54 protein-coding genes and 1 tRNA gene (1 of these 55 running past the window's edge) are annotated in these 57,671 nt (G+C 67.4%); 13 read left to right on the top strand and 42 right to left on the bottom strand.

What is annotated here, in order from left to right; genetic code table 11:
- Positions 1–381, top strand: a 381-nt coding sequence (locus WBL06_RS09990; protein WP_424455847.1) for a winged helix-turn-helix domain-containing protein, incomplete at its 5' end; no start/stop codon positions are given.
- 15 nt (positions 382–396) lie between these two features.
- On the opposite strand, the gene WBL06_RS09995 is transcribed toward WBL06_RS09990, so the two are convergent.
- From WBL06_RS09995 to WBL06_RS10040, 10 genes are all read right to left on the bottom strand, one after another.
- Complete coding sequence (locus WBL06_RS09995; RefSeq protein WP_424455848.1) at positions 397–759, bottom strand: hypothetical protein; 363 nt, start codon at positions 757–759, stop codon at positions 397–399.
- 104 nt (positions 760–863) lie between these two features.
- Complete coding sequence (locus WBL06_RS10000; RefSeq protein WP_424455849.1) at positions 864–2,036, bottom strand: GGDEF domain-containing protein; 1,173 nt, start codon at positions 2,034–2,036, stop codon at positions 864–866.
- Positions 2,033–3,715: a sensor histidine kinase gene (locus tag WBL06_RS10005; RefSeq protein ID WP_424455850.1), complete on the bottom strand. Its 1,683-nt coding sequence runs from the start codon at positions 3,713–3,715 to the stop codon at positions 2,033–2,035. Before WBL06_RS10005 ends, WBL06_RS10000 begins: the two co-directional genes overlap by 4 nt.
- Positions 3,716–3,815: 100 nt before the next feature.
- Positions 3,816–4,145, bottom strand: a complete 330-nt coding sequence (locus tag WBL06_RS10010) for a metal-sulfur cluster assembly factor (protein WP_424455851.1) — start codon at positions 4,143–4,145, stop codon at positions 3,816–3,818.
- 23 nt (positions 4,146–4,168) lie between these two features.
- Positions 4,169–4,930, bottom strand: a complete 762-nt coding sequence (gene sufC, locus WBL06_RS10015; protein WP_424455852.1) for a Fe-S cluster assembly ATPase SufC — start codon at positions 4,928–4,930, stop codon at positions 4,169–4,171.
- Entirely contained in the window at positions 4,927–5,241 is a 315-nt protein-coding gene (locus tag WBL06_RS10020; protein WP_424455853.1) for a non-heme iron oxygenase ferredoxin subunit, read from the bottom strand. Before WBL06_RS10020 ends, sufC begins: the two co-directional genes overlap by 4 nt.
- The gene (gene sufD / locus WBL06_RS10025) at positions 5,238–6,404 is read right to left on the bottom strand and encodes a Fe-S cluster assembly protein SufD (RefSeq protein WP_424455854.1); all 1,167 of its coding nucleotides are present in this window, start codon (positions 6,402–6,404) and stop codon (positions 5,238–5,240) included. Before sufD ends, WBL06_RS10020 begins: the two co-directional genes overlap by 4 nt.
- Positions 6,404–7,822 (bottom strand): Fe-S cluster assembly protein SufB, encoded by a 1,419-nt coding sequence (gene sufB / locus WBL06_RS10030; protein WP_424455855.1) that lies wholly within the window; start codon positions 7,820–7,822, stop codon positions 6,404–6,406. Before sufB ends, sufD begins: the two co-directional genes overlap by 1 nt.
- A gap of 125 nt (positions 7,823–7,947) precedes the next feature.
- Entirely contained in the window at positions 7,948–8,940 is a 993-nt protein-coding gene (locus WBL06_RS10035) for a COX15/CtaA family protein (RefSeq protein ID WP_424455856.1), read from the bottom strand.
- Entirely contained in the window at positions 8,940–9,881 is a 942-nt protein-coding gene (locus WBL06_RS10040) for a heme o synthase (RefSeq protein ID WP_424455857.1), read from the bottom strand. The genes WBL06_RS10035 and WBL06_RS10040 overlap by 1 nt, the downstream gene beginning before the upstream one ends.
- A gap of 150 nt (positions 9,882–10,031) precedes the next feature.
- Between WBL06_RS10040 and tkt the strand changes: the two genes are divergently transcribed.
- The 6 genes from tkt to pgl are packed head-to-tail and all read left to right on the top strand — an operon-like array spanning position 10,032 to position 18,058.
- Entirely contained in the window at positions 10,032–12,107 is a 2,076-nt protein-coding gene (tkt, locus tag WBL06_RS10045; RefSeq protein WP_424455858.1) for a transketolase, read from the top strand.
- A gap of 12 nt (positions 12,108–12,119) precedes the next feature.
- Entirely contained in the window at positions 12,120–13,241 is a 1,122-nt protein-coding gene (gene tal, locus WBL06_RS10050; RefSeq protein ID WP_424455859.1) for a transaldolase, read from the top strand.
- Positions 13,238–14,839 carry a glucose-6-phosphate isomerase gene (locus WBL06_RS10055; protein WP_424455860.1) on the top strand — a complete coding sequence of 534 codons (1,602 nt, stop codon included), beginning with the start codon at positions 13,238–13,240 and terminating at the stop codon, positions 14,837–14,839. The genes tal and WBL06_RS10055 overlap by 4 nt, the downstream gene beginning before the upstream one ends.
- Entirely contained in the window at positions 14,836–16,377 is a 1,542-nt protein-coding gene (gene zwf, locus WBL06_RS10060) for a glucose-6-phosphate dehydrogenase (RefSeq protein ID WP_424455861.1), read from the top strand. The genes WBL06_RS10055 and zwf overlap by 4 nt, the downstream gene beginning before the upstream one ends.
- Positions 16,374–17,291 (top strand): glucose-6-phosphate dehydrogenase assembly protein OpcA, encoded by a 918-nt coding sequence (locus tag WBL06_RS10065; protein ID WP_424455862.1) that lies wholly within the window; start codon positions 16,374–16,376, stop codon positions 17,289–17,291. Before zwf ends, WBL06_RS10065 begins: the two co-directional genes overlap by 4 nt.
- Complete coding sequence (gene pgl / locus WBL06_RS10070) at positions 17,288–18,058, top strand: 6-phosphogluconolactonase (protein WP_424455863.1); 771 nt, start codon at positions 17,288–17,290, stop codon at positions 18,056–18,058. The genes WBL06_RS10065 and pgl overlap by 4 nt, the downstream gene beginning before the upstream one ends.
- Here pgl and WBL06_RS10075 read toward each other — a convergent pair.
- From WBL06_RS10075 to coaE, 14 genes are all read right to left on the bottom strand, one after another.
- Positions 18,055–18,417, bottom strand: a complete 363-nt coding sequence (locus tag WBL06_RS10075; protein ID WP_424455864.1) for an RNA polymerase-binding protein RbpA — start codon at positions 18,415–18,417, stop codon at positions 18,055–18,057. The two genes, pgl and WBL06_RS10075, sit on opposite strands and share 4 nt — an antisense overlap.
- 11 nt (positions 18,418–18,428) lie before the next feature.
- On the bottom strand, positions 18,429–18,674 hold the full coding sequence (gene secG, locus WBL06_RS10080; protein WP_424455865.1) for a preprotein translocase subunit SecG: 246 nt from the start codon (positions 18,672–18,674) through the stop codon (positions 18,429–18,431).
- A gap of 24 nt (positions 18,675–18,698) precedes the next feature.
- Complete coding sequence (gene tpiA, locus WBL06_RS10085; protein ID WP_424455866.1) at positions 18,699–19,508, bottom strand: triose-phosphate isomerase; 810 nt, start codon at positions 19,506–19,508, stop codon at positions 18,699–18,701.
- A complete protein-coding gene (locus WBL06_RS10090) occupies positions 19,499–20,677 on the bottom strand; it encodes a phosphoglycerate kinase (protein WP_424455867.1) in 1,179 nt (392 codons plus the stop codon). The genes tpiA and WBL06_RS10090 overlap by 10 nt, the downstream gene beginning before the upstream one ends.
- Before the next feature lie 25 nt (positions 20,678–20,702).
- Positions 20,703–21,710, bottom strand: coding sequence for a type I glyceraldehyde-3-phosphate dehydrogenase (gene gap / locus WBL06_RS10095; protein ID WP_424455868.1), 1,008 nt, complete (start codon positions 21,708–21,710; stop codon positions 20,703–20,705).
- Between the two features lie 122 nt (positions 21,711–21,832).
- A complete protein-coding gene (locus WBL06_RS10100) occupies positions 21,833–22,459 on the bottom strand; it encodes a superoxide dismutase (protein ID WP_424455869.1) in 627 nt (208 codons plus the stop codon).
- Positions 22,460–22,481: 22 nt separating this feature from the next.
- On the bottom strand, positions 22,482–23,453 hold the full coding sequence (gene whiA / locus WBL06_RS10105; protein ID WP_424455870.1) for a DNA-binding protein WhiA: 972 nt from the start codon (positions 23,451–23,453) through the stop codon (positions 22,482–22,484).
- A gap of 31 nt (positions 23,454–23,484) precedes the next feature.
- Positions 23,485–24,381 carry an RNase adapter RapZ gene (gene rapZ, locus WBL06_RS10110; protein WP_424455899.1) on the bottom strand — a complete coding sequence of 299 codons (897 nt, stop codon included), beginning with the start codon at positions 24,379–24,381 and terminating at the stop codon, positions 23,485–23,487.
- An 8-nt stretch (positions 24,382–24,389) separates the two neighbouring features.
- Positions 24,390–26,282, bottom strand: a complete 1,893-nt coding sequence (uvrC, locus tag WBL06_RS10115) for an excinuclease ABC subunit UvrC (RefSeq protein ID WP_424455871.1) — start codon at positions 26,280–26,282, stop codon at positions 24,390–24,392.
- The gene (gene uvrA / locus WBL06_RS10120; RefSeq protein WP_424455872.1) at positions 26,282–29,167 is read right to left on the bottom strand and encodes an excinuclease ABC subunit UvrA; all 2,886 of its coding nucleotides are present in this window, start codon (positions 29,165–29,167) and stop codon (positions 26,282–26,284) included. Before uvrA ends, uvrC begins: the two co-directional genes overlap by 1 nt.
- Before the next feature lie 40 nt (positions 29,168–29,207).
- Positions 29,208–29,621, bottom strand: a complete 414-nt coding sequence (locus tag WBL06_RS10125; protein ID WP_424455873.1) for a PIN domain-containing protein — start codon at positions 29,619–29,621, stop codon at positions 29,208–29,210.
- Entirely contained in the window at positions 29,618–29,854 is a 237-nt protein-coding gene (locus WBL06_RS10130; RefSeq protein ID WP_424455874.1) for an AbrB/MazE/SpoVT family DNA-binding domain-containing protein, read from the bottom strand. The genes WBL06_RS10125 and WBL06_RS10130 overlap by 4 nt, the downstream gene beginning before the upstream one ends.
- Positions 29,855–29,965: 111 nt before the next feature.
- Entirely contained in the window at positions 29,966–32,044 is a 2,079-nt protein-coding gene (gene uvrB / locus WBL06_RS10135) for an excinuclease ABC subunit UvrB (protein ID WP_424455875.1), read from the bottom strand.
- Positions 32,045–32,054: 10 nt separating this feature from the next.
- A complete protein-coding gene (gene coaE, locus WBL06_RS10140; protein ID WP_424455876.1) occupies positions 32,055–32,669 on the bottom strand; it encodes a dephospho-CoA kinase in 615 nt (204 codons plus the stop codon).
- Positions 32,670–32,686: 17 nt separating this feature from the next.
- On the opposite strand from coaE, the gene WBL06_RS10145 reads away from it, so the two are divergent.
- The gene (locus tag WBL06_RS10145) at positions 32,687–33,331 is read left to right on the top strand and encodes a DUF4126 domain-containing protein (protein WP_424455877.1); all 645 of its coding nucleotides are present in this window, start codon (positions 32,687–32,689) and stop codon (positions 33,329–33,331) included.
- Positions 33,332–33,401: 70 nt separating this feature from the next.
- On the opposite strand, the gene rpsA is transcribed toward WBL06_RS10145, so the two are convergent.
- The 5 genes from rpsA to polA all read right to left on the bottom strand — a co-directional run bounded on the left by rpsA (position 33,402) and on the right by polA (position 40,727).
- Complete coding sequence (rpsA, locus tag WBL06_RS10150; RefSeq protein ID WP_424455878.1) at positions 33,402–34,874, bottom strand: 30S ribosomal protein S1; 1,473 nt, start codon at positions 34,872–34,874, stop codon at positions 33,402–33,404.
- Between the two features lie 156 nt (positions 34,875–35,030).
- Positions 35,031–35,990, bottom strand: coding sequence for an epimerase (locus tag WBL06_RS10155; protein ID WP_424455879.1), 960 nt, complete (start codon positions 35,988–35,990; stop codon positions 35,031–35,033).
- Positions 35,991–35,998: 8 nt separating this feature from the next.
- Positions 35,999–37,678 (bottom strand): DUF885 domain-containing protein, encoded by a 1,680-nt coding sequence (locus tag WBL06_RS10160; RefSeq protein ID WP_424455880.1) that lies wholly within the window; start codon positions 37,676–37,678, stop codon positions 35,999–36,001.
- Positions 37,679–37,700: 22 nt separating this feature from the next.
- On the bottom strand, positions 37,701–37,958 hold the full coding sequence (locus WBL06_RS10165) for an HPr family phosphocarrier protein (RefSeq protein ID WP_424455881.1): 258 nt from the start codon (positions 37,956–37,958) through the stop codon (positions 37,701–37,703).
- Between the two features lie 123 nt (positions 37,959–38,081).
- A complete protein-coding gene (gene polA, locus WBL06_RS10170; RefSeq protein ID WP_424455882.1) occupies positions 38,082–40,727 on the bottom strand; it encodes a DNA polymerase I in 2,646 nt (881 codons plus the stop codon).
- Between the two features lie 45 nt (positions 40,728–40,772).
- Here polA and WBL06_RS10175 point away from each other — a divergent pair, with 45 nt between their 5' ends.
- Positions 40,773–41,198: a PaaI family thioesterase gene (locus WBL06_RS10175; RefSeq protein ID WP_424455883.1), complete on the top strand. Its 426-nt coding sequence runs from the start codon at positions 40,773–40,775 to the stop codon at positions 41,196–41,198.
- Positions 41,195–41,878 carry a tyrosine-protein phosphatase gene (locus WBL06_RS10180; protein ID WP_424455884.1) on the top strand — a complete coding sequence of 228 codons (684 nt, stop codon included), beginning with the start codon at positions 41,195–41,197 and terminating at the stop codon, positions 41,876–41,878. The genes WBL06_RS10175 and WBL06_RS10180 overlap by 4 nt, the downstream gene beginning before the upstream one ends.
- Positions 41,879–41,972: 94 nt before the next feature.
- Here WBL06_RS10180 and WBL06_RS10185 read toward each other — a convergent pair whose 3' ends face one another.
- Entirely contained in the window at positions 41,973–42,578 is a 606-nt protein-coding gene (locus WBL06_RS10185) for an ANTAR domain-containing response regulator (RefSeq protein WP_424455885.1), read from the bottom strand.
- Positions 42,579–42,631: 53 nt separating this feature from the next.
- Between WBL06_RS10185 and WBL06_RS10190 the strand changes: the two genes are divergently transcribed.
- Together WBL06_RS10190 and WBL06_RS10195 are read left to right on the top strand one after the other, a co-directional pair.
- A tRNA-Leu gene (locus WBL06_RS10190) sits at positions 42,632–42,714 on the top strand.
- Positions 42,715–42,751: 37 nt separating this feature from the next.
- A complete protein-coding gene (locus WBL06_RS10195; protein ID WP_424455886.1) occupies positions 42,752–43,042 on the top strand; it encodes a DUF503 domain-containing protein in 291 nt (96 codons plus the stop codon).
- Between the two features lie 31 nt (positions 43,043–43,073).
- Here WBL06_RS10195 and WBL06_RS10200 read toward each other — a convergent pair whose 3' ends face one another.
- Positions 43,074–43,871 (bottom strand): SDR family oxidoreductase, encoded by a 798-nt coding sequence (locus tag WBL06_RS10200; RefSeq protein WP_424455887.1) that lies wholly within the window; start codon positions 43,869–43,871, stop codon positions 43,074–43,076.
- 97 nt (positions 43,872–43,968) lie between these two features.
- Here WBL06_RS10200 and WBL06_RS10205 point away from each other — a divergent pair, with 97 nt between their 5' ends.
- On the top strand, positions 43,969–44,379 hold the full coding sequence (locus tag WBL06_RS10205; RefSeq protein WP_424455888.1) for a DUF2255 family protein: 411 nt from the start codon (positions 43,969–43,971) through the stop codon (positions 44,377–44,379).
- Here the strand turns inward: WBL06_RS10205 and WBL06_RS10210 are convergent.
- The 11 genes from WBL06_RS10210 to WBL06_RS10260 all read right to left on the bottom strand — a co-directional run.
- Positions 44,376–44,693 carry a DUF1653 domain-containing protein gene (locus tag WBL06_RS10210; protein ID WP_424455900.1) on the bottom strand — a complete coding sequence of 106 codons (318 nt, stop codon included), beginning with the start codon at positions 44,691–44,693 and terminating at the stop codon, positions 44,376–44,378. The genes WBL06_RS10205 and WBL06_RS10210 overlap by 4 nt on opposite strands.
- Complete coding sequence (gene pyk, locus WBL06_RS10215) at positions 44,581–46,038, bottom strand: pyruvate kinase (protein WP_424455889.1); 1,458 nt, start codon at positions 46,036–46,038, stop codon at positions 44,581–44,583. The genes WBL06_RS10210 and pyk overlap by 113 nt, the downstream gene beginning before the upstream one ends.
- Before the next feature lie 63 nt (positions 46,039–46,101).
- Positions 46,102–47,556, bottom strand: coding sequence for a glutamate synthase subunit beta (locus WBL06_RS10220; RefSeq protein WP_424455890.1), 1,455 nt, complete (start codon positions 47,554–47,556; stop codon positions 46,102–46,104).
- Entirely contained in the window at positions 47,549–52,138 is a 4,590-nt protein-coding gene (gene gltB / locus WBL06_RS10225) for a glutamate synthase large subunit (RefSeq protein WP_424455891.1), read from the bottom strand. The genes WBL06_RS10220 and gltB overlap by 8 nt, the downstream gene beginning before the upstream one ends.
- A 108-nt stretch (positions 52,139–52,246) precedes the next feature.
- Positions 52,247–53,341 (bottom strand): prolipoprotein diacylglyceryl transferase, encoded by a 1,095-nt coding sequence (locus WBL06_RS10230; protein WP_424455892.1) that lies wholly within the window; start codon positions 53,339–53,341, stop codon positions 52,247–52,249.
- Positions 53,342–53,351: 10 nt separating this feature from the next.
- Positions 53,352–54,155: a tryptophan synthase subunit alpha gene (trpA, locus tag WBL06_RS10235; protein WP_424455893.1), complete on the bottom strand. Its 804-nt coding sequence runs from the start codon at positions 54,153–54,155 to the stop codon at positions 53,352–53,354.
- A complete protein-coding gene (gene trpB, locus WBL06_RS10240; protein WP_424455894.1) occupies positions 54,152–55,387 on the bottom strand; it encodes a tryptophan synthase subunit beta in 1,236 nt (411 codons plus the stop codon). Before trpB ends, trpA begins: the two co-directional genes overlap by 4 nt.
- A complete protein-coding gene (gene trpC / locus WBL06_RS10245) occupies positions 55,384–56,163 on the bottom strand; it encodes an indole-3-glycerol phosphate synthase TrpC (RefSeq protein WP_424455901.1) in 780 nt (259 codons plus the stop codon). The genes trpB and trpC overlap by 4 nt, the downstream gene beginning before the upstream one ends.
- A gap of 1 nt (position 56,164) precedes the next feature.
- Complete coding sequence (locus WBL06_RS10250; protein WP_424455895.1) at positions 56,165–56,395, bottom strand: DUF6704 family protein; 231 nt, start codon at positions 56,393–56,395, stop codon at positions 56,165–56,167.
- A 33-nt stretch (positions 56,396–56,428) separates the two neighbouring features.
- Positions 56,429–56,848, bottom strand: coding sequence for a Trp biosynthesis-associated membrane protein (locus WBL06_RS10255; protein ID WP_424455896.1), 420 nt, complete (start codon positions 56,846–56,848; stop codon positions 56,429–56,431).
- 19 nt (positions 56,849–56,867) lie between these two features.
- Positions 56,868–57,671, bottom strand: partial view of an anthranilate synthase component I gene (locus WBL06_RS10260; protein WP_424455897.1) — the 3' portion only. Its footprint extends 738 nt past the window's final position; the window shows 804 of its 1,542 coding nt (coding positions 739–1,542); its start codon lies off the right edge, out of view — the gene reads right to left on this strand; the stop codon is at positions 56,868–56,870.

Raw genomic sequence — 57,671 nt, forward strand, 5'->3', positions numbered from 1 at the left:
GCTCCCGCCCACGCTGCCAGCGCGCCGTCTGCCGGGATGCCAGGCGAACGCCTCGAGCATCTCGGTCTCCTCATCGACCTCGGCACCCGGGTCGCCATCGCCGATGGGCAGGAGATCCCGCTGACGCGCAGCGAGTTCGATCTGCTCGCCGCGCTCATGCAGTCCGGCAGGCGGGTGCGTACCAAGGCCGACCTCGCCATCCTGCTGCGCAACGAGGCCTACATGACGAGCAATTTCGTCTCCGACGCCGATAAACGCGGCATCGAAGTGCACATGGGCAACCTGCGCAAGAAGATCGGGGAGAACTCGCTCACGCCGCGGTGGATCGAGACGGTGCGTGGAGTCGGCTATCGGATGACCGGCGGAGACGCGCCCGCCTGACGGGTGGCGGTCGAGTCAGGCCGCTCGCAAGGCGAGGGTCGCGTGCCGCAGCTCATCGCAGACCGCGTTGCCCTTGCGGGCGAGCCGATCCGCCCCTCGCGCCGGCACCGTGCCGAGCAGCCGGGCTTCGGCGTAGAGCGCGCGGGCGGCTGTGCTCAGACCCTCAGCACCCAACATCGCGCTGGACGTGGAAAGGCTGAGCAGGGCCGCGAGGGCATCGTCGATGACGTACCGGTCGACGGCGGTTGCGACTCGCGCCTGGCGATGCTCCCACGCACTGATGTAATCCTCGATGAAGCGCACACAGGCCGATGCGTCGTCGGTGAGCTCTCGGGTCAGCCCGCGCAAGCGATTGACATCGATGTGCTCGTACTGCATGCATCCGTCCCAGTGGGTCATCCGGCAGCGCAGCGCTGCCGTCCCCCGCCGCCCAGTCTTCCGGGCCCGGGGAAGGTCTTCATCAATTTCGCGTCAGGGTTGGGTCAAGATTCGTGGGTCGTGCCGCCGCGCTGGCTTTCGTGCGCGAGCTTCGCGTCCAACGCGAGAGCATCTTCGGCCGCCGCGAGGAGATCGTCATATCGAGCCCCGCTGGTGTGCGTCGTGGCGACCCCGCGGAATGTCGAGGCGCGGAAGCGATCTTGGTCGTCGATCATCGCCTCCAATACCGCCTCTCCGATCCGGTCTGCGATCGTCGTCACGGAGTCATTCGACCGGAGCTCGAGGAGTAACGCGAACCGGCGAACCGATAGCTGCCCGACGAGGGCGGCCGTAGGTGCCTGCGTGAGAGTGATCCGGCCCGTCGTTCGAATCGCGGCGTCCCCCGCAGCGCGGCCGAATGCGGTGTTGATCGCGGCGAGATCGGCGACATCGATCAACAGCAGCACCAGGGTCGCGCGCTCGCGTACGGCGCGCAACAGCCATGTCTCCGCGACCTCGCGGAACTGCTTCGCATCCAGGATGCCGTCGAGGCGTAACCGGGCCCCGACCTCGACGTCGTCCTCGCTGAGGTGCAAGAAGCGATCGCCCTGAACCGACGACAGCATGATCGTGCCGAGCACGGCGAACGAGATCTCGATGAGGGTGGAGGCGGCCGTGCCGAAGTACACGTCGAAGACGGGATCGTCGGGCCCCAGCGTGACGAAGGCGACGGCGCGCGCCAGGTAGTACAGGCCCATTCCGCCGATGAGCACGGCGATCACCCGCGAAGCCAGAAGCCGGCGCAAGTACCCCCGCATGAATTCGAACGCCGTGAGCAGGCTGGCGAGCGCCACCCCGGCGAACATCTCGAACGACCCCGCCCAGTACCCACCGCCCGGTCCGGGAATCAGCGCGCTGATCGTGACGGCGACGCCGAGCACGACGGGTACGGCGACCAGAGCGTTGCGACCGTTCGCTCGACGGGCCCCCGACCAGATGAAGGCGATTGCCGCGGCGTACGCCCCGTTTCCCGCCGCGACGGCCCACCAAACTCCCGGGTGGAACGAGACGACCACGTAAGCGAACAGGGCGAACATCGCGCTGAGGAAGAAGACGCTCCAGAGCCGTCCGACTGCGTCGTTACGCCTCAGCATCGTCTCGAGTAGGAAGGCGATACCGGCGACGCTGATGACGAGCCCGCCCACGACGAACAGCGTGGTGGCGTCGAGGATGCTCACGCCGCCACGCTCCGGGCGTCGGCGGCGGTCGACGACTCACGTTCGGTGGGAACGGTGACACGGAAGGTGGTCCCGATTCCGAGTTCGCTGGTCACCGTGAGGTGTCCGCCGTGGCGATGGATGATCTCGCGCGTGATGCTCAGCCCGAGCCCGGTTCCGACCGTCGTGGACGTCTTCGCGGAGTTGGTGCGGTAGAACCGGTCGAAGATGCGGGGAAGGTCGGCGTCGGGGATGCCCTGGCCGGTGTCTCGGACCTCGACGCTGACGCCCGCGGCGTTGGGTTCGACGGCGATCGCGACGGTCACCGACCCCCATTCGCGGTTGTACTTGATCGCATTGGTGATCAAGTTGTCGAGCACCTGCCGCATCCGCATCGGGTCGACCGTGGCGAACGCGGTCTCGACCCCCTCGATGACCAGTTCCACCTCGCGCTCTTCGGCCATGACCTGGTGGGCTTCCACGGAGTCGCGGGCGATCTGAGCCAGGTCGGCAGCCGTGAACGACATCGAGAGCTGCTTGTCGGCGTCGCTGGCCGCCCGCAACAGGTCGGTGACGATCACCAGCAGGCGTTCCGAGTTCGCGTAGGCGACATCGATCATGCGGCGGGTCTCGGCGTCGAGGGTCTCGTCGTCGCGCGCCAAGTCGAGGTAGCCGAGGATCGAGGTGAGCGGTGACCGGAGTTCGTGGGAGACGGAGCCGACCAGATCATCCCGTGCGCGAATCGCCTCGAGCTCTTTCGTGATGTCGTTCAGCACGATGACGCCGCCGTCGTAGTGCCCTTCCCGATCATGCAGAATCCGGGAACTGACGGAATGAGCCGCACGTCGTTCACCAGGCTCGCCGGCCCAGACGATCAGGTTGTCGAACGCCTGACCGCTGAGGGCTCGCGTGAACGGCCGGTCTTCGTCGCTGTAGAGGCTCACGCCGTCGGCCTGGTAGACCACCGGATGAACGACCGCGTCGGCGGAGGTCCCGAAATCGGTCAGGTATTGACGTTGGGCCCGGTTGACGAAGGTCACCGTTCCCGTGCGGTCGAAGGCGATGACGCCGAAGTCTACGGCGTTCAGCAATTCGTTGAGCACACCCTCTTGCCGGCTTGCCCTTTCAAGAGCGTCCTGCACCATGGTCGAGTGCTGACGCAACAGTTTCGCCTGGGCGCGACCACGGGCCGATGACATGTAGATGGCGCCCGCGACGAACGAGACAAGCACGGGAACGACGATGAACGTGACGAAGTCCGTCCAAAGGATCGGCTCGCCGCGCAGCAGACGGGTGACCCAGAGCGCGAGGATCGTGATGCCGACGCCGGCGATCGTGAGAACCGCCCCGAACGTGCGCGCGATCCAGATGATCGGCAGCATGACGAGCAACCCGATCCCCGAGTTGGGATCGAACTCCCGCAACACCAGGATGCCGCCGAGGTTGGCAAACGGCAGGAGCGCCCCCCAGCGACGCGGAATCGAGTCCCACGGCACGAGCGCCGCGACCGCGGTGAGCGCGAAGAAGACGGCGACCATCCCGAAGACGATGGGCGAGGTGTAGACCTCGACGTCGACGAAGAGCAGCGCGATGATGACGACGAGCAGTGGGCCGGAGATCAGCAACTGGGCAGAGAGGATCCCCGACGCGACCCGTCCGCGCTTTCGGGGACCTGCTGCGGTCCGGCCTCCCCCTGACACGGTCTCAGGCTAGCCGTGCGCGCCGGCGCGCGCGTTACCCCGTCAGGGGGGCCCTCAGAACTGGGGGCAGAACGCCCGGTCGGTGGCGGGTCAGATGTCGTCAGATGCTGAAACCGAGCGCGCGCATCATGTCCCGGCCGTCGTCGGTGATGCGCTCCGGCCCCCACGGCGGCATCCACACCCAGTTGATGCGAAAACGCTCGACGATCCCGTCCAGTGACTGGGCGACTTGCTCTTCGATGACGTCCGTCAACGGGCATCCCGCCGAAGTCAGTGTCATCGAGATGATCAGCGCGTCGTTCTCGTCGTCCCAGGTGAGGTCGTAGATGAGCCCGAGATCGACGATGTTGACGCCCAGTTCCGGGTCGATGACATCCTTCAGGCCCTCTTCGACTTCGGTGAAGAGCTTCGGTTCGAGCGCGATGGGCATGGTCTCGTCCTTTCGCAACCAGGCTACGCCGTGGCGGTCAGGTAGCGGTCGTAGCCTTCGCTCTCGAGCCGGTCGGCGAGTTCCGCCCCGCCCTCTTCGGCGACCTTGCCGTCGACGAAGACATGCACGAAGTCGGGCGTGATGTAGCGCAGGATGCGCGTGTAATGAGTGATGAGCAGGATGCCGAGTCCGCTGTCGGCGTGGGCACGGTTGACGCCCTCCGAGACGACTTTGAGGGCGTCGACGTCGAGTCCCGAATCGGTCTCGTCGAGCACCGCGAAGCGCGGCTTCAGCAGTTCGAGCTGCACGATCTCATGGCGCTTCTTCTCGCCCCCGGAGAAGCCTTCGTTCACGTTGCGCGCCGCGAAGCTCGGGTCCATCTTGAGGTCGGTCATCGCCTTCTTGAGCGTCGGGCCCCAGCTGCGGATCGCGGGAGCTTCGCCGTCGATCGCGGTCTTGGCGGTGCGGAGGAAGTTGGCCACCGTCACACCCGGGATCTCGACCGGGTACTGCATCGCGAGGAACAGCCCGGCGCGCGCGCGCTCGTCGACGCTCATCGCCAACACGTCTTCGCCGTCGAGTTCGATCGACCCAGAGTCGACCTGATAGCGCGGATGACCCGCGATCGTATACGCCAGGGTCGATTTGCCCGAGCCGTTGGGCCCCATGACAGCGTGGATCTCGCCCTGGCTGATGGTGAGGTCGACGCCCTTGAGGATGGGCTTCTTCACCCCGTCTGCCTCGATCGAGACGTGCAGGTCGGTGATTTTGAGGGTGCTGCTCATGAGATCTTCTCTCCGATGTAGACGTCGCCGTCGATGATCTCGACGGCGAAGACGGGAACCGGCTCATAGGCCGGGAGGGTCAGGGGCTTGCCGGAGGTGAGCTCGAACTTCGAGCCGTGGGCCCAGCATTCGAGGGTGTCGTCTTCGACGAACCCCTCCGAGAGGGAGATGTCTCCGTGCGTGCAGGTGTCGCCGAGCGCGTGTACCTCGCCGGCGGAATCCATCACGACCGCGATCGGGGTGCCGTCGACGACGACCTTCTTCGCGGTGGAGACGGACAGGTCGCCGAGGGCGCAGACCTTGGTGCTCACGCCGCTCCTTCCAACTCGGCAACGAGCGCGGCGACGAGCCGAGCCTGCAAGACCGGCTCGGGGATGTGCTGCACGATCTCGATGAGGAAGCCGAGCACCACCAGGCGGCGGGCCTCGGCTTCGGGGATGCCGCGCGACTGGAGATAGAAGAGGTGCTCGTCGTCGAATCGGCCGGTGGCACTCGCGTGGCCGGCGCCGACGATGTCACCCGTCTGGATCTCGAGATTCGGGATGCTGTCGGCCCGCGTCCCTTCCGAGAGCACGAGGTTGCGGTTCTGCTCGTAAGTGTCGGTGCCGGTCGCGCGAGGGCCGATCAGCACGTCGCCGACCCACACCGTACGTGCCCCGTCTCCGTTGAGGGCGCCCTTGTAGGTGACGCGGCTGCGGGTGTGCGGCGCGTCATGATGCACGTACACGCGCTGCTCGAGATGCTGTCCGGCATCCGCGAAGTAGACGCCGAACAGTTCGGCGTCTGACCCCTCGCCGGCGAGGTGCGCCGACGGGTTGACCCGTACGATCGCACCGCCGAGCGACACGACGATGTGCGTGAGCTTCGCGTCTTTGGCGATCGTCGCGAAATGGCTCGCGAGGTGGCGGGCGTCGTCATCCCATTCCTGCAGGCTGACGAGGGTGAGTTGGGCGCCTTCACCGACGACGATCTCGACGTTCTCGCTGAGCGCCGCCGGCCCGCGACTGTCGAGCACGACCAGGCCCTTCGAGTGCGGTGCCGCCTCGACGAGCACATGGGCAGCGCGCGGTGCCTCGCCCATCGCGGCACGGGTCACCGTCAGGGCGTCCGGCTCCCCCTCGATGCCGATCCGCAGGGCCTTCTCGAAGCTGCTCCACCCGTTTGCGGAGGCCCGCTCCTCGGGGATTCCCGCCGATCCGATGCGCGAATCCGCGCGGTCGATCCACTCGACGGTCGTGCCCGCGATATCCGGATACTGGATCGGGTAGGGCGAGCCATCGAGCTTGTCGTCGATCAGGTCACGGATGCGGTCGACCGGGGTGAGCTTCCACTCCGCCTGCCAGGCCTCGACCGTCGGATGCGCTTCGTGGTCGGTGGATGCGAACCGTTCTGAACGCGTCTGAACGGGAACGAAGGGTCCATCGCTGTGCGCAACGATTCCCAGCCGCTCAGCGGCCTCGGTAGCTGCGGCCACTAGCCGACACTGCCTTCCATGCTCATCTCGATGAGCTTGTTGAGTTCGAGGGCGTACTCCATCGGGAGTTCGCGTGCGATCGGCTCGATGAACCCGCGCACGATCATCGCCATCGCCTCGTCTTCGGCCATGCCGCGGGACATCAGATAGAAGAGCTGCTCTTCCGAGACCCGGGAGACGGTCGCCTCGTGACCGAGTTGCACGTCGTCGACGCGGATGTCGATCGCGGGGTAGGTGTCGCTGCGCGAGATCGAGTCGACGAGCAGGGCGTCACAGCGCACCGTGTTTGCCGAGTGGTGGGCGTTTTCGCCCACCCGCACCTCGCCGCGGTATCCCGCACGACCGCCGCCGCGCGCGATCGACTTCGAGACGATCGAGGACGTCGTGTACGGGGCGAGGTGGATCATCTTGGCGCCGGCATCCTGATGCTGCCCCGGGCCGGCGAACGCGACCGACAGGGTCTCGCCCTTGGCGTGCTCCCCCACCAGGTAAATCGACGGGTACTTCATCGTCACCTTGGAGCCGATGTTGCCGTCGATCCACTCCATCGTCGCGCCCTCGTGCGCAATCGCACGCTTGGTGACGAGGTTGTAGACGTTGTTCGACCAGTTCTGGATCGTCGTGTACCGAACGCGGGCGTTCTTCTTGACGATGATCTCGACGACCGCCGAGTGCAGCGAGTCGGACTTGTAGATCGGGGCGGTGCAGCCCTCGATGTAATGCACGTACGAGCCCTCGTCGGCGATGATCAGCGTGCGCTCGAACTGGCCCATGTTCTCGGTGTTGATGCGGAAGTAGGCCTGCAGCGGGATCTCGACGTGCACGCCCTTCGGCACGTAGACGAACGATCCGCCCGACCACACCGCGGTGTTCAGCGCGGCGAACTTGTTGTCGCCGGACGGGATGACGGTGCCGAAGTACTCCTGGAAGATCTCCGGGTGCTCCTTGAGCGCCGTGTCGGTGTCGAGGAAGAGCACGCCCTGGTCTTCGAGATCCTTCTGGATCGAGTGGAAGACGACCTCCGACTCGTACTGCGCGGCGACGCCGGAGACGAGGCGCGAACGCTCCGCTTCAGGGATGCCGAGCTTCTCGTAGGTGTTCTTGATGTCGTCGGGCAGATCTTCCCAAGTCTGGGCCTGCTTCTCGGTGGAGCGCACGAAGTACTTGATGTTGTCGAAGTCGATGCCCGACAGGTCGGCGCCCCACGTCGGCATCGGCTTCATGCCGAAGATCTTGAGCGCCTTGAGGCGATTCTTGAGCATCCACTCGGGTTCGCTCTTGAGCCGCGAGATGTCGGCGACCACCTCGTCGGAGACGCCGCGTCGGGCTGAGGCGCCGGCGGCGTCGGAGTCGGACCAGCCGAACTCGTATTTTCCGAGGTCGTTCAGCTCCGGACGGTCGATAAGCACGTCTGACATGGTGATGAGCCTCTTTTCCTGCTGAAGCGAACCATTCCGCTCGTGTCAGCATTCCGATGCCCGAGAATCTCGGGGCCCCGGCGATCCGGGGCGCTGGGGCAGCAGCATCGGTGCTCGTAGCCCCGTCAGTCTACAGGGTGTGCCCGTTCATCGTCGGGAGCCCTGACGGGTTCGAGTTGGGCCACCAGCTGGTGCTCGCGCACCGACCATAGGCGCGGATCGGTGTCGAGCAACACGCGCAACGCTCCGATCCACACCAAGGCGGCGAGGGTGACGTGGAGTACCACGAGCACCTCGGGAATCCCGAGGAGCGACTGCGTCGTGCCCAGTGCGAGCTGCACGAACAACACGAGCAGGAACACGCCGACCCGGCGCAGCGCAAGCGTGCCGCCGTCCTCAGCACGGAGACGGAAGGCGAGCGCGACCGCGAGAGCGAGCACGCTGACGGCAGCGACACCGTGTACGACGACGACGATATTCCAGTCGAAGCCCATCCGCGGAACCTCGATCGCGTCGCCCGCGTGCGGTCCAGAGCCGGTGACCAGGGTTCCCGTGGCGACCACCGCGCCGGTCACGAACACGAGCGCCCAGGCGACGGCGCGCGAGCCCGCCGACGGCCGCGGTCCCGCTCCCCCGGTCCAGCGTGCCCGGTGCCAGGTGAAGGTCGCACAGGCGAGTAGCCCCATCGCGAGCACGAAGTGCACGGCGACCACCCACGGGTTCAGGCGCACCCACACCGTGACGCCACCGGCGATCGCGTTGGCGAGCACGAGCCAGAACATCGACCACGCGAGGCGGGTCAGCATCCGGTCGCGCGGACGTTGGAGTCGCGCGGCGACGATGGCCCAGCCCACAGCAATGATGAGCAGTCCCGTCACGAGCCGGTTCGTCTGTTCGATCAGCAGGTGGATGCTGTCGGGCACGAGCTGGATGACATTCGTGCCGTCGCACGTCGGCCACGTCGGGCAGCCCATCCCCGAGCCCGTCACGCGAACCACGACCCCGCCGAGCACGATGAGAACACTCGTGACGAGGGACGCAGTAGTGCCCCACCGCAACGCGCGCGGCCCCAGCGTCCAACGGTCGGCCGCCCAACCGAGCGGTGTTGTCACCCTCATCAGAACGGGATCGGCAGGTAAAGCAGCGGGTCGAGGCCGACGGCGACGAAGACGAGCGTCAGGTAGGTGATCGACGCGTGGAAGACGCGCATCGGCCTGAGCTCTTCGCCGCGAATCGCCGCGGCGTAGAGGCGATGCGACTCGACGACGAACCAGGTGCCCGAGACGGCCGCCGTGACGGCATAGAGCACGCCCATCGGCGCGACCGGCACGAGCAGCAGCGAGCAGACCACGGTCGCCCAGGCGTAGAGCACGACCTGCAGCCCGACGGCGGACTGTCCACGAACCACCGCGAGCATCGGCACCGATACGGCTGCGTAGTCATCCTGATAGCGCATCGAGAGCGGCCAGTAGTGGGGAGGCGTCCAGAGGAAGACGACGGCGAACAGGATGACGGGCTCCCAGGACAGCGATCCGGTGACCGCCGCCCAGCCGATCAGCACCGGCATGCACCCGGCCGCACCGCCCCACACGATGTTCTGCGGGGTGCGGCGCTTGAGCAGCAGCGTGTAGACGAACACGTAGTAGAGGATCGCGACGAGCGAGAGCACCGCGGCCAGCCAGGTCGTGAACACCCAGAGGAAGACGACCGACGCGATTCCGGTGACGAATGCGAAGAAGAGCGCTTCGCGCGGGCTCAACTCGCCCGTGACGAGCGGCCGCTTGCTCGTGCGCTTCATCACCTTGTCGATGTCGCGATCGATGTAGCAGTTGAAGGCGTTCGCCGAAGCGGCCGAGAAGGCGCCGCCAACCAGGGTCGCGAGCACGAGCCACAGATCCGGGATGCCGCGGGCCGCGAGGATCATCACCGGCGCCGTCGTCACAAGCAACAGCTCGATGACGCGCGGCTTCGTGAGTGCGACGTACGCCTTCACCTTGCGCCAGGTGCCGATCCGCACCCCCCGGGGGGTCTCGACCGGGCTGTCGACAGCTCCGTGCATGGCTCCTCGGATCGCTCGTTGCTCCCGGCCAGTCTATTCGACCGTGTTTCGCACACTTACGCCGCGCGCGGACCCAGGATGCGGCCTCGGTATGCTGGAGTTCGGTCCCTGCCACCCGGACTGTTCCCCTCTGCGAAAGGCTCCTTTTCCGTGCCAGAACTCTCTTGGGATGACATCGACGCTCGTGCCGTCGATACCGCTCGGATCCTCGCGGCCGACGCCGTCGAAAAGGTCGGCAACGGGCATCCCGGAACGGCGATGAGCCTCGCCCCCGCCGCCTACCTGCTGTTCCAGAAGGTCATGCGCCGTGACCCGGCCGACAACGAGTGGCTCGGGCGCGACCGCTTCATCCTCTCGGCGGGCCACTCCTCGCTCACCCAGTACGTGCAGCTCTACCTGGGCGGCTACGGCCTCGAGCTCGACGACCTGAAGGCCCTGCGCACCTGGGGCTCGAAGACCCCCGGACACCCGGAGTACGGCCACACCGACGGCGTCGAGATCACGACCGGCCCCCTCGGCCAAGGTCTCGCCTCCGCCGTGGGGTTCGCCTACGCGTCGCGCTTCGAGCGCGGACTCTTCGATCCCGACGCCGCGGCCGGCACGAGCCCGTTCGACCACTTCGTGTATGTCATCGCCTCCGACGGCGATCTTCAGGAGGGCGTGACGAGCGAGGCATCCTCCCTCGCCGGCCACCAACAGCTCGGCAACCTCGTCGTCATCTACGACGCGAACCAGATCTCCATCGAAGACGACACCGACATCGCTTTCACCGAGGATGTCGCGGCACGGTACGCCTCGTACGGCTGGCACGTGCAGACGGTCGACTGGAAGAAGACCGGCGAGTACCTCGAAGACGTGCACGAACTGCACCGCGCGGTCGAGGCGGCGAAGGCCGAGCTCGGCAAGCCGAGCATCATCATCCTGAAGACGATCATCGGGTGGCCCGCGCCGAAGAAGCAGAACACCGGCAAGATCCACGGCTCCGCGCTCGGTGCGGAAGAGCTCGCGGCCACCAAAGCGGTGCTGGGATTCGATCCCGAGAAGAACTTCGACGTCGCCGACGAGGTCCTCGCCCACACCCGCACGGCCCTCGATCGCGGGGCCGCCGAACACGCCGAGTGGCAAAAGGGCTTCGACGCCTGGGCCGCCGCGAATCCGGAACGCAAGCAGCTGCTCGACCGCATCCTGACCGGTGCGCTTCCCGACGGCGTCGGGGAGGCCCTCCCGGTCTTTCCCGCCGACAAGGAGCTGTCGACCCGCGCCGCGAGCGGCAAGGTGCTGTCGGCGCTCGGCGCGGTCATCCCGGAGCTGTGGGGCGGCTCGGCCGACCTGGCGGAGTCGAACAACACCACGATCGAGGGCGCGCGGTCGTTCATCCCGAGCGAGCACTCGACCCGCGAGTGGGCCGGCGAACCCTACGGCCGTGTGTTGCACTTCGGCATCCGCGAACACGCGATGGCCTCGATCCTCAATGGCATCGTGCTGCACGGCAACACCCGCCCGTTCGGCGGCACCTTCCTCATCTTCAGCGACTACATGCGCCCCGCCGTGCGCCTTGCGGCCCTCATGAAGGCGCCGTCGATCTTCGTCTGGACGCACGACTCGGTCGCACTCGGCGAAGACGGCCCGACGCACCAGCCGATCGAGCAGCTCACGACTCTGCGCGCCATTCCGGGCCTGGATGTCGTGCGCCCCGCCGACGCCAACGAGGTCGCCTGGGCGTGGAAGACGATGCTCGAGCGCCGCACCGGACCGGCGGGCATCGCGTTGAGCCGGCAGAACCTTCCGGTCTTCGACCGCTCGAAGGTCGCCAGCGCGGAGGGCGTCGCCCAGGGTGCGTATGTGCTCGTCGAAGCGTCCAAGCCCACACCCGACGTCATCCTGATGGGATCGGGGTCTGAGGTGCAGTTCGCCGTCGAGGCGGCTGAACAGCTCGAGGCCGCGGGAGTCGCGGCACGTGTCGTGTCGGTGCCGTGTCAGGAGTGGTTCGCCGAGCAAGATGACGCCTACCGCGAGTCGGTTCTGCCCGCCGCGGTGCGCGCCCGGGTCTCCGTCGAGGCGGGGCTCGGCCTCACCTGGCTGCCTTACGTCGGCGACGCCGGTCGCAGCGTCTCGATCGAACACTTCGGCGCATCCGCCGACTACAAGACCCTGTACCGCGAGTTCGGGATCACCACCGAGGCCGTCGTCGCGGCCGCAAAGGAATCGCTCGCTGCGGCGAGCTGAGAGGCATCTCCCATGACCACCACCACACAGCAGCTCTCCGCCCTCGGCGTCAGCATCTGGCTCGACGACCTCTCCCGCGAGCGCATCGCGTCGGGCAACCTCCAGCGCCTCATCGCCGAACGGGATGTCGTCGGCATCACGACGAACCCGACGATCTTCGCCGGCGCACTCGCGAAGGGCAACGCGTACGACGAGCAGGTGACCGCGCTCGCGAAGTCGGGCACTTCGGTCGCCGACGCCGTCTTCGAGATCACGACCGATGACGTCGCCGCGGCATCCGAGATCTTCGCGCCGGTGTACGCGCGTTCCGGCGGACTCGATGGCCGAGTGTCGATCGAGGTCGAACCCGGACTCGCGCACGACGCGGCCGGCACGATCGCACAGGCGCAGCAGCTCTGGGCCAAGGTCGCCAAGCCGAACGCGATGATCAAGATCCCCGCGACGGTCGAGGGCCTCGAGGCGATCACCGAGACCATCGCGGCAGGGATCAGCGTCAACGTCACTCTGATCTTCAGCCTCGACCGGCACAAGGCCGTCATCGATGCCTACCTCTCGGGCCTCGAGAAGGCGCAGGCGGCGGGGCGCGACATCTCGACGATCCACTCGGTGGCGTCGTTCTTCGTGTCGCGCGTCGACACCGAGATCGACAAGCGCCTCGAAGCCATCGGCACCCCCGAAGCGCTCGCGTTGAAGAGCAAGGGCGGCATCGCGAATGCGCAGCTCGCCTATCAGTTGTTCGAGCAGGAGTTCGCGACCGATCGGGCGAAAGGCCTGCTCGCCGCGGGCGCCAACCCCCAGCGTCCGCTCTGGGCCTCCACCGGCGTCAAAGATCCGGCGCTGCCCGACACCCTCTATGTCACCGAGCTCGCTGTCTCCGGCGTCGTCAACACGATGCCCGAGAAGACCCTCGAGGCGACCTTCGACCACGCTCCCCTGCACGGCGACGCGGTCACCGGCTCGTACGCCGAAGCTCAGAAGGTGCTCGACGACCTCGCTGCCGTCGGTGTCGACTACGACGATGTGACCGCGCTGCTCGAGAAGGAGGGCGTCGAGAAGTTCATCGTCTCCTGGAACGAGCTGCTCGACACCGTGACCGCGGCACTCGAGGCCGCGCGTCCCGGGGCGACGCAGTGACGGTCACGATCGCGGCCACCGGCGCCGCCGCCGCAGCGATCGAGCGGGTCGTGCCGCAGCTGGTGTCCGACGGCGTCGCCGGTGCGATCACCGCGCAGGACCCGACCCTGTGGGGCTCTGCCGCCGAAGCAGAAGCCGCCGTCCGACTCGGTTGGACCGAGGCCGTCGCGGTCTCGCGTGGGCTGATCGACGACATCGAGGCGTTGCGCGAGGATCTCGCCGCGAAGGGCGTTCATCGCGTGGTGCTCTGCGGGATGGGCGGCTCGTCGCTCGCCCCCGAGGTCATCACGAAGACCTATGGCGCTGAACTCGTCGTGCTCGACTCGACCCATCCCGAGCAGGTGCAGGGCGCCCTCGCGGGGCCACTTGAGTCGGCCGTCGTCGTCGTCTCGTCGAAGTCGGGTTCGACGGTCGAGACCGACAGCCACAAGCGCACGTTCGCCGCGGCGTTCCGGGCGGTCGGCATCGACCCCATCGAGCGCATCGTCATCGTCACCGACCCGGGCTCGCCGCTCGACGTTTCGGCTCGTGCCGACGGGTATCGCGTCTTCAATGCCGACCCGAACGTCGGGGGTCGCTACTCGGCGCTGACCGCCTTCGGGCTCGTGCCCTGTGGGCTCGCGGGGGTCGACGTCGGGCAGTTGCTCGACGAGGCCGGGGCCGCCAGCTACTCTCTCGCGCTGGACTCCGAAGACAACCCCGGCCTGGTGCTCGGGGCGGTTCTGGCGGGGACCCGCCCGCTGAAGGACAAGATCGGGATCGTCGCCGACGGCACGCACATCGTCGGGTTCGCCGACTGGGCCGAACAGCTCATCGCCGAATCCACCGGCAAGGAGGGCAAGGGCCTGCTCCCCGTCGTGCTCGAACTCGACGCCCCGGAACTCGACCTCGACCTTCCCGACCTCCAGGTCATCCGCCTCGTGAAGGATGCCCGCGCGACGCATGAGGTCGCCGACGGCGAAGTAGAGATCGCGGGCAGCCTCGGTGCGCAGCTGCTCACCTGGGAGTACGCGACGGTCGTCGCGGGGCGCATCCTCGGCATCAACCCGTTCGACCAGCCCGACGTCGAGTCGGCGAAGATCGCCGCCCGGGCCCTGATCGACGACCTGACGCCACCCGCTCCACCGGCCTTTACCGACGGCACGATCGGCGTCGGCGCGGCAGGTTTCCCGCTTCCGGCGGAGCAGACCGTGGATGCCGCGCTCGACTCCCTGCTCACGATGATCCCCGATGATGGCTACCTTTCGGTGCAGGTCTATCTCGATCGCATCGCGCATCCGGAACTCGAAGAGCTGCGGGGGCTTCTTGCAGCAAAGACGGGTCGCCCGGTGACCTTCGGCTGGGGTCCGCGCTTCCTGCACTCCACGGGCCAGTACCACAAGGGCGGCCCCGCGTTCGGTGTCTTCCTGCAGGTTCTCGGCGCGGGCGCGTCAGACCTCGAGATCCCCGACCGGCCCTTCACGTTCGGCCAACTCATCAGAGCTCAGGCCGCCGGCGACGCGAGCGTGCTCGCCGACCAGGGACGACCGGTGCTCACTCTCACCCTCGGCGACTTCCGAAGCGACTCAGAGAGGCTGCGGGAGTTCGCGACGCGATGACCGTACCGATCTCCGCGGACTCCAACCCGCTGCGCGTTGCCGCCGACCGCCGCCTCAACCGCATCGCAGGGCCGAGCGCCCTGGTGATCTTCGGCGTGACGGGTGACCTGTCGCGCAAGAAGCTCATGCCCGCCGTCTACGATCTGGCCAACCGCGGGTTGTTGCCTCCCGGGTTCGGTCTCGTCGGGTTCGCCCGCCGCGAGTGGAGCGACGAAGACTTCGAGCAGGTCGTTCTCGAGGCCGTGAAGCAGTACGCCCGAACCCCGTTCGACGAGGCGGTATGGGCGCAACTGCGCCAGGGCATCCGATTCATCGTCGGTGAGTTCGACGACGCCGCCGCGTTCGACCGCCTGACCGAGACGCTCGCAGCTCTCGACGCCGACCGTGGAACGATGGGCAACCACGCGTTCTACCTGTCGATTCCGCCGAAGTCCTTCCCGCTCGTGACCGAGCAGTTGCGGCGCTCGGGTCTCGCGGAGCAGAAGAACGGCACCTGGCGCCGGGTCGTCATCGAGAAGCCGTTCGGCTCCGACCTGACCACTGCGCGTGAACTCAACGATGTCGTCGAGAGCGTCTTCCCGCCCGACAGCGTCTTTCGCATCGATCACTATCTCGGCAAAGAGACGGTGCAGAACATCCTTGCGCTGCGGTTCGCCAACCAGCTCTACGAACCCATCTGGAACGAACGCTACGTCGACCACGTGCAGATCACGATGGCCGAAGACATCGGCGTCGGCGGTCGGGCCGGGTACTACGACGGCATCGGCGCCGCCCGCGACGTCATCCAGAATCACCTCCTGCAGCTCTTCGCCCTCACCGCCATGGAGGAGCCGGTCTCGTTCGACGCCGCCGATCTCCGCACTGAGAAGGAGAAGGTGCTCTCGGCCGTCAAGCTGCCGAAGGACCTCTCCCTGGTGAGCGCGCGCGGGCAGTATGCCGGCGGATGGCAGGGCGGTGAGCGGGTGCTGGGCTTCCTTGAGGAAGACGGGATGAGCCCCACCTCGCAGACCGAGACCTACGCCGCCCTGCGCCTCGACGTCAACACCCGGCGCTGGTCCGGCGTTCCGTTCTACCTCCGTGCCGGCAAACGGCTCGGCCGGCGCGTCACCGAGATCGCGGTTGTCTTCAAGCGAGCTCCCCAGTACCTGTTCGCCGAAAGCCAGACCTCGGCGCTCGGCCAGAACGCGCTGGTGATCCGGGTGCAGCCCGATGAGGGCGTCACGATCAGGTTCGGCTCGAAGGTGCCAGGAGCCGGCATGCAGGTGCGCGACGTCACGATGGACTTCGGCTACGGCCACGCCTTCACCGAAGCCAGCCCCGAGGCCTACGAACGGCTCATCCTCGACGTGCTGCTCGGCGATCCACCGCTTTTCCCGCGGCACGAAGAGGTCGAGCTGTCGTGGAAGATCCTCGACCCGATCGAGGAGTATTGGGCCGAACAGGGCGGCCCGCTCGAGCAATACCGCCCGGGCACTTGGGGTCCCGCCTCGGCTGACACGCTACTCGCGCGCCACGGACACACCTGGAGGCGGCCGTGATCGTCGATCTGCCCGACACCACCGTCAGCGCGGTCTCGAAGGCTCTCGTCAAGGTGCGCGAAGAAGGCGGCGCGGTCGCGCTCGGCCGAGTGCTCACCCTCGTCATCTCCAGTGCGGGGCGCACCGACGAAGCGGCGATCGAGGCGGCGAACGACGCGTCGCGAGAGCACCCGATGCGGGTCATCGTGCTGAGCACGACCCGCGACGCCGAAACCCGCTTGGATGCCGAGATCCGCGTGGGCGGGGATGCCGGCGCGAGCGAGGTCGTCGTGCTGCACGCGAGCGGCGAGACCAGCACAGACGCCGAGAGCCTCGTGACCGGGCTTCTCCTCCCCGACGCGCCCGTCGTGGTCTGGTGGCCAGGTGAGGCGCCGGAGAACCCCTCCGAGTCGCCGCTCGGCCGCATCGGCACCCGGCGGATCACCGATGCCGCCGCAGCCGCCGACCCCGTCGCTGCGCTCGGGCGACTCGGCACCCACTACACGCCGGGCGACACCGACTTCGCCTGGACCCGGTTGACCCTGTGGCGCGCCCAACTGGCCGCGGTTCTCGATCAACCGCCGTTTGAGCCCGTGACCGGTGTACGTGTGGTCGGCTCGTCCGACTCCCCGTCGACGGAGTTGCTGGCCCAGTGGCTTGGCCTGCAACTGCACGTCGAGGTCGACCTCGTCATCAAGAAGCCGGGCGACGGGCCGAACGGAATCCACAGCGTGCAGCTCGACCGGTCATCCGGGCCGATCCTGCTGTCGCGCGACGACGGCGGCGTGGCGACGCTCACTCAACCGAACCAGCCGACCCACGACATCGCGCTTCCCCGTCGCAGCCTGCGTGACTGCCTCGCAGAAGAGTTGCGTAGGCTCGATCCTGACGAACTCTTCGGAGACGTCGTGCGGCAGGAAGGCCCTACTCGATGACGAGCGAACGACGCGTACTGGTACATCCCGATGCGGCGAGCCTGGAGGCCAGCGTCGCCGCGCGCTTCTTGACCAAGGTGATCGACCTGCTCGACGAGCACGAGACGATCGACGTCTGCCTCACCGGCGGGTCGACCGGGATCGCCGTTCTCGCCGCGGTTGCGCAGAACCCGGCACGCGAGGGCGTCGACTGGACGCGGGTCGCCTTCTGGTGGGGCGACGAGCGGTACCTTCCGCGCGGTGATGCGGATCGCAACGAGACGCAGGCCCACCTGGCGCTCCTGGACCATCTCGCGCTGCCGCCCGAGAACCTCCACGCGTTCCCGGCTCCCGGTGAGCACGCGACGATCGACGACGCCGCCGACGCCTACGCGGCCGAACTCGGCGACATTGTCTTCGACATCACGTTCCTCGGCGTCGGGCCCGACGGCCACGTCGCCTCACTCTTTCCCGATCACCCGACGGTGCTCGAGTCGGTGAAGAAGGTGGTGGCCGAGACCGCATCCCCCAAACCGCCGCCAGAACGCCTCTCGCTGACCCTGCCGGTCATCAACGCCTCTGAGCGCATCTGGCTGGTGCTCGCCGGTGCCGACAAGGCGGGTGCTCTCGGGCTGGCCCTCGCCGACGCGAACGTCGCGTCCGTGCCCGTGGCCGGGGTGCGTGGACGCAAGCGTACGGTCTTCTTCGTCGATCAGGATGCTGCCGCCGAGGTTCCCGAAGGCCTTATCGACCGGGAGCGGTACTGGACCGCGAAAGACGAAAGCTAGGCGGTAGCGCCACCGCGCCGCGCGCGGAGCTGGTCGAGAGCTTCGTCGAGAAGCTGCGCGGCCTCCGTGTCACTGCGACGCTCTTTCACGTACGCGAGGTGTGTCTTGTACGGCTCGGTCTTGGCCAGCTGCGGCGGGTTCTCTTTGTCGCGCCCGGCGGGCAGGCCGGTCTGCGGGCTGTCGATGGTGTCGGGAATCTCGTCCTCGGGCAGGTTCGCCGCGAAGTGCCGCACGGTCTCATTGCCGGCGGCATCCCAGTACGAGATCGAGATGCGGTCGGCGTGATACCCGCGGTCCTGCTCGCCCATGGGGCCGGAACCGACGCGCGACCCGCGGATTGCGCTACCACCTGATGCCATGAGTTGTGCCCTTACGGAGAGAACTTGACGATGAGTCCGAGCACGATGATGCTGGCGACCCAGAGCAGGGCCAACACCACGGTGATGCGGTTGAGGTTGCGCTCGGCCACCCCGGACGCTCCGAGGTTCGAGCCCGTGCCGCCGCCGAACATGTCGGAGAGACCTCCGCCACGACCGCGGTGCAAGAGGATGAGCAGGGTCAGCAGAAGGCTCGTGATTCCGAGCAGCACCTGAACGATGGTCTGGAGGATGAACATAACCGGCCTATCCTACGATGCTTCTCAGGTTCCGACGTGCTTCTGGAAGCGCACGATGCTGGCGAACTCGTCGAGCAGCAGGCTCGCGCCGCCGACAAGCGCCCCGTCGACATCCGCTTCGCGCATGAAGCCGGCGATGTTCGAGGCCTTGACGCTTCCGCCGTAGAGGATGCGGGTGGCCTGCGCGACGTCGTCGCCGAGCACTTCGGCGATCACTCCTCGGAGCGCGGCGCAGACCTGCTGGGCCTGCTCGCTCGTGGCGGCCAGACCGGAGCCGATCGCCCACACCGGTTCGTAGGCGACGACGATCTCGGCGCCTTGGGCGGCGCCCCCAAGCGCGACCCGCAGCTGCGCCACGGGAACGGCGCTCGGGCCGTGCTGCTCGAGATCTTCGGCGGTCTCGCCGACGCAGATGATGGGCACGATGCCGTGGCGGTGCGCAGCCGCGACCTTGGCGGCGATCGCCTCATCCGTCTCGCCGTGGTATTGCCGACGCTCCGAGTGGCCGACGATGACGTACTTCGTGTCGAGCGCCTTGAGGAACGCCCCCGAGATCTCTCCCGTGTAAGCGCCACTGTCGTGCGCGGAGATGTCCTGACCCCCGTAAGCGATCGGCAGGTCGTCGGCGTTCACGAGGGTCTGCACGCTGCGCAGGTCGGTGAACGGCGGGAAGACGGCGACCTCGGCACTACCGGGGTCGTGCTGGGCGTCTTTGAGCGTCCACGCGAGCTTCTGCACGAACGCGATCGACTGCAGGTGGTCGAGGTTCATCTTCCAGTTGCCTGCGATGAGCGGGACACGGGCGTGCTTCTGAGCCACGCTGTCTACTGCCATCCGAGGACCTCCAGGCCGGGAAGCGTCTTACCTTCAAGGAACTCGAGGCTGGCGCCGCCGCCGGTCGAGATGTGGCCGAACCGGTCGTCGGCGAAACCGAGCGCGCGCACCGCGGCGGCCGAGTCGCCACCGCCGACGACGCCGAGGCCGTCGACGTCGCTGAGCGCCTGAGCCACGGCCCGCGTCCCCTCCGCGAACGCGGGGAACTCGAACACGCCCATCGGGCCGTTCCAGAACACCGTGCGCGATGAGCGGATGTGCGAGGCGAAGTTCGCTGCCGTCTCGGGCCCGATGTCGAGCCCGATGCCGTCGGCCCCGAAGTCGGTGCCTTCGAGCGCGTCCGCGCGAGCGACGACGTGCTGCGCGTCGGCGGAGAAGCCGGACGCCATCACGATGTCGGTGGGCAGCACCAGTTCGACTCCTCGATCCTCGGCCTCGGCGACGTAGCGCTTCACCGTGTCGAATTGCGAGTCTTCGAGCAGGCTCTTGCCGATCCTGTGCCCCTGCGCCGCGAGAAAGGTGAAGAGCATCCCTCCGCCGATCAAGAGGCGGTCGACCTTGGGCAGCAGCGCGTCGATGACCCCGAGCTTGTCGGAGACCTTCGAGCCGCCCAGAACGACCGTGTACGGCTTCTCGGGCCGAGCCGTGAGTCGGTCGAGAACATCGAGTTCGGCGGCGATGAGCAACCCCGCCGCGGACGGCAGGGCTTTCGCCAGCTCGTAGACGCTCGCCTGCTTACGGTGTACGACGCCAAAGCCATCCGAGACGAACACGTCGCCGAGCGCCGCGAGTTCCGTCGCGAAGGCTCCGCGCTCGGAGGCATCCTTCGACGTCTCGCGCGGGTCGAACCTGAGGTTCTCCAACAGGGTGACGCCCGAGGTCGGAGTCGTCGGGGCGAAGGCGACCGGCTCCCCCAACAGCTCGTCGAGGCGCTTCGCGACGGGCGCGAGGCTGTACTTCGGGTCGGGAGCGCCCTCGGGGCGGCCGAGGTGCGACATCGCGACGACCGACGCTCCGGCCGCGCGCAGCTTCCGGATCGTGGGGACGGAGGCGCGAACGCGTCCGTCGTCCGTGATCCGGTCGCCGTCGAGCGGCACGTTCAGGTCACAGCGGAGCAGAACGACCGTGCCGGCGAGATCGCCGAGGGTCTCGATAGTGCGCAGTGTCATGGTGTCGAGCCGTCGAGCCGGGCGTCTACAGCCGGGCCGCGACGTACTCGGTGAGGTCGACCAGCCGGTTGGAGTAGCCCCACTCGTTGTCGTACCAGCTCGAGAGCTTCACCTGGTCTCCAAGGACCCGCAACAGACCGGCGTCGAAGATCGACGAGTGCGGGTCGGACACGATGTCGCTGGAGACGATCTCGTCTTCGGTGTACTTCAGGATGCCCTTCATGGGCCCCTCGGCCGCCGCCTGGTACGCGGCCTTGATCGCGTCGACCGTGACGGGCTTCGACGCGGTGACGGTGAGGTCGGTGATCGAGCCGGTCGGCACCGGAACCCGCAGCGCGAAGCCGTCGAGCTTGCCGATCAGTTCGGGCAGCACGAGGCCGATCGCCTTCGCGGCGCCGGTTGACGTGGGCACGATGTTGATCGCGGCGGCACGGGCGCGACGCAGGTCGCTGTGCGGGCCGTCCTGCAGGTTCTGATCGGCGGTGTACGCGTGGATGGTGGTCATCAGGCCGCGCTCGATGCCGAACTCGTCGTTGAACACCTTGGCAAGCGGCGCGAGGCAGTTCGTGGTGCACGAGGCGTTCGAGATGATGTGGTGCGACGCGGGGTCGTACGAGCCCTCGTTGACACCCATGACGAACGTCGCGTCTTCACCGGTGGCGGGGGCCGAGATGAGCACCTTCTTGGCGCCGCCGCCGTCGATGTGCTTGCGGGCATCTTCGGCCTTGGTGAAACGGCCGGTCGACTCGATGACGATGTCGACGCCGTAGTCCGACCACGGGAGGGCGGCGGGGTCGCGCTCTTCGAAGACGCGGATCGGCTTGCCGTTGACGACGATGTTCTCGTCATCGAACTCGACGGTGCCGTCGAGGCGACCCGTGATCGAGTCGTACTTCAGCAGGTGCGCGAGCGACTTGTTGTCGGTGAGGTCGTTGACGGCGACGATCTCCAGGTCGCTGCCCTTGGCGAGAGCCGCGCGCAGGTAGTTGCGCCCGATCCGTCCGAAGCCGTTGATACCGATCTTGACCGACACAGATGCTCCTTGAAAAGTGGTCGTGGGTGTGTGGTGGCGGTGGCGGAAGGCGGCCGGGACCGGAGCTTCGAAAGATCGGGATCCCGGCCGCACACAACTCCGGTTGACGGAGTTTTGAGCCTCTACGACAGTAGCAGCAGCCCCGCCGCTCCCGAACGCGCCGCCTCGAACCGCGCCCCGGCATCCGCCCAGTTCGCGATGTTCCAGAACGCCTTCACGTAGTCGGCCTTGACGTTGACGTAGTCGAGGTAGAAGGCGTGCTCCCACATGTCGAGCTGCAGGATCGGGGTGACGCCGAGCGGCGTGTTGTTCTGCTGGTCGTAGAGCTGGTGGATGAGCAGGCGCGAGCCCACCGGATCCCAGGCCAGCACGGCCCAGCCTGAGCCCTGGAGGCTGTTCGCGGCGGCGCTGAAGTGGCCGACGAACTTGTCGAACGAGCCGAAGAACTCGTCGATCGCCGCGGCGAGCTCGCCCTCGGGCTTTCCCGCCCCGTCCGGCGTCAGGTTCTTCCAGAAGATCGAGTGGTTGATGTGTCCGCCGAGATGGAACGCGAGATCCTTCTCGAGCTTCGGCACGTTGCCGTAGTCGCCCGTGTCGCGCGCCTCGGCGAGCTTCTCGAGTGCCGTGTTGGCGCCCGCGACGTAAGCCGCGTGGTGCTTCGAGTGATGCAGCTCCATGATCCTGGCGCTGATGTGCGGCTCGAGCGCCGCGTAGTCGTAAGGGAGGTCCGGAAGCGTGTAGTCAGCCATACGCCCAGCCTACGCCGGGGATCTAGTCGAGTTCCGGTAGTCCCGCGTCGGTGCCGGGAAGACCGAGATCGGATGCCTTCTTGTCGGCCATCGCCAGCAGCCGGCGGATTCGCCCGGCGACCGCATCCTTCGTCATCGGCGGGTCGGCGTGATGGCCCAGTTCGTCGAGACTTGCGTCGCGGTGGTTCAAGCGCAACTCGCCGGCGTAGCGCAGGTGGTCGGGCACTTCGTCGCCGAGGATCTCGAGGGCGCGTTCCACCCGGGCGCAGGCCGCGACTGCCGCCTGGGCGGAACGCCGCAGGTTGGCGTCATCGAAGTTGACCAGCCGGTTGGCGGTTGCCCGCACCTCACGCCGCTGACGCAGCTCCTCCCAGGCGGCGACGCTCGCACCGGCGCCCATCAACTGCAGCATCACGCCGATCGCTTCGCCGTCGCGCACGACCACCCGGAACGACCCACGGACCTCGCGGGCCTTCGCGGCGACCTTGAGCCGGCCGGCCGCGCCGACCAGGGCCATCGCCGCTTCGTTGCCGGGGCAGATCACTTCGAGGGCGGCGGAACGTCCCGGGTCGGTCAGCGATCCGGTGGCGAGGAAGGCACCCCGCCAGATCGCCGCGAGCTCCTCGCGGGACCCCGTCGTGAGCCGGTTGGGCAGACCCCGCACGGCGCGGTTGCGGGCGTCGATGAGGCCGGTCTGGCGCGCCAAGGTCTCCGCCCCTTCGATCACCCGCACGAGGTAGGTGCTGCTTCTGCGCAGGTTGTTACCGGAGATGACCGTGACCTCACTGCGCACCCCGTAGAGCTCGGCGAGGTCCTTGCGCACGCGTCGCGCGATCTTGGGCGACTCGAGCTCGGCCTCGACCGCGATGCGGTTCGAGATGGTGTGCAGCCCGCTCGAGAACCTCAGCAGAGCCGTCAGTTCGGCGGCGCGAACCGACGTCTTGCCGACGTCGACTCCGGCGAGTTCCTCTTTGACATCGGCCGTCAGTGCCACGCAGTCGTCCTTCAGGTCTGGTCGGGGTCGGTCATTCGCGACCGAGGTCGCGGTGCTTGATGCTGACCGCGAGGCCGGGGAGCACGCTCAGCCGGGCCTTGATCTCTTCGGCCATCGCCACGGAGCGGTGCTTGCCGCCGGTGCATCCCAGAGCGATCGTAGCGTGCCGCTTGTTCTCGCGGCTGTACCCGTCGAGCACCGGGCGCAGGGCATCCACGTATCCGTCGATGAACTCGCGCGCGCCGGGGAGCCCCAGAACGTACTCGCGCACTTCGGTGTCGAGACCGGTGAGCGGCTTCAGCTCGGGGATCCAGAACGGGTTCGGCAGAAAGCGGCAGTCGGCGACGTGGTCGGCGTCGGAGGGCAGGCCGTACTTGTATCCGAAACTCAGCACCGTGACGCGGGTCGTCGGTTCGTTGGCGCCGGCGAAATGTTCGGCGACGATGCTCGCCAACTGATGGATGTTGAGCTCGCTGGTGTCGATCACCAGGTCGCTCTGCGACCGCAGCTCGGCGACACGGGAGCGCTCCGCCGTGATGCCGTCGAGCAACGTGCCGTCGCCCTGGAGCGGATGCGGCCGCCGTACGGATTCGAAGCGCCGAACCAGAGCAGCGTCGGTCGCGTCGAGGAACAGCACCCGAGTGTCGTCGGTGCCGCGCAAGGACTCGAGTTCGTTCTGGATGTCGGCGAACAGCTTGCCGCCGCGGATGTCGACGACGGCCGCGACCCGCGGAATGGTCTCGCCGGTGTGGCGGGAGAGATCGACGAGCGGTCGCAGCATCTGTGGCGGCAGGTTGTCGACGACGTACCAACCGAGGTCTTCGAGGGCGTTGCCCACCGTCGACCGGCCGGCTCCGGACATCCCGGTCACGAGCAGCAGCTCGCGTCGTGGTGGGCTCGCCTCGACCCGCGTCTGGTCGCCGGTCACTGCCACACTCACTGCCCCTCGCTGTCTCCGTTCAGCCTACCGACGATCGCCGCTGCGAGTGACGGCCCGACTCCACGCACTTCGGCGATCTCGGAGGCGGAGGCGGCACGCAGACGGGTGACCGACCCGAAATGGGCGAGAAGCACCTTGACACGTGCCGGCCCGAGCCCTGGCACCTCCGAGAGCACCGACGCGATGTCGCCCTTGCGCTTCTGGCGCTGGAAGGTGATCGCGAACCGGTGGGCCTCGTCGCGGATGCGCTGGATGAGGAAGAGCGCCTCGCTGTTGCGCGGCAGGATCACCGGGAACGACTCCCCGGGCAGCCACACCTCTTCGAGCCGCTTCGCGATGCCGGCGACGGGGATGTCATCGATCCCGAGCTCGTCGAGCACGGCGGCGGCGGCGTTGACCTGAGGTTCGCCGCCGTCCACGAGGATCAGCCCCGGCCGGTAGGCAAATCGCTTTCGCGGTGCCGCATCCTCGGTGGCGGGGTCGGCCTCGTCTTCGGAGAGCCGCGTCAACCGGCGGCGGAGGACTTGGGAGATCGCCTCGAGGTCGTCGGCGTACTCCTTGATGGCGAACTTGCGGTACGAGTTCTTCACCGGAAGGCCGTCTTCGAAGACCACCATCGACGCGACGATGTTGGTGCCTCCCAGGTGCGAGACGTCGTAACACTCGATGCGCAGCGGCGCCTCATCGAGGCCCAGGGCCTCTTGGATGTCGGTGAGCGCCTGGGTGCGTGCGACGTAGTCGCCGGTGCGCCGCATCTTGTACAGCGCGAGCGCCTGCTTCGCGTTCAGCGTCGCCGTCTGCAAGATCGCGGCCTTCTCGCCCCGTTGCGCCGCTCGCAGCGCGACCGATCCCTTCGCTCGCCGGTCGCCGAGCCAGGCCTCGAGGGCTGGAGCGTCGTCGGGAAGCTTCGGCACGACGATCTCGCGCGGCGGTTCGTCGTTCTCGTAGGCATTCTGCAGCACGGCTTCGACGAGCTCGCCGACCGTGACATCCAGCTCGGTGTCGACGACCCAGCTGCGGGTTCCGGTGATGCGACCACCGCGCACCATGAACTGCTGCACGGCGGCGGCGAGCTCGTCATGTTCGATGCCGAAGACATCCGTATCGACTGCATCTTCCGACAGCACGACCGCGCTGCGTTCCAACACGTTCTCGAGCGCCTGCAACCGGTCACGGATGACCGCCGCCCGCTCGTACTCGAAGGCCGCCGCAGCCGACTTCATCTCGCGCTGAAGCAGCGCGACGACGGCGCGATCGGGGTGGGCCATGAACGCGACGAAGTCGTCGACGATGTGCCGGTGCTCCTCGACCGACACCCGCCCCGAGCACGGACCCCCGCAGCGCCCGATCTGGCCGGGGAAGCACGGGCGCCCGGTCGCCATCGCCCGCTTGTAGCTCGAGTCGGAGCACGTGCGGATGGGGAATGCCCGCACCATCAGGTCGATCGTGTCGCGCACCGCCCAGATCTTCGGGTACGGCCCGAAGTAGCGGGCCCCGGGGATGCGGCGGTTGCGGGTGACCATGACCCGCGGGGCCTCGTCGGCGAGAGTGACGACCATATACGGGTAGGTCTTGTCATCGCGGAACTTGACGTTGAACGGCGGGGTGAACTGTTTGATCCAGGCGTACTCGAGGTCGAGCGCCTCGCGGTCACTCGCGACGACCGTCCACTCGACCCCTGATGCGGCGTGCACCATCGCCTGGGTGCGCTGGTGCAGGTTGCGCATCGGCTGGAAGTAGTTACTGAGCCGTTGGCGCAGGTTGATGGCCTTACCCACGTAGAGCACCCGGCCGCGGACATCCCGGAACCGGTACACGCCCGGCGATGTGGGGATCTCTCCCGCCTTCGGTCGCCACTCGACGGCGTCGGGTCGGGTGAGGCGCGCCACTAACCCGCCTTGCGCGCCGGAACGTCCCCGAGGATCTCGCGCAAGAACAACCCGGTGTGGCTCTCCTCGACGGTCGCCAGGTACTCGGGGCTCCCCGTCGCAATCACTTGCCCGCCGCCGGACCCTCCTTCGGGACCGAGGTCGATCACCCAGTCGGCGCTCTTGATGACGTCGAGATTGTGCTCGATGACGATGACGGTGTTGCCCTTGTCGGCGAGCCCGTTGAGCACCATGAGCAGCTTCCGCACGTCTTCGAAGTGCAGGCCCGTGGTCGGCTCGTCGAGCACGTACACGCTGCGCCCGTTGGAGCGCTTCTGCAGCTCGGTCGCGAGCTTCACGCGCTGCGCTTCGCCGCCGGAGAGCGTCGTCGCCGACTGTCCGAGCCGCACGTAACCGAGCCCCACCTCGACGAGGGTCTTGAGGTAACGGTGGATGGCGCTGATCGGCTCGAAGAAGTCCGCCGCCTCTTCGATCGACATCTCGAGCACCTCGGCGATGTTCTTGCCCTTGTAGTGCACCTGCAGGGTGTCGCGGTTGTACCGCGCTCCCCCGCAGGTCTCGCACGCGACGTAGACGTCGGGCAGGAAGTTCATCTCGATCTTGATCGTGCCGTCACCCGAGCAGGTCTCGCAGCGGCCGCCCTTGACGTTGAACGAGAAGCGACCGGGCTGGTAGCCCCGCGCCTTGGCCTCCATCGTCTCGGAGAACAGCGTGCGGATGCGGTCGAAGACTCCGGTATAGGTCGCCGGATTCGACCGCGGGGTGCGTCCGATCGGAGCCTGGTCGACGTGCACGACCTTGTCGAGCTGCTCGAGCCCGGTGACCCTCTTGTGGCGACCGGGCACCTGGCGCGCGCCGTTGAGTTCGTTGGCGAGCACCTTGTAGAGGATGTCGTTGACCAGGCTCGACTTGCCCGAACCGCTCACCCCGGTCACTGCGACGAACGCCCCGAGCGGGAAGCTGACGGTGACATCCTGAAGGTTGTTGGCCTTCGCCCCTTCGACGGTGATTTGGCGGTTCTTGTCGATCGGCCGGCGACGCGCGGGCAACTCGATCGACCGTCGGCCGGCGAGGTAGTCGCCGGTCACGGAGCGGGTGTTCTTCAGCAGCGACGCGTAATCGCCCGAATGCACGACCTCGCCGCCGTGCTCGCCGGCGCCGGGGCCGATGTCGACGAGCCAGTCGGCGGTGCGGATCGTGTCTTCGTCGTGCTCGACGACGATGAGGGTGTTGCCGAGACCCTTGAGCTTGACCAGCGTGTCGATGAGCCGACGGTTGTCGCGCTGGTGCAACCCGATGCTGGGCTCGTCGAGCACGTAGAGCACGCCGGTGAGGCCCGATCCGATCTGGGTCGCCAGGCGGATGCGCTGGGCCTCGCCCCCCGACAGGCTCGCCGCCGCGCGCGCCATCGTCAGGTACCCGAGCCCGACCTCGAGCAGGAACTCGAGGCGCAGCCGGATCTCGCGCAGCACCTGGGCGGCGATCTTCGCCTGCCGTTCGGTGAGGCTGAGACGCTCCATGAACTGGTGGGCGCCAGCCAGACTCAGGTTGGCGACCGCCGAAATCGACTCGCCGTCGACGAGAACCGCAAGCACCTCGGGCTTGAGCCGCTGCCCGTCGCACACCGGGCACGGGATCTCGCGCAGGTATTCGCCGTAGCGCTGTTTCGACCACTCCCCCTCGGCCTCGTGGAACTTGCGCTCGATGTAGGGCATGACGCCCTCGAAGCCGGTCGAGTACTTCACCGTGCGGCCGTAGCGGTTGCGCCAGGAGACGACGACCTCGAAGTCATTGCCGCGCAGAATCGCCTGCTGGGCCTCTTCGGAGAGGTTCTGCCATGGGGTGTCGAGGTCGAAGCCGAGGTCTTTGCCGAGCCCCTGCAGCAGGCGCGAGAAGTAGGAATACATCCCCTTGCCCGCCTGATTCCACGGCAGCACGACGCCCTCGTTGAGGGTGAGGCTCGGATCGCCGATCAGTAGGTCGGTGTCGACCGCCATCTTGATGCCGAGCCCCGAGCACTCCGGGCACGCGCCGAAGGGGGCGTTGAACGAGAAGGTGCGCGGTTCGATCTCAGTGAGCTGGATGGGGTGGTTGTTCGGGCAGGACAGCTTCTCGCTGTAGGTGCGCATACCGGCCGGGCCGTCGACATCCACGAAGTCGATGGTCACCACGCCGCCCGCGAGCCCCAGCGCCGTCTCGACCGAGTCGGTCAACCGGGTGAGCAGGTCGTCGGACGCGACGAGCCGGTCGACGACGACGGAGATGTCGTGCTTGTACGACTTCTTGAGCACCGGCGGCTCGGCGAGCTGAACGGTCTCGCCGTCGACGACGGCGCGCGAGTAGCCCCCCGACTGCAACTCCTTGAAGAGGTCGACGAACTCCCCCTTCTTCTGCGACACGATCGGGGCGAGCACCTGATATCGCGTACCCGTCTCGAGTTCCATGAGCTGGTCGGCGATCTGTTGCACCGTCTGACGCTGGATCTTCTCGCCGCACTCGGGGCAGTGCGGGTCGCCGATGCGAGCCCAGAGCAGGCGCATGTAGTCGTAGATCTCGGTGATCGTGCCGACCGTCGATCGCGGGTTGCGGTTCGTCGACTTCTGGTCGATCGACACCGCGGGGCTGAGCCCCTCGATGAAGTCGACGTCGGGCCGGTCCACTTGCCCGAGGAACTGGCGGGCGTAGGCGCTCAGCGACTCGACGTAACGGCGCTGGCCCTCCGCGAAGATCGTGTCGAACGCGAGGCTCGACTTACCCGAGCCCGAGAGTCCGGTGAACACGACGAGAGAGTCCCGCGGAATCTCGAGATCGACGTTCTTGAGGTTGTGGACGCGCGCTCCGCGGACGCTCAGCTTGTGGGCACCCGGGACTGACGCAATCGACACCCCGCAAGTGTACGGAGGCCCGCTGACATCCGCCGGGGTGTCAGAGTGCGGGACTCGCGACCGTGGCGCCGAGCGCCGCGTAGATTCGCCATGCCCGCGCGTCACGGCTGAGGAGCGTCGCACCATGTTCGACCGCGGTGAGGGCGATGATGCCGTCGTACACCGCGCCACCGAATATCCCCACGTCGCGCAGGCGCCGATGCAGGCTCTGTTGCACCGAGTCACTCAGCGGCAGAATCGCGTCGAAGCGGGTGTCGATCAGCGTGACCGCGTCATCGAGCTCGAGCCGAGCGTCGCCGGGCAGCCGGGTGAGAACCGAATAGGTCTCGGCGAGGGCGTGACTGGGGAGCGAAAGCGGTCGATCTGCGGCCGCGGCTACCACGACATCGTGAGCATCGTGGTACTCCAACAGCAGCGGAATGGCGGCACTGGTGTCGAGTAGGAGAGCGGTCACCGGCGAAACGCGTCGATCAACCGGAAGACATCCTCGTCCGTGATGACCGTGTCCGAGGTCGCGACCAGGCGACCGTCACGCATGACCAGTCGCGCCGTGCGTCCGCGCGCAGTGAGCTGGATGCCGGAACCATCTGTCGTGAGGTCCAGTTCGTCGCCGGCCCTCAGCCCGAGCGCATCGCGCACCGGTTTAGGAACGACGATGCGGCCCGCCTTGTCGATCGTCACGTTCATGCCATCACGATACCATCGAGATGCCATTCCCGGTCCCGGGTAAGAAGAATGCCCCGTACGCCAGAGACGCAGTTCGCCGATCTCGTCACGTCGCTGGACTCGAAGGAGACCTCAGCGAACGTGTCCGGCGGTCTCCATCTGCCGCAGCTCCTTCTTCAGGTCGCCGAGTTCGTCGCGCAACCGCGCCGCGAGCTCGAACTTCAGCTCCCCCGCCGCTTGCAACATCTGCGCGTTGAGGTCGGCGATGATCGACTCGAGTTCGCTCGCCCCGGCAGCGCCGATCCCTTCGCGCCGCAGATTCGGCGTGGGGCTGCGCCGACGCGACCCGTCGGGCGTCGAACGCCCGGCGAGCAACCGCTCGGTGTCGGCGCCCTCGCGGGCGAGCACTTCGGTGATGTCGGCGATGCGCTTGCGCAGCGCCGTCGGCTCGATGCCGTGCTCGGTGTTGTAGGCGACCTGCTTCTCGCGGCGCCGGGTGGTCTCGTCGATGGCACGGGCCATCGAGTCGGTGATGTTGTCGGCGTACATGTGCACCTCGCCGGCGACGTTGCGCGCGGCACGCCCGATGGTCTGGATGAGCGACGTGCCCGACCGCAGGAACCCCTCCTTGTCGGCATCGAGGATCGCGACGAGTGACACCTCGGGCAGGTCGAGGCCCTCGCGCAGCAGGTTGATGCCGACGAGCACGTCGTAAACCCCGGCGCGCAGCTCGGTGAGCAGTTCGACCCGGCGGAGGGTGTCGACGTCGGAGTGCAGATAGCGCACGTTGACGCCGTGCTCGGCCATGAAGGCGGTGAGTTCTTCCGCCATCTTCTTGGTCAAAGTGGTGACCAGCACCCGTTCGTTGCGATCGACCCGCACCCGGATCTGCTCCAGCAGATCGTCGATCTGGCCCTTGCTCGGCTTGACGACGATCTGCGGGTCGACGAGACCGGTCGGGCGGATGATCTGTTCCACCACCCCGTCGGCCATCCCGAGTTCGTATTTGCCGGGCGTCGCCGACAGATACACCTTCTGGCCGACCCGCTCGAGGAACTCCTCCCACCGCAGCGGCCGGTTGTCGAGGGCGCTCGGCAGCCGGAAGCCGTGCTCGACCAGGGTTCGCTTACGCGAGGCATCTCCCTCGTACATCGCCCCGATCTGCGGAACCGTCGCATGCGACTCGTCGATCACGACGAGAAAGTCATCGGGGAAGTAGTCGAGCAGCGTGTTCGGCGGCTCCCCCGGAGCCCGGCCGTCGATGTGCCGGGAGTAGTTCTCGATGCCGTTGCAGAAGCCGATCTGCTCCATCATCTCGATGTCGAACGCGGTACGCATGCGCAGCCGCTGGGCCTCCAGCAGCTTGCCCTGCTTTTCGAACAGTGCGAGTTGGTCGGCGAGTTCAACCTTGATGGATGCGATGGCGCGGTGCATCGCCTCGGTGCTCGCCGCGTAGTGGGTCGCCGGGAAGACCGACACGGCATCCAGCTTGCGCAGCACATCGCCGGTGAGCGGATGCAGCGAGTAGAGCGCCTCGATCTCGTCGCCGAACATCTCGATGCGGATCGCGTGCTCTTCATAGACCGGGATGATCTCGATCGTGTCGCCGCGCACCCGGAACTTGCCGCGCGAGAAGTCGACGTCGTTGCGGTCGTACTGCATGTTCAGGAACCGCCGCACGAGTTTGTCGCGCGAGATCGTGTCGCCGACCTGCAGAGACGTCATCGCCCCCAGGTATTCCTCGGCGGCACCCAAACCATAGATGCACGACACCGTCGACACCACAACGACGTCGCGGCGGCTGAGCAGCGAGTTCGTCGTCGAGTGGCGCAGACGCTCGACCTCGGCGTTGATCGAGCTGTCTTTCTCGATGAAGGTGTCGGTCTGCGGCACGTAGGCCTCGGGCTGGTAGTAGTCGTAGTACGAGACGAAGTACTCGACCGCGTTGTTGGGCATCAACTCGCGGAACTCGTTGGCGAGCTGGGCGGCGAGGGTCTTGTTGTGGGCGAGCACGATCGTCGGCCGTTGCACCTGCTCGATGAGCCACGCGGTGGTCGCCGACTTACCGGTTCCGGTGGCGCCGAGTAGCACGACATCCGTCTCGCCCGCATTGATGCGCTGCGCCAGTTCTTTGATCGCTTGGGGCTGATCGCCACTCGGCGAGTACTCGCTGACGACCTCGAACGGCCGGACGGCGCGGGTGGGCTGCATGACCTCCAGGCTAGGCCGAGCCCCTGACACGCGCTCGAAGGTTCTCCCAGAGCGCATCGGTCTGCTCGAGGGTGTGCCCGAGCGTTCCATCGGCATCGATGACGACGTCGGCGATCGCGAACCGGTCGGTGTCGGTCGCCTGCGAGTTGATGCGGTGCAGGGCCTCCTCCCGGGTCATGCCGCGCAGCTCGATCATGCGGCTCACCCGGGTCTCGGTCGCCGCGTGCACGACCACGCGAAGATCGAACTCGTCGATGCGACCGGCCTCGACGAGCAGCGGGATGTCGTAGACGACGATCGCGTCGGAGTCGGCGTCTCCCGCGGCGGCAAAGAGAGCGCGCGACCGGTCGAGCACCGCGGGGTGCGTGATCGCGTTGAGCCGCTGGCGACCCTCGGGATCGCTGAACACGATCGCCCCGAGCGCTGCACGATCGAGTGAGCCGTCGGCGGCGATCACCCCCGGGCCGAACTCTTCGGCGATGCGGGCGAGGGCCGGCTCCCCCGGTTCGACAACCTGCCGGGCGACCTGGTCGGCATCCACGATCACTGCGCCGTGTTCCTCGAGCCTGCGGGCGACTGTCGACTTGCCCGAAGCGATCCCGCCAGTCAGAGCCACGAGCAGCATGTGGCTATCGTATGGGCATGCTCGAGCTGCTCACGGGAACCGGTCTCGCCGCCGCTGCCGGTCTCAACGCGTACATCCCGCTGTTGCTCGTCGGGCTGTCGAGCCGGTTCCTCGACTGGATCCAACTGCCTCCCGCGTGGGCGTGGCTAGAGAACGAGTGGGTGCTGATCATCCTGGGTGTGCTCTTCGTGATCGAGATCGTCGCCGACAAGATCCCCGTCGTCGACACCGTCAACGACTGGATTCAGACGATCGTTCGCCCGGCCGCCGGCGGCATCCTGTTCGGCTCCGGCACCGCGTCGCAGACCGCCGCCGTCACCGATCCCGCCGAGTTCTTCGCCAGCAACCAATGGGTACCGATCGTCATCGGCATCGTGCTCTCGCTGCTCGTACACGCGGGCAAGACCATCAGCCGTCCCGCCGCCAACGCGGTCACGGCGGGAGTCGCGGCGCCGGTGCTGAGCACACTCGAAGATGTCACCTCGGTCGTGCTGAGCTTGCTCGCCATTCTCTTCCCGATCCTCGTCATCGTCGGGGTGATCGGACTCGCTGTCGGTCTCGTCGCCCTGTTCCGCCGGATGCGGCGGCGGCGTGATCAGGATGCGGTCGACCCGGCAATCCCTGAGCCGCCGGACGCGGACCGGGTTCTCGACGGCGCCTAGCGACGGTGACGAACAGCGCGGCAACGAGAAAGGGCCGAACGATTTCTCGTCCGGCCCTTCACTTCTGCGACTAACTGTTGCTCGAGAGCTTCTCGCGAAGGGCCGCCAGCGACTCGTCGTCGGCCAGGGTGCCGGTCGACGAACCCTCGCTCGAGAACGAGTTGCCCGACGGGGTCGAGGACGCGGCCGGAGCTTCGGCGATGCCCTTCTCCTCGGCGGCGAGCACCTGGGCCTTGTGGGTCTCCCAGCGAGCCTGCGCGGCGGCGTACTCCTGCTCCCAAGCTTCGCGCTGGGTGTCGAAACCCGCGAGCCATTCGCCGGAGGTCGAGTCGAAGCCCTCGGGGAACTTGTACTCCCCGTTCTCGTCGTACTCGGTCACCATGCCGTAGAGCGCCGCGAGGCCCGAGTCGAACTCGGTGCCGTTCGGGTCGACCGACTCGTTCGCCTGCTTGAGCGACAGCGAGATGCGGCGCCGCTCGAGGTCGATGTCGATGACCTTGACGAACACCTCTTCGCCGACCGACACGACCTGCTCGGCGAGCTCGACGTGCTTGCCGCTGAGTTCCGAGATGTGCACGAGGCCCTCGATGCCGTCTGCAACGCGCACGAACGCGCCGAACGGAACGAGCTTGGTGACCTTGCCCGGTGCGATCTGACCGATCGCGTGGGTGCGGGCGAACACCTGCCACGGGTCTTCCTGCGTGGCCTTGAGCGACAGCGACACGCGCTCGCGCTCCATGTCGACCTCGAGGATCTCGACGGTGACGTCTTGACCGACCTCGACGACCTCGCTGGCGTGCTCGATGTGCTTCCACGACAGCTCGGAGACGTGCACGAGGCCGTCAACGCCGCCGAGGTCGACGAACGCGCCGAAGTTGACGATCGACGAGACGACGCCCTTGCGAACCTGGCCCTTGGCGAGGTTGTTGAGGAACGTCGAACGCGACTCCGACTGCGTCTGCTCGAGCAGCGCACGGCGGCTCAGCACGACGTTGTTGCGGTTCTTGTCGAGTTCGAGGATCTTCGCTTCGATCTCCTGGTCGAGGTACGGCGTGAGGTCTCGCACGCGGCGCAGCTCGATGAGCGAGGCCGGCAGGAAGCCGCGGAGGCCGATGTCGACGATGAGGCCACCCTTGACGACCTCGATGACCTTGCCGGTCACCACGCCATCCGTGTCCTTGATCTTCTCGACGTCACCCCACGCACGCTCGTACTGCGCGCGCTTCTTCGACAGGATGAGGCGACCCTCCTTGTCCTCCTTCTGGAGAACGAGGGCTTCCACCATGTCACCGACGTTGACGACCTCAGACGGGTCGACGTCGTGCTTGATGGAGAGTTCGCGGGAGGGAATGACACCCTCGGTCTTGTAGCCGACGTCGAGGAGAACCTCGTCGCGGTCGATCTTGACGACGGTGCCTTCGATGAGGTCTCCGTCGTTGAAGAACTTGAGAGTCAGTTCGACCGCGGCCAGAAAGTCTTCAGCAGATCCGATGTCGTTGATGGCGACCTGCTTGGTAGCCGTGGCGGTCGTTGCGGTTGTCATGTAGTGGTTGCTCCGGGCAGTTGCCTCTGGGAAGAGGGCATAGTTCGGGCCATTGACGAGGCGGTGCGTGTGTGTGTTCGCCGATGGCAGGCGGATAGGAATCGCGTCAAACGCGACTCTCTAGCCTAGCGTGCGGGCGTTCAAGGCGCCAGCGCGCTACGCGCCACGACGGTGGGCGACGATCTGGCGCACCGCCTCGTCGAGCTGCGAGTACTCGAACGCGTAGCCCGCAGCGAGCAAGGTTTCGGGCTCGACCCAGCGGCTCTTGAGCACGAGTTCGGTCTCGGTGCCGATCGCCCATGCGCCCGGCTCCAGCATCCACCGGTGTAGCGGGATGCCGAACGGCACCCCGAGAGCCGACCGGATGCTGCGCATCGCCGTCACGCTGTCGACCGGGTGGGGCGCCGCGACGTTGAGGATTCCGGAGATCGCGGGATGAGCAATCAGAAAGCGGATGACTCCGTAGACGTCGTCGATGTGCACCCACGAGAAGCGCTGTCGCCCGCCACGTGCCCCGTACTCGTGGAGGGTCCCCGCCGCGATACGGCGCTTCGACCGGAACCACGGACCGTCGACCTGGGCGCCCCCGAATCCGAGGCGCGCGAGGTTCATGAGGGGCACCAGGGCGCCACCGTCTCCGAGCACGATCGCGGTGCGCAGGGCGACCCGGCGGGTCGCCGGCAGCTCGCCCTCGAAGAACGCGTCCTCCCACGCTCGGGCGACGTTGACCGAGAAGCCCCGCCCGAGCTCGCCCGCCGGCTCCGTCATCGGTCGATCCTCGGCGTGACGGTAGATGGTGGCCGTCGACGAGTTGAGCCACAGCCCCGGTGGCTCGGCGGCCGCCGCCACGGCCACGGCGAGTTCCCGGGTCGTCTCGACGCGCGACCGCAGGATCTCCGCACGGTTCTTCGCGGAATACCGGCAGTTCACGCTCTTGCCGGCCAGGTTGATGAGCACGTCCGACTTGTCGACGACGGATGTGATCGCAGCGGCATCGCCCCAACTCGCGTCGGCGCCGCCGCGCCCGATCGTCGCGACCTGGTCACCCGACCCCGAAAAGCGTTGCGAGAAGTATCGACCCATGAAGCCCGACGCACCCGCGATGACGACCCGCAATGGATTCCCTACTTGAGCAGCGTCGCCTTCAACGTGTCGAGGCCGACACCGCCGATGTCGAGCGCCTTCTTGTGGAAGTCCTTGAACGAGAAGGCGGCGCCGTCGCGGGTCTGGGCGGCATCCCGAATCTGTTCCCAGATGCGCTGCCCGACCTTGTACGACGGGGCCTGCCCCGGCCAGCCGAGGTAGCGGTTGACCTCGAAGCGCACGAATGAGTCGTTCATGTTGACGTTGTCGCGCATGAAGCCGAGGGCGTAGTCGTGGTCCCAGGTGCCGGTGCCGTCGAGGCGCGGCTTGCCGAGGTGCACGCCGATGTCGAGCACGACGCGGGCCGCCCGCATCCGCTGGCCGTCGAGCATTCCGAGCCGGTCGGCCGGGTCGTCGAGGTAGCCGAGTTCTTCCATCAGCCGCTCGGCGTAGAGCGCCCAACCCTCGGCGTGACCGCTCGTGCCGCCGAGCTGCCGGCGCCACAGGTTGAGCGTCGCCCGGTTGTACACCGCCTGACCGATCTGCAGGTGATGGCCGGGAACACCCTCGTGGTACACGGTCGTCAGCTCACGCCAGGTGTCGAACTCGGTGACGCCTTCGGGAACGCTCCACCACATCCGGCCGGGACGCGAGAAGTCGTCTGCGGGGCCGGTGTAGTAGATGCCGCCTTCTTGGGTCGGAGCGATCATGCACTCGAGGTTCTTGATGGCCTCCGGGATGTCGAAGTGGTTCTTGGAGAGCTCGGCGACCGCCGTGTCGCTCGTCTCCTGCATCCAGCGCTGGAGGGCTTCGGTGCCGTGCAGCTTGCGCGAGGCATCCTTCTCGAGCGCGGCGATCGCATCCTCGACCGAGCCGCCGGGCACGATCTCGCCCGCGATGCGCGTCTGTTCGGCCACCATGCGACCGAGCTCTTCGATACCCCACTCGTAGGTCTCGTCGAGGTCGATCTTCGCGCCGAGGAAGTGCTGTGAGCGCAGGGCGTACAGCTCGCGCCCGACTCCGTCGACCTCGGCGGCCACCGGGGCGAGTTCGGTCTCGAGGAAGTCGGCAAGCCGGTCGTAGGCCTCGGCGGACGCCTCGGCACCCTTCTTCAGTTCGGCGGTGAGCGACTCGGGCAGGTCTCCCCCGTCACCGAGTTTCGCGGCACCGGTGAAGTCGAAGAAGAAGCCGAGCGGGTCGCCGTGCTTGCGTGCCTGCCGCGCGACCTCGGCCACCTGGCGGCGCGCCGGCACGTTGCCGGAGGCGATGCCCGCGCGAAGTGTCTCGATGTAGCCGTCAACGGCGCCCGGAACATTACCAAGACGCGTCGAGATGACCGACCAGTCGGCTTCGAACTCGGTGGGCATGAGGTCGAAGATCTCGCGGATGCCCTGCGACGGCGAGGCGATGACGTTGAGGTCGCGCAGGTGGTAGCCCGCGTCGGCCGATGCGATCTCGAGCTCGAGCTCGGAGACGATGTCGGTCTTGGTGACCTCGTCGACCTCGTCGACCGGGGCTTCGGCGTTCAGGGCTGCGACGACCTTCTTCGCCTCGGCGACCAACTTGTCGTGCCCGGCGGGCGAGTAATCCCCGATCTCGCCGATGCGGCCCTCAACACCCATCCAGATCGCGGCGTCGGGATCGAGGTCGACGATCGTGGCGACCCAGCCTTCGGCGATCTTGTCGATGGGCGTGGCGGATCGCGTCGGCTGTTCGGTCATACCCGCCAGCCTACGACGGGCCTCAGTCTTCGGTCAGGTCGCGTTCCAAGAGCGCGATCAGCGCATCCACTGCTGCCGGGTCGTCGGAGCTCACGGTCACCTCGTCGCCATGGTTGACGTCGAGCGAGAGAATGCCGAGGATGCTCGCGGCATTCACGCTGCGGCCGTGCGCCTCGAGCATCATGGGCACCCCAGTGCCGGCGGCGGCCAGGCTGATGAGGGATGCGGGTCGAGCGTGCAGGCCGATGCGGGATGCGACGACAGCGGTACGAGCGGGCATGGGATCCTCCTCGATCGGTCGCGCGTCATCGCCGACACCGGGACGCGTTCTCGACATTCTGCCCGCCCACCCCGACATCCGTCGAGGGATGAAACCTGGGGGTTGTCAGTGAGCAGCGGCGCGTCAGTGAGCCGCGGCGTCCCAGTTCGCGCCCGACCCCACCTGCACGTCGAGCGGAACGCTGAGGTCGGCGGCGTGACCCATCCGGTCGGTGACGATCGCGGTGATCTCGTCGACTTCGGAGGCGACCACTTCGAGCACCAGTTCGTCGTGCACCTGCAGCAGCATCCGGGAGGCCAACCCTCGTTCGCGGATGTCGGCGTCGATTCCGAGCATCGCGATCTTGATCACGTCGGCGGCCGAGCCCTGGATGGGCGAGTTGAGCGCCTGACGTTCCGCGTTCTCGCGCAGGGTGCGGTTCGTCGACGTCAGGTCGCCGAACGGCCGTCGCCGACCGAACAGCGTCGTCGTGAACCCGTCGATGCGGGCCTGCTCGACCACGCCGCGCAGATAGTCGCGCACGCCGCCGAAGCGGGCGAGATAGTCGGCGATGAGTTCCTTCGCCTCGGAGACGTCGATACGCAGTTGCTTGCTGAGTCCGAAGGGCGACAACCCGTAGGCGAGGCCATACGACATCGCCTTCACCTTGGTGCGCATCGTCGACGTCACGTCGGCCGGGTCGACGCCGAACACGCGCGCGCCGACGAAGCGGTGCAGGTCTTCTCCCGAGTTGAACGCCTCGATGAGCCCGGCGTCTTCCGACAGGTGCGCCATGATGCGCATCTCGATCTGCGAGTAGTCGGCGGTGAGCAGCGTGTCGAATCCCTCGCCGGGCACGAAAGCCGCGCGCACCTCGCGCCCGACCTCGGTCTTGATCGGGATGTTCTGCAGGTTCGGGTCGTTCGAGGCGAGGCGCCCCGTCGCCGAGCCGGTCTGCTCGTAGTTGGTGTGCACGCGTCCGTCGGGCCCGAGCCCCTTCTGCAGGGTCTCGACGATCTGGCGGATCTTGGTGGCATCCCGATGCTGCAGCAGAAGCTCGAGAAACGGATGCGGGTGCAGGTCTTGCAGGTCTTGCAACGACTGCGCGTCGGTCGAGAACCCGGTCTTGTTCGAGCGCGTCTTGGGCATGCCGAGCTGGTCGAACAGTACTTCTTGTAGTTGCTTCGGCGAGCCGAGATTCACCTCGCGGCCGATCTCGGCGTAGGCCCGCGCGGCGATGTCGGCGGCCTGAATTCCGAGTCGCTCGTTGAGCCCCGTCAGCACCGGCGCGGAGACTGTGATGCCCTGCACCTCCATGCGCGCGAGCACCGGGCCGAGCGGTACCTCGATGTCGTTCAGCACCCGCAGCGATCCCGGGTCGAGGCGCCCGGCCAACTCGACCGCGAGTCGCCGCACGAACCACGCTTCGCTCGCCGGGCTGAGTGCCTCGGTCTCGGGCACGAGCTGGTTGGGGTCGGGCTGCGGCAGGTTCTCGCCGAGGTAGTAGTACACGAGCGACGCGAGCGTTTCGGACTTCTGCGACGGACGCAGCAGCCAGGCCTGCAGCGCTGGATCGAGATCGACGCCCGCCAGGTCGACTCCGGCCGCGGTCAGCGCCTTGCCCTGCCGCTTCGCGTCGTAGACGTGCTTCGGCGACGGGCCGGCGAGCCAGGAGCTGAGCACCTCATCGCCCCACGGCACCCACGCCGAGTCGGACTCCCCCGCGATGCCGACGCCGTCGACCCGCCCGCCGATGAGCGCGACCCGCACTCCGAGCGGGGCCGTGCCGCCCTCGGAATGCTTCTCGAGCCACGCCTCGAGGTCGATCCCGATGGGCGTCTGCACCGGAGGCAGTTCGCTCGTCGCGGCCCCGCCATCCGTCAGTTGCCCCTCGTCGGTGACGCCCTCAATCTTCAGGAGCCGTTCAAGGAGTGCCTTGAACTGCAGCCTGCCGAACAGCTCGCGAACGGCGTCGACATCCATCGGGGCGCGGGCGAGGTCGGCGGGGGCGAGCGGCAGCTCCATGTCGGTGACGAGCCGGTTGAGCTTGCGGTTGCGCACGGCGCGGTCCTGCTGGTCGCGCAGGTAGCCGCCGACGACACCCGTGATCTCGTCGGCGTGCGCGAGGAGGTTGTCGAGCGATCCGTACTGCTGGATCCACTTGACCGCGGTCTTCTCGCCGACCTTGTCGATGCCGATCAGGTTGTCGCTCGTCTCACCCACGAGCGCCGCGATCTCGGGATACTGCTCCGGCTCGATGCCGTACTTCTCGAACACGGCGTCGCGGTCGTAGCGCTTGAGTTCCGAGACGCCGCGGGCGTTCGGGTAGAGCAGGGTGATGTCGTCGTTCACCAGCTGGATCGTGTCGCGGTCGCCCGAGGTGACGAGCACGTGGAAGCCGTCCGCCGCGCCCTTCGTGGCGAGTGTCGCGATGATGTCGTCGGCCTCATAGTTGTCGACCTCGAGAGTCGGGATGTTCATCGCCGCGAGCGCCTTTTGAAGCAGCGGGATCTGGCCCTTGAACTCCGGTGGGGTCTCGCCTCGGGTGCCCTTGTACTCGGGATACTCGGCCGTGCGGAACGAGACGCGTGACTTGTCGAACGCAACAGCGAGGTGGGTGGGACGCTCGTTCTGCAGCAGCAGATTGAGCATCGACAGGAACCCGTGGATGGCGTTGGTGTGCTGCCCATCGCGGGTCACGAAGCTGTCGACCGGGAGGGCGTAGAACGCGCGGAACGCGAGTGAATGGCCGTCGATGAGCAGGAGCGTAGGCTTTTTCGAGTCCGGCACTTGCCCAGCCTAGCCGCCGCATCCGACAGCCCTGGAGGGCCTCACGTGACCCAATACCCCGCCGACATCCACCCGGATCTGCTCGCCCGTTTCTCGAACAAGGGCGGGGCTCTGCCGGTGAAGATGGGCATCGAATACGACATCCTCGGCGCCGACTACTCGGTCGCTCGGATGCCGGTCGAAGGCAATACGCAGGTCATCGGCATCCTGCATGGTGGCGCTCACGTCGTGCTCGGCGAGTCGCTCGGATCGCTGTCGTCGGCCATCCACGGCGGGCCCGATCACGTCGCGGTCGGCATCGAGATCAACGCGACCCATTCGCGTTCGATCGACTCCGGCTGGGTCACCGGCACGTGCCGGGCGATCTCGCTCGGCCGCACGCTGTGTACCCATGAGATCGTGATCACCGATGAGGCGGGCAACCGGCTGTCGACGGTGCGGATGACGAACTTCCTCAAGAAGATCCGGTGAGCCGTACCGTCCGCTGGGGTGGTCTGCACAATGCGCGTGACCTCGGCGGCTTGCCTGTGCGCGGCGGCGGATCGACACGCGTGGGCCGCATCTATCGAAGTGGGCGGCTCGATGGCCTGGATGCCGGCGGGTGGCAGCAGCTCGTCGCTGACGGTGTAACGAGCTTGGTCGACCTGCGCAACGGTTCCGAGGTCCGGGAGGTTCCATTGCGGCCGACGGCGTTGACAGTGTCCGTCCGACCCATCGAAGACGAACACGACGCCGAGTTCATGGCCGAGTGGCGCGGCCGCCTCGGGAACCCCGGGTACTACCCGGTCGCGGTGGCGCGCTGGCCCGAGTTGTTTCGAGCTGCGTTCCAGGCCGTGGCCGATGCGCCCGACGGTGGTGTGCTGATCCATTGCTCCGCCGGGCGGGATCGCACGGGCCTCGTCACGTCGCTCCTCCTCGAGGCGGCCGGCGTGGAACGAAAGGCGATCCTCGACGACTACGAGTGGTCGGTGCGGGCGACGAACGACTGGCTGGCGGCGAACCCCGTTTCCCATGAGACGGCTGTCGACGCCAGCACCCTCGCCACGAGGATAGCCGATGCTCGTGCCGCCTTGACGGCATTCCTCGACGACGTCGACCGACAGCCATTCGCCGCACCCCTGGCGGCCGCCGCGGCGCGACTAACGCACTGAGGCGCGAAGATCTCGACACGCGTCGCGCTTCGCGCGGCGCTACTCGATCTGAGCGCTCCGGGCTCAAGCGCTTCGCGCTGTGAGCCCTACGCGCTCACTTCTTGGGGGCGAGCTGTTCGATGATCGCCTGCGCGACGTCGTGCATCGTGAGACGGCGATCCATCGACGCCTTCTGGATCCACCGGAACGCTTCGGGCTCCGACAGGCCCATCTTCTCGTTGAGCAGGCCCTTCGCCCGGTCGACGAGTTTGCGGGTCTCGAAGCGCTCCACCATGTCGGCGACTTCGGCCTCGAGCGTCATGATCTGCTGGTAGCGGCTGAGGGCGATCTCGATCGCCGGAAGCAGGTCGTTCGGGGTGAACGGCTTCACTACGTAGGCCATCGCGCCGGCCTCGCTCGCGCGCTCGACCAGTTCTTTCTGGCTGAACGCGGTCAGCAGCACGACCGGGGCGATGTGGTTCTTCGCGAGCCGCTCGGCCGCCGAGATGCCGTCGAGTTGCGGCATCTTCACGTCCATCACGACCAGGTCGGGCTTGAGCTCCGTGGCGAGCTGCACGGCGGTCTCACCATCCCCCGCTTCGCCGACGACCTCGAACCCGTTGTCGCGCAGAATCTCGACGATGTCCATACGGATGAGCGACTCGTCTTCCGCGACGACGACACGACGCGGAGCGGCCTGAGTCTCGGTGGCATCACTCACGGATCGAGCCTACGGTACGTTGAGGATGTGCCGTGCGCGTCAAGCGCACGCACGCCGGATTGGCGGAATGGCAGACGCGACCGACTCAAAATCGGTTGTCCGTGAGGACGTGTGGGTTCAAGTCCCACATCCGGCACCGATCTCCTGTCTCAGGAGCCGGTAGCTTCGTTCGGGTGTGGATCGGCTGGCTGGAGTTCGACATCCTTCTCGGTGACGTGCACTCGCTCAAGCAGAAGCGATCGGTCGTGCGTCCTCTGGTCGCCGACCTGCGCCGCCTCGAGGTGAGCGTCGCTGAGGTCGGCGAGCATGAGCTCCACCGTCGGGCCCGAGTCGGTGTCGCCGTCACCTCGGGAGATCCCGCTCACGTGACCCGCGTGCTGGATGCGGCCGAGCGACTCGTCGCAGAACGTCCCGAGATCGAACTCCTCTCGGCGCGCCGCCGAATCGCGAACGGCGGCGACTGAGCGCCACAAGGGGCACCAGAGGGAAGAGGCGTCAGGCACGGCGCCAATCGTCGTCGGTCAGGTGCGACCCGGCCTGCGGACCCATCAGCAGCATCCCGCCGTCGACGACCCACGAGGCACCCGTAACGTACGACGCCGCGGGCGAGGCGAGGAAGGCGACGACATCCGCGATCTCGCGCGGCTCACCTGGCCGGCCGAGCGGGACGCCCGGCCGATGCGTCTCTTTCGCCTCGTCCGCCCGCATGTCGTTCATGGGCGTCGCGATCTCGCCAGGTGCGACGCAGTTGACAGTGATCCCGTGCTCACCCAGTTCCAAGGCCATCGTCTTCAGCAGGCCCCCCAGCCCGTGCTTGGCGGCGTCGTACGCGGCGAATCCGACCCGAGGCTGGTGCTCGTGCACGCTCGTGATCGCGACGATGCGTCCGCCGTTGCGCCCTTCGACCATGCGCCGTGCTGCGCGCTGCATCACCACGAACGCGCCCTCGAGGTCGGTGGCGAGGATGCGGCGCCAGGTCGCCAGGTCGGTGTCGAGAAACATCTGGTTGCCGCCGATGCCGGCGTTGTTGACGAAAACGTCGACCCCGCCGAGTTCGTCGGCGAGGGCATCCACGACGTCGCCACAGTTCTCGAGATCGGCGACATCGAGCTGGCGCACGACGGCGCGGCGACCGCGCCCCTCGACGGCGGCGGCGGTCTGCCGAGCGCCTTCCTCGTCGGAGTGCCAGGTGACGCCGACATCCATTCCCGCGTCAGCGAGAGCGAGTGCCGTTGCTCTGCCGATACCGGAGTCGGATGCAGTCACGATCGCGAAACGGGATTCGAAAGTCATGCCTCCACCCTGCGAAAGCCACCGCTGGCATGCCAGGCCTTGACACTCCGACGACCGGGCCGGGAGTAATCGCACCACGGCCGACGTTGGCGTTTCTGTGACCGACTTCCAGGAACTCACCGACCACATCGCACGCACCGACACCGTCACGATCGTGACGTCGGCCGCCGACGGCCGCGAGATCGCAACACCCATCTGGGCTGTCGTCGCCGCCGGCGTGCCGTACGTGCGTTCCGCCTACGGTGAGAAGGCGGCGTGGAACCGTCGCGCGCGGGCCGGTCGCCCCGTCGCCTTCACCCTCGAAGACGGGCGCAACGCGGAGCGCGACGCAACAGCGGCACTCGGCGATCGGCGGCTCGCGGTGCGCGTCGTACACATCGCCCCTGACGCGCCGGATCAGGATGCCGTCGACGTGGCGTTTCGCGCGAAGTACGGGCACACGCCGTACGTCGGATCGGTGTTGAGCGACGAAGCCCGCGCCCTCACGCTACGGGTGGAACGGCTCTAGCGGTCGAGTGGCGTGAACCGCGGGCCGACGTACCCGTCGCGGTCGACGGTCTCCGCCCACATCTCGACCGGTCGCACGAAGAGCCGCCCGTCACCTTCTCGGTGGTAGACGACGAACGGCTCCTCGGACTCGCTGTGCGTCGCGACGCCGACGACGACGTACACGGCACCCTTGAAGTGCCGGTATCGTCCTGCCTCGACGTCAGTCAGCGTGCTCCCCGGACTCCCAGGCGGGTGCGACGACGCTGAGTGCCGACCCGACGACGTGCACGCGCATGTCGTTCGTCGATCCGGGGATGCCGGGAGGGGATCCAGAGATCACAACGACCTTCTCACCCTCCTCCGCGAGGCCTTCACGAAGCAACACCGTGTCGACCTGGGCGTACATCGCATCGGTGTGGTTGACCCGGTCGACCAGGAACGACTCGATGCCCCAGGTGAGGCTCATGCGGCGGCGAATGCCCTCGTCGGGCGTGAACGCCTTCATCGGGATGCGGAAGCGCAGCCGTGACATCCGGCGGGCCGAGTCTCCCGACTCGGTGAACACGCACACGTACTTGGCGTCCACGAAGTCGGCGACCTCGGCGGCGGCAAGGGTGATGGCGCCGCCCTGGGTGCGCGGCTTGGTGCCGAGCGGCGGGATGCGTTCGAGCCCGTGGTCTTCGGTCGACGCGACGATGCGTGCCATCGTCTGCACGGTGACGACCGGGTACTTGCCGACGCTGGTCTCGCCCGAGAGCATCACCGCGTCGGCACCGTCGAGCACCGCGTTGGCGACATCGGACGCCTCGGCACGGGTCGGCACCGGGTTGTCGGTCATCGACTCCAGCATCTGGGTGGCGACGATGACCGGCTTGGCCATGCGACGACACAGCTCGATGGTGCGCTTTTGCACGATCGGCACCGCTTCGAGCGGCAACTCGACGGCGAGGTCACCACGAGCGACCATGATGCCGTCGAATGCGTCGATGATCTCCTCGAGGTTGTCGACGGCCTGCGGCTTCTCGATCTTGGCGATGACAGGTACCCGGCGGCCCTCTTCGGCCATGATCTCGTGCACGCGGGTCACGTCGGCGGCGTTGCGCACGAACGACAGCGCGATGTAGTCGGCACCGAGCTTGAGGCCCCAGCGCAGGTCGTCTTCGTCCTTCTCAGAAAGGGCGGGCACGTTGACCGCGACCCCGGGCAGGTTGATGCCCTTGTTGTTCGACACCTTGCCGGCCACGATCACTTCGGTGCGCACGCGCACGCCGTCGGTGTCGAGAACCTTGACCTTGACCTTGCCGTCGTCGATGAGTAGGAAGTCGCCCGCGGAGACGTCGTTCGGTAGGCCCGTGAACGTCGTGCCGACCAGTTCCTTGGTGCCGGGTACGTCTTCGGTGGTGATCGTGAAGATGTCACCGACTTCGAGGTCGTGCGGGCCATCCTCGAACTTCGCGAGCCGGATCTTCGGCCCCTGCAGGTCGACGAGCACCGCGACGGGGGCATCGAGGTCTGAGGCTGCCTTGCGGACGTTGGCGTAGACCTCGTTGTGCACCTCGTAGGTGCCGTGGCTGAGGTTCATCCGGGCGACATTGACGCCCGCTTCGATGATCGCTCGCAGCGCTTCATAGCTGGATGTCGCGGGCCCGAGGGTGGCGACGATCTTGGCTCTTCTCATGGGGTGGCGGGTTGCTTTCTTGCTGGTGGCGGTGAATGAAACGGGTTCGGTTGACGGTGAGACCTAGATCGTGAGGCCGCGGTCGGTGGGCTTCACCGGGAACGGCAGCTGGGTTTCACCTTCGAGGTAGCGGTCGACGGCGGATGCCGCGGCGCGGCCCTCGGCGATCGCCCAGACGATGAGCGACTGTCCGCGTCCGGCGTCGCCGGCGACGAACACGCCGGCCTCGCTCGTGGCGTAGTCGCCGTCGCGTTCGACGACGCCGTTCTCGAGCGGCACGCGCAACTGGCCGTGCAGGGTGTCGGTCTCGGGGCCGGTGAATCCCATTGCAATGAGAACCAGGTCGGCCGGGATCTCGCGCTCCGTGCCCGACTTCGGCACGCGGCGGCCGTCGAGGTATTCGGTCTCGGCGACGCGCAGAGCACGCACCTCGCCCGCGTCGTTGGACAGGAACTCCACGGTCGAGGCGAGGAACATCCGTTCGCCGCCCTCCTCGTGCGCGCTCGACACCTCGAACAGGGTCGGCGTCATCGGCCACGGCTGGTGCTCGGGGCGCTCCGACGGCGGTTGGATGCCGATGGCCAGGTTGGTGACGCTCAGGGCGCCCTGGCGGTGCGCGGTACCGATGCAGTCGGCACCGGTGTCGCCACCGCCGATCACGATGACGTGGCGCCCCTCGGCGGTAATCTGCGGCCCGACGTGGTCGCCCGCGACGACCTTGTTCTGTTGCACGAGGTAGTCCATCGCGAAGTGCACCCCGAGCAGGTCGCGGCCCGGGATCGGCAGATCGCGGGGCACGGTGGCACCGGTCGCGATCACGACGGCGTCGTAGCGCGAGCGCAGATCATCCCAGCTGATGTCGACACCGATCGTGACGCCGGCGCGAAACCGCGTGCCTTCGGCCTGCATCTGCGCGAGCCGCGCATCCAGCCGCTTCTTCTCCATCTTGAAGTCGGGGATGCCGTAGCGCAGCAGGCCGCCGATGCGGTCGTCACGCTCGTAGACGGCGACGGTGTGGCCCGCACGGGTGAGCTGCTGAGCGGCCGCGAGACCGGCGGGACCGGAGCCGACGACGGCGACCGTCTTGCCGGTGAGCCGCTCCGGCGGATGCGGGGTGACCCAACCGTTGGCCCAGGCCTGGTCGATGATCGAGACCTCGACCTGCTTGATCGTGACCGCGGGCTGGTTGATGCCCAGCACACAACTCGCTTCGCACGGCGCCGGGCACAGCGTGCCGGTGAACTCGGGGAAATTGTTGGTGGCGTGCAACCGCTCGATGGCCTGGCGGCCCTCGCCGCGCCAGATCAGGTCGTTCCACTCCGGGATGAGGTTGCCCAGCGGACATCCCGAGTGACAGAACGGCACACCGCAGTCCATGCATCGTCCGGCCTGGCGGCGCAGCTGCGATGGGTCCTGGTTCTCGTAGACCTCTTTGAAGTCCATGATGCGCACCGGAACCGGGCGGCGCTTCGGCAGCTCACGTTCCTGGACTTTGAGGAATCCCTTGGGGTCAGCCACCGGTCACCTCCATGATCCGTCCCCAGACAACGTCGCCATCGGGGTCGAGACCTTCTTCGATCGCATCCGCGCGCGTCTTGATCACGGCCGCGTAGTCGCGCGGCACCACCTTGACGAACGCGGCCATCGTGGCGGCGGGGTCGGCCAGCATCCGGGCGGCCAGCGCCGAGTCGGTCTCCGCGACATGCTTGCGCAGCAGATCCGTGAGAATCTCGACGTCGGCGCTGTCGAGGGGCACGAGCGCCAGTTCGCCGTTGGCCAGCGCGTCGCGGTTGACCCGCTCCTCGCGCAGCTCGTAGACATACGCCGTGCCGCCAGACATTCCGGCACCGAGATTGCGGCCGGTCGTGCCGAGGATGACGGCGAGACCGCCGGTCATGTACTCGAGCGCGTGGTCGCCCACGCCCTCGACGACAGCGGTCGCACCGGAGTTGCGCACCAGGAACCGCTCCCCCACGACACCGCGGATGAACATGCTTCCCTGAGTGGCGCCGTACCCGAGCACGTTGCCGGCGATCACGTTGCGCTCCGCCGGGAAGACGGCCGACCGCGGCGGGCGCAGGATGATCTGCCCGCCCGAGAGGCCCTTGCCGACGTAGTCGTTCGAGTCGCCTTCGAGCCGCAGAGTGATGCCGTTGGGCATGAAGGCACCGAGCGACTGCCCGGCCGAGCCGGTCATCGACACCTGGATCGTGCCCTCGGGAAGCCCATGCTCGCCGTGGCGCTTCGTCACCTCATGGCCGAGCATCGTGCCGACGGCCCGCTCGGTGTTCTTCACCGGCAGTTCGATCGTCACCGGCTCGCCGTGCTCGAGGGCTGCAGCGGCCCGGCGGATGAGTTCGACATCGAAGTGTTCGTCGAGTTCGTGCTTCTGCTGCACCCGGTTGCGCCGCGGTACGTCGTCGGCGAATTCCGGCCCCGCCAGGATCGGGCTCAGGTCGAGTCCGTCGGCCTTCCAGTGCTCGACGGCGCGGTCGACATCCAGCACGTCGGCGCGGCCGATCGCCTCGTCCAGCGAGCGGAACCCGAGCTCGGCGAGATACTCACGCACCTCCTGGGCCAGGTACTCGAAGAACGTCTCGACGAACTCCGGCTTGCCGGTGAAGCGGGCGCGCAGTTCGGGGTTCTGCGTCGCGACGCCCACCGGGCAGGTGTCGAGGTGGCAGACCCGCATGAGGATGCAGCCCGACACCACGAGCGGCGCGGTGGCGAAGCCGTACTCCTCGGCTCCGAGCAGCGCGGCGATGATGACATCCCGGCCGGTCTTCAACTGCCCGTCGACCTGCACGACCACGCGGTCGCGCATGCCGTTGAGCATGAGTGTCTGCTGGGTTTCGGCCAGTCCGATCTCCCACGGGGTGCCGGCGTGCTTGAGCGAGTTGAGCGGGCTCGCGCCCGTGCCGCCGTCGTGACCGGAGATCAGCACGACATCCGCCAGGGCCTTCGACACGCCCGCCGCGACCGCGCCGATGCCCGACTGCGAGACGAGCTTCACGTGGATGCGCGCGGCCGGGTTGGCCCGCTTGAGGTCGAAGATCAGCTGCTTGAGGTCTTCGATCGAGTAGATGTCGTGATGCGGCGGCGGCGAGATCAGCGCGACACCGGCCGTCGAGTGCCGGGTGCGGGCGATCCACGGGTACACCTTGGTGGCCATCAACTGGCCGCCCTCGCCGGGCTTCGCGCCCTGCGCCATCTTGATCTGGATGTCGGTGGCGTTCGTCAGGTACAGGCTCGTCACGCCGAACCGGCCACTGGCGACCTGCTTGATCGCGCTGCGCCGGGCCGGGTCCAGCAGACGGTCGACGTCTTCGCCGCCCTCGCCCGTGTTCGAGCGGCCGCCGATGCGGTTCATCGCGATCGCCAGGGTCTCGTGGGCTTCCTTCGAGATGGAGCCGTAGCTCATCGCGCCGGTATTGAAGCGCGCGATGATGCTCTCGATCGGCTCGACGTCGTCGAGCGGAATGGGCTTGCGCTCGCCCTCCTTGAACTTGAACAGCCCGCGCAGGGTCATCAGGTTCTCGGCCTGCTCGTCGACCAGCCGCGTGTAGTCGCGGAAGATGTCGTAGCGCCGGGCGCGCGTGGAGTGCTGGAGGCGGAAGACCGTGTCGGGGTTGAACAGGTGCGGCGGTCCCTCCCGGCGCCACTGGTACTCGCCGCCGACCTGGAGCCGCTCGTGCGCGATCGTCGCGCCGTCGAGGGGGTAGGCCGCAGCGTGCCGCGCAGCGTTCTCCGCCGCGATCACGTCGATGCCGACGCCGCCGAGCAGACTCGTCGTGCCGGTGAAGTACTGGTCGACGAACTCCTGGCTGAGGCCGATCGCCTCGAACGCCTGCGCGCCGGCGTAGGAGCCGACGACCGAGATGCCCATCTTGGACATGATCTTCAGCACGCCCTTGCCGAGACCCTTGATCAGGTTCTTGACAGCCTTCTCGGGCGTGATCCCGGTGATCATGCCGGAATTGACGAGCTGCTCGGCCGTCTCCATCGCGAGGTACGGGTTGATCGCCGAGGCGCCGTAGCCGATCAGCAGCGCCACCTGGTGCACCTCGCGCACGTCACCGGCCTCGACGACGAGACCCACCTTCATCCGCGTCTCTTGGCGGATCAGGTGATGGTGCACGGCCGACAGCATGAGCAGCGACGGGATCGGCGCGAGGTCGGCGTTCGAGTCGCGGTCGGAGAGCACGAGGAACTGCGCGCCGTCGGCGATCGCGTCATCCGCCTCTTCGCACATCTTCTCGAGCCGCTGCGCCATCGCCTCGGGACCAGAGTCGATGCGGTACAGCCCGCGGATCACCCGGGCCAGCTTCGGCCCGCGCTGGCCTTCCTCGGCCGGCCCCTCGATGTGCTGGATCTTCGCGAGCTCGTCGTTGTCGATCACCGGGAACTCGAGCACGACCTGGCGCGCGTGCTCGGGAGTCGCGGTGAGCAGGTTGCGCTCCGGGCCGAGCCCGAGCTTCATGCTCGTCACGACCTCTTCACGGATGCTGTCGAGCGGCGGGTTAGTCACCTGCGCGAAGGCCTGGGTGAAGTAGTCGAACAGCAGCCGCGGCCGGTCGCTCAGTACGGCGATCGGGGTGTCGGAGCCCATCGCGCCGAGCGGTTCGGCTCCGGTGATCGCCATCGGAGTGAGCAGGATGCGCACCTCCTCTTCGGTGTATCCGAAGGTGCGCTGGCGGCGCACGACCGACGCCGGGGTGTGCGAGATGTGCTCGCGCTCGGGAAGGTCGGCGAGCTGGATGCGGCTCGCGTCGAGCCACTCCTGCCACGGCTGGGAGGCTGCGAGTTCGGCCTTGATCTCGTCGTCTTCGACGATGCGCCCGGCGACCGTGTCGACGAGGAACATCTTGCCGGGACGCAGCCGTCCTTTGCGCACGATGCGGTCGGGCGGGAAGTCGAGCACGCCGATCTCGCTCGCCAGCACGACCAGGCCGTCGTCGGTCACTAGGAAGCGTCCCGGGCGTAGTCCGTTGCGGTCGAGCGTGGCGCCGACAAACTCGCCGTCGGTGAACACCAGGGCGGCGGGGCCATCCCACGGCTCCATCTGCATCGAGTGGAATTCGTAGAACGCGCGACGGGTGGGGTCGATGTCGACCTGGTTCTCCCAGGCCTCCGGCACCATCATCATCATCGCGTGCGGCAGTGAGCGGCCACCGAGGTTGAGCAGCTCGACGACCTCGTCGAACGACGCCGAGTCGGACGCCCCCGGGCTGACGATCGGGAAGAGCGGCTTCAGGTCGCCGAGCACGTCGCTCTCGAGCTGCGACTGGCGGGCGCGCATCCAGTTGCGGTTGCCCTGCACGGTGTTGATCTCGCCGTTGTGCGCGATCATGCGGAACGGCTGAGCCAGCGGCCAGGACGGGAACGTGTTGGTCGAGTAGCGCGAGTGCACGAGGGCCAGCTTCGACACGAAGCGCTCGTCGGAGAGGTCGGGGTAGAACGGCTCCAGTTGGAGCGTCGTCACCATGCCCTTGTAGACGAGCGTGCGGGCGCTCAGCGACGGGAAGTAGGCGCCCAGCTCACGCTCGGCGCGCTTGCGCAGGCGGAAGGTCAACCGATCGAGCTGGATGCCGCTGAGCGGCTGGCCGCCTTCGTCACCACGGGTGGCCTCCACGAAGACCTGCTCGAAGACCGGAGCTGCCTCCCGGGCGAGCGAGCCGAGGTGGGCGGGATCGGTGGGCACGTCACGCCACCCGAGGATGCGCAGCGACTCCTGCTCGGCGATGGTCGCGATCGCGGTCTTCTGCTCCTCGCGTTCGGCCTTGTCGGTGGGCAGGAACGCCATCCCGACGGCGTAGCGCCCGACGGGAGGCAGATCGAAGCCCGTGACGGCGCGCAGGAAGGCATCCGGGATCTGCGTGATGATGCCGGCGCCGTCACCGGTGCCCGCGTCGGAGCCGATCGCGCCGCGGTGCTCGAGGTGGCGTAGGGCGTCGAGTGCCTGCGTGACGATGTCGTGTCCGGCGGTGCCGCGCAGCGTGGCAACCATGGCGAGGCCGCAGGCGTCCTTCTCCGCGGCAGGGTTGTAGAGGCCCGCTGCCTGGGGAACGGTGCTGAACCGTTCATATGCGCTCTGAACCATGGGTACCGTCCTCACGATGGTGCCGTGGGACGTCGCTGGCCCAAAGGATGCTGTGTTGCGAGGTTGTGATCCGTGTCGAGTGCCGCTTACGGGTGCACGGCGTCGGGACTAGGGTCGGCTGGCTCCGCTTGTGGCGGGCACCGGAGTCGAACCGGCACCATCGCCGGGCTCATCGGAATCCGAATAGATTTCGTCGGAGTCTACCGCAGAGTCGGGCGTCCACTCCTTGCCGGGCAGGTAGACACTGGGTTCGATGCCGGGATGACGCTTCGTCTGCACGACGAGGACGATGACTCCGATCAGGATGAAGAACAGCGCGCCCCACACATTGGAACGGATGCCGAACACCGTTTCGCTCGGGTCGAGGCGGATCGACTCGAACCAGGCGCGGCCGACGCCATACCAGATCGCATAGAGGCCGAGCATTTTGCCCCAGTGCCAGGCGTCGCGCCGCACGAAGGTCGGCCAGGTCGGCAGGAGTCTGCCGATCCCTGCCGTCGCCTTGCCGAACGAGACCCGGTTTTCGATGAGCATGAGAATCGCGAAGCCGGCGAGCAACCAGAGGATCTCGTAGAGGAACGTGGGGTGGAACAGCGCATCGTCGGGGATCCCAACGGGGATCGCCGGGTTCGGACGGTCGATCTCGAGACCCCACGGCAGGTCGGTGGGAAGGCCGAAGAGTTCCTGGTTGAAGTAGTTGCCGAGACGGCCGAACGCCTGCGCGAGCAACAGCGTCGGAGCCATCGCGTCGACCGCGGCAGTGAATCGCAGACCAGCCAGACGGCCGGCGATGAAGACGCCGAGGGCGCCGAACAGCACGGCGCCGAAGATCGCGACGCCGCCCTCCCAGACTGCCCAGACGCTGCCGGGCTCGAGCGGGTTCCAGGTGTTCTTGCCTTCGCCGAAATAGTCGTCGGGATGCGTGGCGACGTGCCACGCTCGCGCACCGACGATGCCGAACACGACAGCCCAGATCGCGAGATCGATGACGAGCCAGGGCTCCGCCCCTCGGGCAGTCAGCCGGTAGTTCGACACCACGATCGCCACGGTGATACCGGTGAGGATCGCCAAGGCATAGACGTAGATGACCAGTTGTTCGGGGAACGAGGGGAATATCCCCACCAGCGCGTCGTGGATGAATCCCAGGGGGATCTCGAACGACGCCCAGTCGGACGGCGGGCTGGGCAGGCTCGGCAGAATCACGTCGGCGAGTCTACTTCCTGGTCACGGTGATGCCGGACGCCAACTCGGCGGCCTTCTGGGCGACGCCCGCAACCCCACCGTCGGCAAGGGCGGTGACGAGCGCGGCACCGACGATGGCGCCGTCGGCGTAGCCGAGCACCTCCGAGACCTGCGCGCCGGAGGAGATGCCGATGCCGACGCACACGTTCTCAGCCCCCACCGCGCGAAGGCGGCCGACGAGAGTTCGCGCGGCGGCATCCACATTGGCCCGCGCTCCCGTGATCCCCATCGTGGACACCGCGTAGACGAACCCGCGGCTGGCCTCGACGGTTGTCGCGAGTCGGGCATCGGTGGATGACGGCGCGGCGAGGAACACGCGGTCGAGGCCGGTGCGCTCGCTCGCTGCGATCCACTCGTCGGCGGAGTCGGGCGTGATGTCGGGGGTGATGAGGCCGGCTCCCCCGGCATTCACGAGCGCGTCGGCGAAGGCGTCCACCCCGAACTGCACGACCGGGTTCCAGTACGTCATCACGAGCACGGGGATGTCGACCCGCGCCCGCACCGCTTCGACGGCGGTGAACACGTCGCGCACCCGGAAACCGCCGGCGATCGCCGCCTCGGTGGCCTTCTGGATGGCGAGGCCGTCCATCACGGGATCGCTGTAGGGCAGACCCAGTTCGAGCGCGTCGACGCCGTTCTCGGCGAGGGCGATGGCCGCGTCGATGCTCGTGCCGAGGTCGGGGAATCCGACCGGTAGGTAGCCGATGAGGCTGCCGCGGCCGTCGTCGCGGTTCTGCGCGATGCGAGTCGCGACCGAAAGGGTGGGTACGGTCACGACTGCTTCGCTCCCTCGTCGAACAGGTCGAACCAGTCTCCGGCCGTGGCGACGTCTTTGTCGCCGCGGCCGGAGAGGTTGACCAGGATGATCGCATCGGGACCCAGCTCGCGACCGAGCCGCAGCGCGCCGGCAAGGGCGTGGGCCGACTCGATGGCCGGAATGATGCCCTCAGTCATCGAGAGCAGCCGGAGGGCATCCATCGCCTCGGTGTCGGTCGCCGGCAGGTACGTCGCTCGCCCGCGATCGTTGAGGGCAGCATGTTCGGGCCCGACGCCCGGGTAGTCGAGTCCGGCCGAGATCGAGTGGGATTCGATGGTCTGGCCGTCGTCGTTCTGAAGCACGTACGACCGCGACCCGTGCAGCACGCCCGGGCGACCGCGCTCGATCGTCGCCGCATGCTTCGGCGTGTCGACGCCGTCACCGGCCGCTTCGATGCCGATGAGCTTCACCTCGGCATCGTCGAGGAACGCGTGGAAGATGCCGATCGCGTTCGACCCGCCACCGACGCAGGCCATCACGACGTCCGGCAGCTTTCCGGTGAGGTCGAGCACCTGTTGGCGTGCCTCTTCGCCGATGATCTTCTGGAAGTCGCGCACCATCGCCGGGAACGGATGCGGGCCCGCCGCGGTGCCGAAGATGTAGTTGGTCGTCTCGACGCTCGTGACCCACTCGCGGTAGGCCTCGTTGATCGCGTCCTTCAGGGTACGGCTGCCGGTGGTGACCGGGATGACCTCGGCCCCGAGCAACCGCATCCGGGCGACGTTGAGCGCCTGACGCTGCGTATCGACCTCACCCATGAAGATCGTGCATTCCAGGCCGAAGAGCGCCGCCGCGGTCGCCGTTGCAACGCCATGTTGGCCTGCCCCGGTCTCGGCGATCACGCGCTTCTTGCCGAGTCGCCGGGTGAGCAGCGCCTGCCCGAGCACGTTGTTGATCTTGTGCGATCCGGTGTGGTTGAGGTCTTCGCGCTTGAGGATGATGCGCGCGCCACCGGCGTGCTCGGCGAAGCGCGGCACCTCGGTGATGATCGACGGACGCCCCGTGTAGGTGCGGTGCAGTTCGGCCAACTCTGCGGCGAACGTCGGGTCGGCTTTCGCGGCCTCGTAGGCCGCCGCCAGTTCGTCGATCGCGGCGATCAGCGACTCGGGCATGAACCGGCCGCCGTAGGCATCGAAGAAGGGCCCGGGCCTATCCCGCAGGCTCTCCGCATTCTCAGTTGGGGTGGTCACTTTCCGGCCTCCAGGAAACTTGCGAGGGTCGCAACGGGGTCGTCGCCGGTGACCAGCGCTTCGCCGATCAGCACGACATCCGCCCCTGCTGCGCGGTAGTGGGCGACATCCGCGGGGTCTTTTACGGCCGACTCGGCGACGCGGATGACGCCCGACGGGATGCGGTCGGCGAGCGTTCCGAACAGGTCGCGGTCGAGTTCGAACGTCGACAGGTCGCGGGCGTTGATACCCACGATCGAGGCGCCGACGTCCAAGGCGCGTTCGACCTCGTCGGCCGAGTGGGCTTCGACCAGGGGCGTCATGCCGAGTTCCAGGATGAGTGCGTGCAGCTGCTGAAGTACCGGCTGACTGAGCGCCGCGACGATGAGCAGCACGAGGTCGGCGTCGGCAGCCCGGGCCTCGAACACCTGATACGGCTCGGCGATGAAGTCTTTACGCAGTACGGGAAGGTGAACGGCGTTGCGCACGTCGGTGAGGTCTTGAAGCGATCCGCCGAATCGCCGCCCCTCCGTGAGCACGCTGATCGCGCTGGCTCCCCCGGTCTGGTACGAGACGGCAAGGGATGCCGGGTCGGCGATCTCGGCAAGCGAGCCCCGGGACGGGCTGGCTCGCTTGACCTCGGCGATGATCTTCACCCGGTCGGCGGGCGCGAGCGCCGCGAGGGCGTCGCGCGCAGGCGGGCGGCCAAGTGCGACCGCCTCAACCGCGGGAAGCGCAAGCGTCGCGCGTCGTGCGGCCGCGTCGTCGACTGCGCCCGCGACGAGCTCCGCGAGCAGGTCAGGAATGGTTCTTCGGGACGTAGCGCGGCCCCTTGACGCCGTATCCGAGCTTCGCGAGCACGATGCCGAGCAGCAGACCGACGACCACGACGCCGCCGGAGATCCACACGAACAACGGCTGGTCGAACCAGAAGGCGAACGTGCCAGCGGTGAAGCCGATCAGCATGACCACTACGGCGACCCAGGCCGCAGGCGAATTGCCGTGACCGGGCTCGTTGTCGTCGCTCATGTAGGGAACTCCTTCGTCGGGGACCACGTCAGTCTACCGAGCCGAATCGGTCGGGTCGTCGCCTGCGCTGAGCGCGTCCCAGTCGCTTGCTGGGTCGCCTTCGAGACGCGAGCGGGAGTACCGGGATGTCGTGGCCGGCCAGTGACGCACGGTGGTTGCGACCCATCCGGCGGCGAGCATCTGGAGGGCGCCGCCAACGATCGCGATGACCACCGGCCCCGCGAGCTCGGGGTCGAGAACGGCCACGAGTACCACGCACGTACCGAGCAGCGCGATCAACGCCGACAGGATCACCCGGAAGACCGGTCCGGCGAGCAACATCGCGAACCCGGCTGCCGCGGACGCGAGGGCGAGAGCGCCGAACGCCGGGCTCGACCCGCCAGCGATCGCCGTGAGGGCGATCGGCACCGCGAGGGCGAGCAGCGCGACGAGGCGCAAGAGTGAGGGCTTCATCGGTTTGGTAGCGAGCCCATCACCGGATGTGGCGCATCGCGTTGGCGACGGCGACCGCTCGCAAGGGTGCCGCCGCCTTGTTCTGGGCTTCCCGCTGCTCGCTCTCGGCATCCGAGTCGGCGACCAGACCGGCACCCGCCTGCACGCGAGCGAGCCCGCCGACGATCGTCGCCGTGCGAATCGCGATGGCGAGGTCGGCATCCCCGGCTAGGCCGAAGTAGCCGACTACTCCTCCGTAGACGCCGCGCTGGGCCGGTTCGAGTTCGTCGATGATCTCGAGCGCGCGTGGCTTCGGCGCTCCGGAGAGCGTGCCCGCCGGGAATGTCGCGCGGAACACGTCGATGCTTGTCGCGTCGGGCCGCAGGTCGCCTTCGACGGTCGACACGAGGTGCATGATGTGGCTGAACCGCTCCACCTGCATGAACTCGGTCACCTCGACCGATCCGGCGACACACACCTTCGAGAGGTCGTTGCGGGCGAGGTCGACGAGCATGAGATGCTCGGCCTGTTCTTTGGGGTCGGCGAGCAGCTCGTCGGCGAGGTCGACATCCTGTTCCGGTGTCTCCCCACGAGGCTTCGACCCGGCGATCGGGTGCGTGATGACCCGCCCATCGGCCACCTTGACGAGCGCCTCAGGGCTCGACCCGACGATGGAGTATCCCGAACCGTCGGGAGCCTCGAGCGTGAGCAGATACATGTACGGGCTCGGGTTGAGCGTGCGCAGCACCCGATAGACGTCGATCGGTTCGGCGGTAATCGCGTGGTCGAACCGCTGCGAGATGACGACCTGGAAGACGTCGCCGTCGCGGATGTACTCGCGTGA

The organism is Pseudolysinimonas sp., assembly GCF_049651805.1.
Lineage (GTDB): Bacteria > Actinomycetota > Actinomycetes > Actinomycetales > Microbacteriaceae > Pseudolysinimonas_A.

Bases quoted from the DNA above. Each gene is read 5' to 3' on its own strand.
- WBL06_RS10255 (WP_424455896.1), bottom strand. From the start codon at position 56,848: ATGAAGCCCTCACTCTTGCGCCTCGTCGCGCTGCTCGCCCTCGCGGTG.
- WBL06_RS10165 (WP_424455881.1), bottom strand. From the start codon at position 37,958: ATGCCCGCTCGTACCGCTGTCGTCGCATCCCGCATCGGCCTGCACGCT.
- WBL06_RS10010 (WP_424455851.1), bottom strand. From the start codon at position 4,145: ATGCCCATCGCGCTCGAACCGAAGCTCTTCACCGAAGTCGAAGAGGGC.
- WBL06_RS10100 (WP_424455869.1), bottom strand. From the start codon at position 22,459: ATGGCTGACTACACGCTTCCGGACCTCCCTTACGACTACGCGGCGCTC.
- secG (WP_424455865.1), bottom strand. From the start codon at position 18,674: ATGTTCATCCTCCAGACCATCGTTCAGGTGCTGCTCGGAATCACGAGC.
- WBL06_RS10200 (WP_424455887.1), bottom strand. From the start codon at position 43,871: ATGACTTTCGAATCCCGTTTCGCGATCGTGACTGCATCCGACTCCGGT.
- pyk (WP_424455889.1), bottom strand. From the start codon at position 46,038: ATGAGAAGAGCCAAGATCGTCGCCACCCTCGGGCCCGCGACATCCAGC.
- WBL06_RS10035 (WP_424455856.1), bottom strand. From the start codon at position 8,940: ATGAGGGTGACAACACCGCTCGGTTGGGCGGCCGACCGTTGGACGCTG.
- WBL06_RS10130 (WP_424455874.1), bottom strand. From the start codon at position 29,854: ATGAACGTGACGATCGACAAGGCGGGCCGCATCGTCGTTCCTAAACCG.
- WBL06_RS10160 (WP_424455880.1), bottom strand. From the start codon at position 37,678: ATGACCGAACAGCCGACGCGATCCGCCACGCCCATCGACAAGATCGCC.
- WBL06_RS10075 (WP_424455864.1), bottom strand. From the start codon at position 18,417: ATGGCATCAGGTGGTAGCGCAATCCGCGGGTCGCGCGTCGGTTCCGGC.
- uvrB (WP_424455875.1), bottom strand. From the start codon at position 32,044: ATGCAGCCCACCCGCGCCGTCCGGCCGTTCGAGGTCGTCAGCGAGTAC.
- sufC (WP_424455852.1), bottom strand. From the start codon at position 4,930: ATGAGCAGCACCCTCAAAATCACCGACCTGCACGTCTCGATCGAGGCA.
- WBL06_RS09995 (WP_424455848.1), bottom strand. From the start codon at position 759: ATGCAGTACGAGCACATCGATGTCAATCGCTTGCGCGGGCTGACCCGA.
- WBL06_RS10090 (WP_424455867.1), bottom strand. From the start codon at position 20,677: ATGACACTGCGCACTATCGAGACCCTCGGCGATCTCGCCGGCACGGTC.
- tpiA (WP_424455866.1), bottom strand. From the start codon at position 19,508: ATGGCAGTAGACAGCGTGGCTCAGAAGCACGCCCGTGTCCCGCTCATC.
- gltB (WP_424455891.1), bottom strand. From the start codon at position 52,138: ATGGTTCAGAGCGCATATGAACGGTTCAGCACCGTTCCCCAGGCAGCG.
- zwf (WP_424455861.1), top strand. From the start codon at position 14,836: ATGACCGTACCGATCTCCGCGGACTCCAACCCGCTGCGCGTTGCCGCC.
- tal (WP_424455859.1), top strand. From the start codon at position 12,120: ATGACCACCACCACACAGCAGCTCTCCGCCCTCGGCGTCAGCATCTGG.
- sufB (WP_424455855.1), bottom strand. From the start codon at position 7,822: ATGTCAGACGTGCTTATCGACCGTCCGGAGCTGAACGACCTCGGAAAA.
- WBL06_RS10040 (WP_424455857.1), bottom strand. From the start codon at position 9,881: ATGCACGGAGCTGTCGACAGCCCGGTCGAGACCCCCCGGGGGGTGCGG.
- WBL06_RS10250 (WP_424455895.1), bottom strand. From the start codon at position 56,395: ATGAGCGACGACAACGAGCCCGGTCACGGCAATTCGCCTGCGGCCTGG.
- rpsA (WP_424455878.1), bottom strand. From the start codon at position 34,874: ATGACAACCGCAACGACCGCCACGGCTACCAAGCAGGTCGCCATCAAC.
- coaE (WP_424455876.1), bottom strand. From the start codon at position 32,669: ATGCTGCTCGTGGCTCTGACTGGCGGGATCGCTTCGGGCAAGTCGACA.
- pgl (WP_424455863.1), top strand. From the start codon at position 17,288: ATGACGAGCGAACGACGCGTACTGGTACATCCCGATGCGGCGAGCCTG.
- WBL06_RS10145 (WP_424455877.1), top strand. From the start codon at position 32,687: ATGCTCGAGCTGCTCACGGGAACCGGTCTCGCCGCCGCTGCCGGTCTC.